The sequence below is a fragment of the Pseudomonas sp. WSY_20 genome, assembly GCF_043104335.1.
Taxonomy (GTDB): Bacteria; Pseudomonadota; Gammaproteobacteria; order Pseudomonadales; family Pseudomonadaceae; genus Aquipseudomonas; species Aquipseudomonas parafulva_B.
The window spans coordinates 1-41,474 of the sequence record NZ_JBICKP010000083.1; the positions used below are offsets into that span (position 1 = coordinate 1).

Annotated in this window: 38 protein-coding genes and 1 other RNA gene; 11 read left to right on the plus strand and 28 right to left on the minus strand. The window is 61.9% G+C overall.

All coding sequences use genetic code 11. The features are described from left to right. Nucleotides 1–193: 193 nt before the first annotated feature. From ACF8E5_RS20385 to ACF8E5_RS20430, 10 genes are all read right to left on the minus strand, one after another. On the minus strand, nt 194–3,247 hold the full coding sequence (locus ACF8E5_RS20385; protein WP_392475723.1) for an efflux RND transporter permease subunit: 3,054 nt from the start codon (nt 3,245–3,247) through the stop codon (nt 194–196). After that, nucleotides 3,244–4,311, minus strand: a complete 1,068-nt coding sequence (locus ACF8E5_RS20390) for an efflux RND transporter periplasmic adaptor subunit (protein WP_058638173.1) — start codon at nt 4,309–4,311, stop codon at nt 3,244–3,246. The genes ACF8E5_RS20385 and ACF8E5_RS20390 overlap by 4 nt, the downstream gene beginning before the upstream one ends. After that, the gene (locus ACF8E5_RS20395) at nt 4,308–5,396 is read right to left on the minus strand and encodes an efflux RND transporter periplasmic adaptor subunit (RefSeq protein ID WP_078479326.1); all 1,089 of its coding nucleotides are present in this window, start codon (nt 5,394–5,396) and stop codon (nt 4,308–4,310) included. Before ACF8E5_RS20395 ends, ACF8E5_RS20390 begins: the two co-directional genes overlap by 4 nt. A 232-nt stretch (nt 5,397–5,628) precedes the next feature. Continuing rightward, on the minus strand, nt 5,629–6,519 hold the full coding sequence (locus tag ACF8E5_RS20400; RefSeq protein WP_023532426.1) for an ABC transporter permease subunit: 891 nt from the start codon (nt 6,517–6,519) through the stop codon (nt 5,629–5,631). Further along, nucleotides 6,516–7,436, minus strand: a complete 921-nt coding sequence (locus ACF8E5_RS20405; RefSeq protein ID WP_058638175.1) for an ABC transporter permease subunit — start codon at nt 7,434–7,436, stop codon at nt 6,516–6,518. The genes ACF8E5_RS20400 and ACF8E5_RS20405 overlap by 4 nt, the downstream gene beginning before the upstream one ends. After that, entirely contained in the window at nt 7,433–8,575 is a 1,143-nt protein-coding gene (gene potA / locus ACF8E5_RS20410; protein WP_058602845.1) for a polyamine ABC transporter ATP-binding protein, read from the minus strand. Before potA ends, ACF8E5_RS20405 begins: the two co-directional genes overlap by 4 nt. A gap of 68 nt (nt 8,576–8,643) precedes the next feature. Continuing rightward, complete coding sequence (locus ACF8E5_RS20415; RefSeq protein ID WP_392475724.1) at nt 8,644–9,738, minus strand: polyamine ABC transporter substrate-binding protein; 1,095 nt, start codon at nt 9,736–9,738, stop codon at nt 8,644–8,646. A gap of 159 nt (nt 9,739–9,897) precedes the next feature. Further along, on the minus strand, nt 9,898–10,995 hold the full coding sequence (locus ACF8E5_RS20420) for a polyamine ABC transporter substrate-binding protein (protein WP_058638177.1): 1,098 nt from the start codon (nt 10,993–10,995) through the stop codon (nt 9,898–9,900). Between the two features lie 160 nt (nt 10,996–11,155). Then, nucleotides 11,156–12,517, minus strand: a complete 1,362-nt coding sequence (locus tag ACF8E5_RS20425) for an aspartate aminotransferase family protein (protein WP_058602842.1) — start codon at nt 12,515–12,517, stop codon at nt 11,156–11,158. A gap of 48 nt (nt 12,518–12,565) precedes the next feature. Beyond that, a complete protein-coding gene (locus ACF8E5_RS20430; RefSeq protein WP_058602841.1) occupies nt 12,566–13,924 on the minus strand; it encodes a glutamine synthetase family protein in 1,359 nt (452 codons plus the stop codon). A gap of 573 nt (nt 13,925–14,497) precedes the next feature. On the opposite strand from ACF8E5_RS20430, the gene ACF8E5_RS20435 reads away from it, so the two are divergent. Further along, complete coding sequence (locus ACF8E5_RS20435) at nt 14,498–15,874, plus strand: glutamine synthetase family protein (RefSeq protein WP_392475725.1); 1,377 nt, start codon at nt 14,498–14,500, stop codon at nt 15,872–15,874. A 59-nt stretch (nt 15,875–15,933) separates the two neighbouring features. Here the strand turns inward: ACF8E5_RS20435 and argA are convergent, their stop codons facing one another. Together argA and argE are read right to left on the minus strand one after the other, a co-directional pair. Beyond that, the gene (argA, locus tag ACF8E5_RS20440) at nt 15,934–17,235 is read right to left on the minus strand and encodes an amino-acid N-acetyltransferase (RefSeq protein WP_058602839.1); all 1,302 of its coding nucleotides are present in this window, start codon (nt 17,233–17,235) and stop codon (nt 15,934–15,936) included. 123 nt (nt 17,236–17,358) lie between these two features. Further along, nucleotides 17,359–18,501, minus strand: a complete 1,143-nt coding sequence (argE, locus tag ACF8E5_RS20445) for an acetylornithine deacetylase (RefSeq protein WP_058602838.1) — start codon at nt 18,499–18,501, stop codon at nt 17,359–17,361. A 114-nt stretch (nt 18,502–18,615) separates the two neighbouring features. On the opposite strand from argE, the gene ACF8E5_RS20450 reads away from it, so the two are divergent. Then, complete coding sequence (locus ACF8E5_RS20450) at nt 18,616–19,983, plus strand: CYTH domain-containing protein (protein ID WP_058638179.1); 1,368 nt, start codon at nt 18,616–18,618, stop codon at nt 19,981–19,983. Between the two features lie 5 nt (nt 19,984–19,988). Here the strand turns inward: ACF8E5_RS20450 and ACF8E5_RS20455 are convergent, their stop codons facing one another. Next, nucleotides 19,989–20,459: an Lrp/AsnC family transcriptional regulator gene (locus tag ACF8E5_RS20455; RefSeq protein ID WP_027913434.1), complete on the minus strand. Its 471-nt coding sequence runs from the start codon at nt 20,457–20,459 to the stop codon at nt 19,989–19,991. Between the two features lie 125 nt (nt 20,460–20,584). On the opposite strand from ACF8E5_RS20455, the gene ACF8E5_RS20460 reads away from it, so the two are divergent. The 3 genes from ACF8E5_RS20460 (at nt 20,585) to ACF8E5_RS20470 (ending at nt 23,101) form a co-directional block, all read left to right on the plus strand. After that, a complete protein-coding gene (locus ACF8E5_RS20460) occupies nt 20,585–20,896 on the plus strand; it encodes a hypothetical protein (RefSeq protein ID WP_058638180.1) in 312 nt (103 codons plus the stop codon). A 132-nt stretch (nt 20,897–21,028) separates the two neighbouring features. Next, entirely contained in the window at nt 21,029–22,702 is a 1,674-nt protein-coding gene (locus ACF8E5_RS20465) for a GspE/PulE family protein (protein ID WP_058638181.1), read from the plus strand. A gap of 84 nt (nt 22,703–22,786) precedes the next feature. After that, nucleotides 22,787–23,101 (plus strand): DUF2388 domain-containing protein, encoded by a 315-nt coding sequence (locus ACF8E5_RS20470; RefSeq protein WP_058638182.1) that lies wholly within the window; start codon nt 22,787–22,789, stop codon nt 23,099–23,101. A gap of 94 nt (nt 23,102–23,195) precedes the next feature. Here the strand turns inward: ACF8E5_RS20470 and gcvH are convergent, their stop codons facing one another. The 9 genes from gcvH to ACF8E5_RS20515 all read right to left on the minus strand — a co-directional run bounded on the left by gcvH (nt 23,196) and on the right by ACF8E5_RS20515 (nt 32,500). Next, nucleotides 23,196–23,579 (minus strand): glycine cleavage system protein GcvH, encoded by a 384-nt coding sequence (gene gcvH / locus ACF8E5_RS20475; RefSeq protein WP_058638183.1) that lies wholly within the window; start codon nt 23,577–23,579, stop codon nt 23,196–23,198. A gap of 51 nt (nt 23,580–23,630) precedes the next feature. After that, nucleotides 23,631–24,713, minus strand: a complete 1,083-nt coding sequence (gene gcvT / locus ACF8E5_RS20480; RefSeq protein ID WP_058638184.1) for a glycine cleavage system aminomethyltransferase GcvT — start codon at nt 24,711–24,713, stop codon at nt 23,631–23,633. Nucleotides 24,714–24,848: 135 nt separating this feature from the next. Continuing rightward, nucleotides 24,849–26,471, minus strand: a complete 1,623-nt coding sequence (locus tag ACF8E5_RS20485) for an iron ABC transporter permease (protein ID WP_058638185.1) — start codon at nt 26,469–26,471, stop codon at nt 24,849–24,851. Nucleotides 26,472–26,545: 74 nt separating this feature from the next. Continuing rightward, on the minus strand, nt 26,546–27,547 hold the full coding sequence (locus ACF8E5_RS20490; RefSeq protein ID WP_058638186.1) for an extracellular solute-binding protein: 1,002 nt from the start codon (nt 27,545–27,547) through the stop codon (nt 26,546–26,548). Between the two features lie 142 nt (nt 27,548–27,689). Further along, the gene (locus tag ACF8E5_RS20495) at nt 27,690–28,913 is read right to left on the minus strand and encodes a 2-octaprenyl-3-methyl-6-methoxy-1,4-benzoquinol hydroxylase (RefSeq protein ID WP_058638187.1); all 1,224 of its coding nucleotides are present in this window, start codon (nt 28,911–28,913) and stop codon (nt 27,690–27,692) included. Between the two features lie 3 nt (nt 28,914–28,916). Further along, nucleotides 28,917–29,399, minus strand: a complete 483-nt coding sequence (locus ACF8E5_RS20500; protein ID WP_027913425.1) for a DUF4442 domain-containing protein — start codon at nt 29,397–29,399, stop codon at nt 28,917–28,919. Further along, nucleotides 29,396–30,595, minus strand: coding sequence for a 2-octaprenyl-6-methoxyphenyl hydroxylase (gene ubiH / locus ACF8E5_RS20505; RefSeq protein WP_196141252.1), 1,200 nt, complete (start codon nt 30,593–30,595; stop codon nt 29,396–29,398). The genes ACF8E5_RS20500 and ubiH overlap by 4 nt, the downstream gene beginning before the upstream one ends. Continuing rightward, nucleotides 30,592–31,926, minus strand: a complete 1,335-nt coding sequence (gene pepP, locus ACF8E5_RS20510; protein ID WP_058602826.1) for a Xaa-Pro aminopeptidase — start codon at nt 31,924–31,926, stop codon at nt 30,592–30,594. The genes ubiH and pepP overlap by 4 nt, the downstream gene beginning before the upstream one ends. A gap of 19 nt (nt 31,927–31,945) precedes the next feature. Continuing rightward, nucleotides 31,946–32,500, minus strand: coding sequence for a YecA family protein (locus ACF8E5_RS20515; protein WP_027913422.1), 555 nt, complete (start codon nt 32,498–32,500; stop codon nt 31,946–31,948). 181 nt (nt 32,501–32,681) lie between these two features. Here ACF8E5_RS20515 and ACF8E5_RS20520 point away from each other — a divergent pair, with 181 nt between their 5' ends. From ACF8E5_RS20520 to ACF8E5_RS20535, 4 genes are all read left to right on the plus strand, one after another. After that, entirely contained in the window at nt 32,682–32,864 is a 183-nt protein-coding gene (locus ACF8E5_RS20520) for a TIGR02449 family protein (RefSeq protein WP_033693939.1), read from the plus strand. Continuing rightward, nucleotides 32,861–33,181 carry a cell division protein ZapA gene (locus ACF8E5_RS20525; protein ID WP_392475726.1) on the plus strand — a complete coding sequence of 107 codons (321 nt, stop codon included), beginning with the start codon at nt 32,861–32,863 and terminating at the stop codon, nt 33,179–33,181. Before ACF8E5_RS20520 ends, ACF8E5_RS20525 begins: the two co-directional genes overlap by 4 nt. Before the next feature lie 17 nt (nt 33,182–33,198). Further along, a non-coding RNA gene (gene ssrS, locus ACF8E5_RS20530) (6S RNA) lies at nt 33,199–33,378 on the plus strand. A gap of 79 nt (nt 33,379–33,457) precedes the next feature. Then, the gene (locus ACF8E5_RS20535; protein WP_196186598.1) at nt 33,458–34,066 is read left to right on the plus strand and encodes a 5-formyltetrahydrofolate cyclo-ligase; all 609 of its coding nucleotides are present in this window, start codon (nt 33,458–33,460) and stop codon (nt 34,064–34,066) included. Nucleotides 34,067–34,082: 16 nt separating this feature from the next. Here ACF8E5_RS20535 and ACF8E5_RS20540 read toward each other — a convergent pair whose 3' ends face one another. Continuing rightward, nucleotides 34,083–34,235 (minus strand): hypothetical protein, encoded by a 153-nt coding sequence (locus ACF8E5_RS20540; RefSeq protein WP_023532702.1) that lies wholly within the window; start codon nt 34,233–34,235, stop codon nt 34,083–34,085. Between the two features lie 178 nt (nt 34,236–34,413). Between ACF8E5_RS20540 and ACF8E5_RS20545 the strand changes: the two genes are divergently transcribed. After that, the gene (locus ACF8E5_RS20545) at nt 34,414–34,863 is read left to right on the plus strand and encodes an EVE domain-containing protein (protein WP_392475727.1); all 450 of its coding nucleotides are present in this window, start codon (nt 34,414–34,416) and stop codon (nt 34,861–34,863) included. Nucleotides 34,864–34,934: 71 nt separating this feature from the next. On the opposite strand, the gene ACF8E5_RS20550 is transcribed toward ACF8E5_RS20545, so the two are convergent. Then, nucleotides 34,935–35,339 (minus strand): flagellar basal body-associated protein FliL, encoded by a 405-nt coding sequence (locus ACF8E5_RS20550; RefSeq protein WP_326383339.1) that lies wholly within the window; start codon nt 35,337–35,339, stop codon nt 34,935–34,937. A 158-nt stretch (nt 35,340–35,497) separates the two neighbouring features. On the opposite strand from ACF8E5_RS20550, the gene ACF8E5_RS20555 reads away from it, so the two are divergent. Further along, nucleotides 35,498–36,481: an NADPH:quinone oxidoreductase family protein gene (locus ACF8E5_RS20555; RefSeq protein WP_058638193.1), complete on the plus strand. Its 984-nt coding sequence runs from the start codon at nt 35,498–35,500 to the stop codon at nt 36,479–36,481. On the opposite strand, the gene ACF8E5_RS20560 is transcribed toward ACF8E5_RS20555, so the two are convergent. The 4 genes from ACF8E5_RS20560 to rho form a co-directional block, all read right to left on the minus strand. Next, complete coding sequence (locus ACF8E5_RS20560) at nt 36,482–37,132, minus strand: gamma-glutamylcyclotransferase (protein ID WP_392475728.1); 651 nt, start codon at nt 37,130–37,132, stop codon at nt 36,482–36,484. A gap of 266 nt (nt 37,133–37,398) precedes the next feature. Continuing rightward, complete coding sequence (locus tag ACF8E5_RS20565; RefSeq protein ID WP_058638194.1) at nt 37,399–38,367, minus strand: CDP-6-deoxy-delta-3,4-glucoseen reductase; 969 nt, start codon at nt 38,365–38,367, stop codon at nt 37,399–37,401. Continuing rightward, on the minus strand, nt 38,367–39,833 hold the full coding sequence (ubiD, locus tag ACF8E5_RS20570; protein ID WP_023532812.1) for a 4-hydroxy-3-polyprenylbenzoate decarboxylase: 1,467 nt from the start codon (nt 39,831–39,833) through the stop codon (nt 38,367–38,369). The genes ACF8E5_RS20565 and ubiD overlap by 1 nt, the downstream gene beginning before the upstream one ends. Before the next feature lie 172 nt (nt 39,834–40,005). Next, nucleotides 40,006–41,265 (minus strand): transcription termination factor Rho, encoded by a 1,260-nt coding sequence (rho, locus tag ACF8E5_RS20575; protein ID WP_023532437.1) that lies wholly within the window; start codon nt 41,263–41,265, stop codon nt 40,006–40,008. Between the last annotated feature and the right edge of the window lie 209 nt (nt 41,266–41,474).

Genomic DNA, 41,474 nt, shown 5'->3' on the forward strand with positions numbered 1-41,474 from the left:
TGATCGTGGGATGGCTGAAGTAGTGCGATTGCGGAAGCAACTGCCTTTCACCGCATCTAGGGTCCAGCGCCCCCCCGTGTGGGAGCGGCCTTGCGCCGCGATGGGCTGCGCAGCAGCCCCAGGGTTTCAGCTTCGTAGCGCGCAATATCGGGGCCGCTTTGCGGCCCAGCTGGCAAGCGACGCGTATCGCGCCTCAACCTTTCTGACGAGGCTCCCGAATCTTGTAGGACGCTACATACAGCGCCGGCAAGAACAGCAGCGTGAGCAAGGTCGCCACGATGATGCCGCCGATCATGGCGTAGGCCATCGGGCCCCAGAACACCTCGCGGGCAATCGGGATCATGCCCAGGCTGGCGGCGGCAGCAGTCAGCAGAATCGGCCGGCGACGATGGTTGGTCGCCTCGACCACGGCGTCCCAAGGCGAGTATCCCTGGGCTTCGAACTCATCGATTTGGGTCACCAGAATCACCGAGTTGCGAATGATGATGCCGGCCAGCGCCAAAATACCCAGAATCGCCACGAAGCCCATTGGCGTGCCGGTCGGCACCAGCGCCAACACCACGCCGATGAGCCCCAATGGCGCCACGCTGATCACCAGGAACAGCTTCTTCACACTGTGCAATTGGATCATCAGGAACGTGGCCATGAGGAACAGCATCAGCGGGATCACCTTAGCGATGGGCCCCTGGGCCTTGCCGCTCTCTTCCACCGTACCGCCGGTTGCAATCTCATAGCCGGTGGGCAACTGGCTAGCGAATTTGTCGATATCCGGCTTGAGCTGGGCCACCAGGTCCGTGGGTTGGATATCGCCGTTGACCGAGGCCTTGAGTGTGATCGTCGGCTTGCGATCGCGGCGCCAGACCAGGGGCTGCTCCTGTTCGTAGCGCACGGTGGCAAACGCCAGCAGCGGGATCGAGGTGCCATTGGGCGTTAGGATCTGCAGGTTTTGCAGCGTATCGGGGGAGCCCCGCTCGCTGTCCACGGCGCGGGCCACCACATCGATCAGATAGATATCGTCGTTGACTTGGGTGACGGGTACGCCGGTGACGATGCTGTTCATCACATTGGCCACGTCTTCCGACGACAACCCCAGCTGACGGGCCTTGTCCTGGGCGATATCGATGCGCAGCACTTTGCCCGGCTCGTTCCAGTCGTAGATCATTTCGCCGATGTTGGGGTTCTTGTCCAGCAGCGTCGCCAGCTCGATGGCATGCTTGCGCACCTGGTCGATGTCCTTGCCGCTGACCCGGTACTGGATCGGCCGCCCCACCGGAGGCCCCATTTCCAGCGACTGGACGTTCGAGCCGATACCCACAAAATCCTCGCGCAGGCGCTTCTGCAGGCGGGCGATGAGTTCACCGCGCTCCTCCAGGCCTTTGCTCACGATGACCAACTGCGCGTAGTAGGGGTTCTGCAACTGCTGGTCCAATGGCAGGTAGAAGCGCACCGCACCCTGGCCGATGTAGGTGCTCCAGTGGTCGATGCTCTCATCGTCCTTGAGCGTTGCCTCCAGCTGGTCGACCACCTTGCGGGTTTCCTGGATCGACGCATTCTGTGGCAGGTTCAGATCGACCAGGATTTCCGGACGGTCCGATGCAGGGAAGAACTGGTTCTGTACGAAGCGCATGCAGAACACTGCCAGGGCGAACAGCACCACGGTGCCGATGATGGTCAACCAGCGGTGGCGCATGCTCCACAACAAACCCTGTTCGAACGCCCGGGCCACCTTGCCCGGCTTGTCATCATGGGACTTCACCTTCCGGGCGTTGAGAATGTGCACACCCAGCACGGGGGCGAAGAACACGGCGACCACCCACGACACCAACAGCGCCACGGCAATGACTGCGAACAGCGTAAAGGTGTATTCGCCGGCCGAACTGGCGTTCAGGCCGATCGGCACGAAACCGGCCACGGTCACCAGCGTACCGGTGAGCATGGGAAAGGCCGTGGAGGTATAGGCGAACGTCGCGGCATCCTGCTTGCTCTCGCCCATCTCAAGGCGTGTGACCATGACCTCCACCGTGATCATGGCGTCATCGACCAGCAGCCCCAGCGCAATGATCAACGCACCCAGCGAGATACGCTGCATGGTGATGCCGCTGTATTCCATGAACACGAACACCATGGCCAGCACCAGCGGGATCGAGCACGCCACCACCAGGCCTGCACGTACGCCAAGGCTGACGAAGCTGACGGCCAATACGATGATCACCGCCTCGAACAGCGCGCTAGTGAAGCCACCGACGGCCTTCTCCACCACTGTGGCCTGGTTGGACACCGTGTGCACATCGACGCCTACCGGAAGCTCGTTGGTAATGCGCTGCATGGTCTGCTTCAGGGCCTTGCCAAACTCCTGGATGTTGCCGCCCTTCTGCATGCCGATGGCAAGGCCCAGGGCCGTCTTGCCGTTGTAGCGGAACATTGGCGCAGGCGGATCGGCATAGCCGCGCTCGACCTGAGCAACATCTGCCAGGCGGTAGAAGCGGTTGTTGATGCGCAGGTTGACGTTCTCAAGGTCCTTTTCCGAGGCGAACTGCCCGCTGGTCCGTACGGAGATACGCTCCGGCCCGGCCTCGATCACGCCCGCTGGCGTCACGCTGTTCTGCGTCTGCAAAGCCTGCATCACCTGACGCTGGTCGATACCCAAGGCAGCGAGCTTGCGGGTGGAGAAGTTCAGGTAGAGCACTTCGTCCTGGATACCGACCATTTCGATTTTGCCGATATTGGGCACTTCACGGACCTCGGCCCGCACCCGCTCCACATAATCACGCAACTGACGCAGGCTCAGCCCGTCGGCGGTGAAAGCGTAGATGGAACCGAATACGTCGCCGAATTCATCGTTGAAGCCAGGGCCCTGCAAGCCCTCGGGGAAATCGCCGCGAATGTCCTGGATCTTCTTGCGTACCTGGTACCAGATCTGCGGTATGTCGTCTGCCTTGGTGGTGTCGCGCAGGTAGACGAACACCGTTGATTCACCTGGCCGGGTATAGCTCTTGGTGTAGTCGAGCGAATCGAGCTCCTCGAGCTTCTTCTCGATCCGGTCGGTTACCTGCAGCAGCGTCTCCTCCTGGGTAGCGCCAGGCCAGCGAGTCTGGATCACCATGGTCTTGATGGTGAAGGACGGGTCTTCTTCGCGGCCGAGGTTGAAGTACGAAAAGATGCCCATGAGCAGGCCGACGAACATCAGGTACCACACGAACGACTGATGCTTGAGCGCCCATTCGGACAGGTTGAAGCTTCCTTTCATTGCGCATCCTCGTCGAAGGTGACCTGCTGGCCAGGCTTGAGGCTATTGACGCCGGCGATCACCACCCGCTCCCCAGGCTGTACGCCTGATGAGACGACGATGCGGTCTTCGTTTCGGTCGATCAGGGTCACGTCGCGCAAAGCGACAGTTTTCTGTTGAGGTTCGACGACCCACACCTGGGTCTTGCCATCGCGCTCGAGCAGAGCGCTGGCCGGCAGTTCGCTGCGCGGAGAAACCTGCGAGCTGAGGGTGACGCTGACGGCAGTCCCCAGATGGAACGTTTCAGGGGTGCTGGCCAAGGTCAGCCGCGCACGCCGGGTGCGGGTGGTGGCATCGGCCTTGGGCTCGAGCTCGCGCAAGGTGGCGGTGGTGTTGACGGCAGGGTTGAGCTGCGAGGCAACGGTGAAGGTCAGGTCCGGGGCCAACTGCTCGGCAATGCCGATGGGCAGGTCGATCACGGCTTCCTTCACGTCTGGCCTGGCCAGCTTGACCACCGCCTGCCCAGCGGTGACGGTTTGCCCCGCCTCGGCCTGCCAAGCGGTAATCACCGCCGCATGATCGCTGCGAAGTGTGGTGTAGCCGAGCTGATCACGGGCCTGACTGACCGAGGACCTGGCCTGCTCCAACGTGGCGCCGGCGGTTTTCAGGTTGGTCTGGGCAATGTCCAGCTGGGCCTGAGCACCCACGCCGCGGTCGTACAACTGTTGTTGCCGGCGGGCGTCGGACTGCGCGTTGATCCACTGCGCCTGCACCCTGGCTAGGTCGCCTTCAGCTGCACGCAGTTGGTTTTGCTGGTCGGTCGGATCCAGCGTGGCCAGCGTATCGCCCGCTTTGACCTGGGCACCGACGTCCAGCCAACGGCGTGCGATGCGACCGCCTACGCGAAAGCCCAAGGTACTTTCGTAGCGCGCTTCGATGACGCCTGCAAAGCGGCCCAGGCGGGCCTGCAACTGAGGTTGCACCACTACCGACAGCACGGGGCGAACCGGCTCTGGCGGCTGCTCTTGCTTGCCGCACCCGACAAGCAACACACCGGCACACATCAGTGTCAGCCAAGGCTTCATAGCGGGCTCTCCGGCGCTTTGGCGGGGACTTTTTCAACTTTCATACCGGGGTGCAGCAGCTGCCCGCCGGTCACCACGACGACTTCGCCACCGTCGAGGCCTTTGCCGATGACTACGGTGCCGGTCAGGTAGCGGCTCACTTCGACTTCCCGCAACTGCACCTTGTCGCCCTCACCCACGATCCATACGGCGGGTTTCTTCAGGCCTTTGGTCAGTGCTGACCAAGGCAGCTCGACACTCGGCTTGCCCCGCCCCTGCGTGGTCACGGTGACGGGCGCGCCCAACTGCATGGCAGGCGGAACGTCCTGCAGACCGACCTTGACCTGTACCGTACCGCTCTGGGCCGAGACGGTGGGCGTGATTTCCCTCACCGCCCCACGGGCTTGTACCTTGGGATCGTCCAGCAGGCTGACCACCACGCTGGCATCGCTCGGGGTGCCTGCCAACAGGGACTCATAGACGTTGAACACCGCATCACGCTCGCCATCCCGGGCCAGGCTGAAGATCGGCATGGTCGCTTGCACCACTTGGCCTACCTCGGCCTGGCGCTCGGTGATCACACCATCGGCCTCTGATACCAGCGCGGTATAGCTCAACTGCTCGTTGGCGTTCGCCAGCTGAGCCTGTGCGGCCTTCAACGCGCTCTGGTTACTGCGCAACGAGGCCTGGGCAGCATCGTATTCGCTTTGGCTGGTATAGCCCTTGGGCAGCAGTTTCTGCTGGCGGACGAAGGCGGCTTGGGTCTGGGTGACTCGCGCCTGGGCGGCGAACACCTCGGCCTTGGCCGAGGCGACGTTGTTCTGCAGGTCCTTGGGGTCAAGCCGCGCCAGCACTTGCTTGGCCTTGACGTGATCGCCCACATCCACCGCGCGTGAGATGATCTTGCCGCCTACGCGGAAAGAAAGGTCGGTTTGCACACGCGCCTGGATATCACCGGTCAGGGTCACCCTGGCAGCGAAATCAGCAGATTGGACAGTCTGCACCCCCACGCGAGGCAGGGTTCCTTCGGGCTCACTCTTGCTGCAGCCCGTGAGCAAGCCCAGCACCCCCAAGCCGGTGACCAGCAGCACACGCGACAACGTCATGGAGGCTCCTTTCTTGCGCGCAAAAGATTCATGCATGCGATTCGCCAGGTAAGCCGGGGTTCCATAATTCTTATTGGAGTACTAGAGGCCCTGCCTACTTCAGGCCCCTGGGCGGCTTTGTTAGGTCAGGTATAGCGAGCTCCAGCAATTGTGTCAGTACCGCATTCTCTCAAGATCACGGGCGCTGGGTCGGGCGTAGCTGATCGTCTGCAAGCGAGCAGCTACGCCTCAATCAGATCGGCGCCACCGGCGCCGGGCGCCGTACCTGTGGCTGCGAGGCGTTGGCCGCCGCACCCTCTTCGATGGCTTGCTGTATGGCCTTGCGGCGGCGCTCCTCGGCACGGCGGCTGAAGTACCAGACGAAGAACGTAACCAACGAGACGGACAGCAGAATCAGGCTGGCCACGGCGTTGATCTCCGGCTTCACGCCCAGGCGCACCGCCGAGAACACTTCCATGGGCAACGTGGTCGAGCCTGGCCCGGACACGAAGCTTGCCAGCACCAGGTCATCGAGCGACAGCGCGAACGACATCATGCCGCCGGCCGCCAGCGATGGCGCAATCATGGGGATGGTGATCAGGAAGAACACCTTCCACGGCTTGGCTCCCAGGTCCATGGCCGCTTCCTCGATCGACAGGTCCAGTTCACGCAACCGCGCCGACACGACAACCGCCACATAGGCTGCACAGAAGGTGGTGTGGGCGATCCAGATGGTGACCACGCCACGCTCCTGCGGCCAACCGATCAATTGCGCCATGGCCACGAACAGCAGCAACAGCGACAGACCGGTGATGACTTCAGGCATCACCAGCGGCGCAGTGACCAGGCCGCCGAACAAGGTGCGACCGCGGAAGCGGGTGACCCGGGTCAGCACGAAAGCGGCCATGGTGCCCAACGCAACCGCTGCCACCGCCGTGTAGCAGGCAATTTCCAGCGAGCGCATCACCGAGCCGATCAGCTGGGTGTTGTCCAGCAGGCCGACGTACCACTTCACCGACCACCCACCCCACACCGTCACCAACTTGGAGGCGTTGAACGAGTAGATGACCAGAATCACCATCGGCAGGTAAATGAACAGCAAGCCGAACACCAGCATCAGCTTGGAAAAACCGAAGCGCTTCATGCCCTGCCCTCCATTTCCTTGGCCTGGCTGCGGTTGAACAGCAGAATCGGCACGATCAGGATCGCCAGCATCACCACCGCCAGCGCGGAGGCGACCGGCCAGTCACGGTTGTTGAAGAACTCCTGCCACAACACCTTGCCGATCATCAGGGTTTCCGGACCGCCGAGCAGCTCGGGGATCACGAATTCGCCCACCACGGGGATGAATACCAGCATACAACCGGCGATGATGCCGTTTTTCGACAGCGGCACGGTGATTTTCCAGAAACTGTTGAAGGTGCTCGAGCCCAGGTCAGATGCCGCTTCGAGCAGGCTTGGGTCATGCTTCACCAGGTTGGCGAACAAGGGCAGGATCATGAACGGCAGGTAGGAATAGACCACGCCGATATACACCGCCAGGTTGGTGTTCAGGATCTGCAGCGGCTGGTCGATCAGCCCGGTCCACATCAGAAAGCCGTTGAGCAAACCGTTGTTGCTGAGAATGCCCATCCAGGCATACACGCGGATCAGGATCGCGGTCCAGGTCGGCATCATGATCAGCAGCAGCAGGACGGTCTGGGTTTCCTTCTTGGCATTGGCGATGGCGTAGGCCATCGGGTAGCCGATCAGCAGGCAAAGCAGCGTGCTGATGAACGCCATCTTAAGCGAACCCAGGTAGGCCGAGATATACAGGTCGTCCTCGGTCAGCAAACCGTAGTTGGCCAGGTTGAGCACCAACTGGATCTTGTCCTCGACGTAGCTGTAGATCTCGGTATAAGGCGGGATCGCCACGTCAGCTTCGGCGAAACTGATCTTCAGGACGATGAAGAACGGCAGCATGAAGAACAGGAACAGCCACACGAAAGGAACACCGATCACCAGGTGCCGCCCCTCAGGGGTGATGCGCCGGAACGCTCGCTTGAGCTTGCGCAGCTTCATGACCGCAGTACCACGCCGCTGTCGTCTTCCCACCATACGTAGACTTCATCGTCCCACGTAGGGCGCGCGCCTTGGCGCTCGGCGTTGGCGACGAACGACTGCACCACCTTGCCACTGGGTAGCTTGACGTAGAACACCGAATGACCGCCCAGGTAGGCGATGTCATGGATCTTGCCGCGCGACCAGTTGTACTCGAAGTCAGGCTGGACAGTGGTGACCAGCATCTTTTCCGGGCGCAGCGCATAGGTGATGTGCTTGTCTTCCACGGAGGTGGAAACACCATGCCCGACGTAGATCTTGCGCTCAAGTTCAGGCGAGGCGATCAGGGCATGACCTTCGGCATCGTCGATCACCTCGGCATCGAACAGGTTGACGTTGCCGATGAATTCGCAGACCAGGCGGCTGGTCGGGGTTTCGTAGATATCCACCGGCGAGCCGATCTGAGCGATCCAGCCCAGGTGCATGATGGCGATGCGCTGGGCCATGGTCATGGCCTCTTCCTGGTCGTGGGTCACCATCACGCAGGTCACACCGACGCGCTCGATGATTTCCACCAGCTCCAGTTGCATCTGCGAACGCAGCTTCTTGTCCAGGGCGCCCATCGGCTCGTCCAGCAGCAACAGCTTGGGGCGCTTGGCCAGGGAGCGAGCCAAGGCCACGCGCTGGCGCTGGCCACCGGAGAGCTGATGCGGTTTGCGCTTGGCGTACTGGGTCATGTGCACCAGCTTGAGCATCTCGGCCACGCGGGCGTCGACCTCGGCCTTGGGCAAGCGGTCCTGCTGCAGGCCGAAGGCGATGTTCTGCGCCACGGTCATGTGCGGGAACAGGGCGTAGGACTGGAACATCATGTTGATCGGCCGCTCGTAGGGCGGCATGTCGGTGATGTCCACACCGTCCAGGAAGATGCGCCCTTCGGTGGGGCGTTCGAAGCCTGCCAGCATGCGCAGCAAGGTCGACTTACCGGAGCCGGAACCGCCGAGCAAGGCGAAGATTTCGCCCTTGCGGATTTCCAGGGACACATCGTCCACCGCTACCGTTTCGTCGAATTTTTTCGTGACCCGGTCGATCTTGACCAGCACCTGCTTGGGTTGCTGGCCACCCTCGAGGGCTTTCTTATAGGCGCCGGAGGCAACTGCCATGAGTGAAACTCCCAACAAGATTTTTGTGCCCGCGCGGCCTGCCAGGCAGGTCGCGCAGGTGAGGTGGATTACTTGCCCGACTTGACCTTGGTCCAACTGCGGGTCATCAGGCGCTGCACCTTGGGCGGCAGCTCTGAGTTCACGAACATCTTGTCCAGCACATCCTGCGGTGGATAGACCGCAGCGTCAGTCCTCACGGCCTGGTCCATCAGGTCGCCAGCCTTCGAGTTAGGGTTGGCATAACCGACGTAATCACTGACCTGGGCGATAACCTCAGGTTTCAGCAAATAGTTGATCAAGGCATGCGCCTGCTCCACGTTCCTGGCGTCCTTGGGGATCGCCAGCACGTCGAACCAGAGGTTGCCGCCTTCTTTGGGAATGGCATAAGCCAGGTTCACGCCCTTCTTCGCCTCTTCGGCGCGGGCCTTGGCCTGGAACACATCACCCGAGAAACCCGCCGCAACACAGATGTTGCCGTTGGCAAGGTCGGTGATGTACTTGGACGAATGGAAGTAGGTCACGTAGGGGCGCACCGCCAGCAGCTTCTGCTCGGCCTTGGCGTAATCCTTGGGGTTGGTGCTGTTGGGATCCAGGCCCATGTAGTTGAGGACGGCCGGTAGCATTTCGTCCGCCGAGTCGAGGAAGGCCACACCGCACTTGGACAACTTCTTCATGTTCTCGGGTTCGAACAGCACCGCCCAGGAATCGATGGTATCGACCCCAAGCGCCTCCTTGACCTTGTCGACGTTATACCCGATGCCATTGGTGCCCCACAGGTAAGGCACGGCATACAGGTTGCCCGGATCGTTCTTCTCCAGACGCTTCATCAGCGCAGGATCAAGGTTCGCGTAATTGGGTAGCAGTGTCTTGTCGAGCTTCTGGAAAGCGCCCGCCTTGATCTGCTTGCCCAGGAAATGGTTGGAAGGCACGACCACGTCATAGCCGGTCCTGCCGGCCAGCAGCTTACCTTCCAGGGTCTCGTTGGAATCGAAGACATCCTGCACCGGCTTGATGCCCGTGGCTTTCTCGAAGCCCGGGAGGGTATCAGGGCCGATATAGTCGGACCAGTTGTAGAAATGCACCGTAGGCGCCGCTTGGACGCTGCATGCCAGCGTCAGGCTCGCTGCAGCCATCATGGCCTTGCGTAATACAGAATTGGACAAGTGGGTGGTCCTCACAATCAGTGTCTGGGTAGCGACAATGCTTGCCGCACACGCAAAACCGGCGCGCAACTTACCTTCGCAGCTTCGATGCCGCAATGTTCAATTGCCTTTCACTGGTTTCGGACCGGGAATACCCGGCCCGAAAATGCTACATCAGGCTTATTTGCCCGATTTGATCTTGGTCCAGCTGCGGGTAATCACCCGTTGCACTGCTGCCTCAGGGGCGGCAATGGCGTACAGCTGCTTTTTCACTTCAGCGGACGGATAGATGCTTGGGTCGCTGGTGATTTCCTTGTCCACGAAGGCGGTCGCGGCCTTGTTGCCGTTGGGGAAGCGCACGGCATTGGTGATTTCGGCCATGACTTGCGGCTGCATCAGGAAGTCCATGAACTTGTAGGCCGCTTCCTTGTGCTCGGCATCCTTGGGCATGGCAACCATGTCATAGAAGGTGCCGGCGCCTTCTTTCGGAATCACGTAGTCCAGCTTGACCTTGTCCCCCGCCTCGTGGGCGCGGGTCTTGGACTGTTCCAGGTCACCCGAGTAGCCGACTGCCAGGCAGATGTTGCCGTTGGCCAGGTCGCCAATGTACTTGGAGGAATGGAAGTAGGTGATCGAAGGACGGATCTTGAGGAACAGGTCCTCGGCAGCCTTGAGGTCTTCCTTCTTGGTGCTGTTGGTCGGCAGGCCCAGGTAATGCAGGGCAGCTGGCAGCATTTCGGTTGGGGCATCAAGGAAGCTCACGCCACAGCTCTTGAGCTTGGCGATGTTCTCTGGCTTGAAGACCACGTCCCAGGAGTCGATCTTGTCCACGCCCAGCGCGGCCTTGACCTTCTCGGGGTTGTAGCCGATGCCGATCGAGCCCCACATGTAGGGGAAGGCGTATTTGTTGCCCGGGTCACTGGCATCGCCCACGGCCTTGAGCAGGTCCTCGTCGAGGTTCTTCCAGTTGGGCAGCTTGGTGCGATCGAGTTCCTGGTAGACGCCAGCTTTGATCTGCTTGGCCAGGAAGTTGTTGGAAGGCACCACGATGTCATAGCCGGACTTGCCGGCCAGCAACTTGGCCTCCAGGGTTTCGTTGCTGTCGAACACGTCGTACTTGACCTTGATGCCCGACTCTTTCTCGAACTTGGCGATGGTGTCCGGAGCGATGTAGTCCGACCAGTTGTAGACGTTCAGTACCTTGTCTTCAGCCTGTACAGCCCCGACCACTGCGCCCATCAGCGCGGCGGCCAACAACGTCTTGCCCATATTCTTCATGCGTCATGCTCCAGAGTGTTCGATTAGCTATCCGTTCAGAAGCCGGGTCCCGCAGTACACGCGTGTGGGCGACTGAAGCAGCCGCTAGTCTGGCAAGTTACAAGGCCCGGTTTCAAGGAAACCTGGCCCTTGTAACGACTTAATGTCACATCGCTAGCTGTCAGCGAATCGCTTCGAGCGTCAGGTCCAGGCATTTACGTGCCTTTTCCACCAGTTCGTCGATCTCGGCCGGGCTGATGACCAGAGGTGGCGCGATGATCATCGTGTCGCCAACAGCCCGCATGATCAGACCATTGTCGAAGCAGAAATTACGGCAGATCATGCCCGCGCCCTTGCCTTCGAAACGGCTGCGGGTCGCCTTGTCCTTGACCAGCTCGATCGCGCCGAGCAGGCCAACACCGCGCACCTCGCCCACCAGCGGGTGGTCCTGCAACTCACGCAGACGCTTTTGCAAATACGGTGCCGCTTCGGTGCGCGCTTTCTCGACGATTTGTTCGTCGCGCAGGATGCGCAGGTTTTCCAGGCCCACTGCGGCAGCCACAGGATGCCCCGAATAGGTGAAGCCGTGATTGAAATCCCCACCTTCGCTGAGCACCTTGGCTACCTTGTCACGCACGATCACACCGCCCATGGGGATGTAACCGGAGGTAAGGCCTTTGGCGATGGTCATCAGGTCGGGCTTGAGGTCGTAGAAATCCGAGCCGAACCACTGCCCTGTTCGCCCGAAGCCGCAAATGACTTCGTCGGCCACAAAGAGGATGTCGTAACGGGCCAGAATTTCCTTGATCTTCGGCCAGTAGGTGTCTGGCGGGATGATCACGCCACCTGCGCCCTGGATGGGCTCGGCGATGAACGCTGCGACGTTGTCCTCGCCGACTTCGAGAATTTTCTTTTCCAGTTGCTCCGCAGCCCAGACCCCGAACGCCTCCGGTGTCATGTCACCGCCCTCGCCATACCAGTACGGCTGGGGGATGTGCACCACGCCCGGGATGGGCAGGCCGCCTTGCTCGTGCATGCCACTCATGCCGCCCAGGCTGGCGCCGGCCACGGTGGAGCCGTGATAACCGTTGACCCGGCCGATCAGGGTCTGCTTGCTCGGTTTGCCCTTGAGTGCCCAGTAATGGCGAACCATGCGCAGCACCGTGTCGTTGCCTTCGGAGCCTGAACTGGTGAAGAACACATGGCTCATGCCCTCGGGCGCCACTTGGGTGATCGCCTTGGCCAACTCCAGCGCCGGAGGATGGGCGGTCTGGAAGAACAGGTTGTAGTAGGGCAGCTCACGCATCTGCCGCTCTGCCGCCTGAACCAGCTCCTCACGCCCATACCCCACGGCCACGCACCACAGGCCAGCCATGCCGTCGAGAATCTTGTGCCCCTCGCTGTCCCACAAATGCACGCCCTGCGCCTTGGTGATAATGCGCGGCCCCTTGTCCTTGAGCTGCTTGTAGTCGCTGAAAGGCGCGAGGTGATGCTCGCCACTGAGGGCTTGCCATTCACGGGTTTGCGGGTTGTTCAGGCTCATGTGCTTCTCCGTTGACGGACGGCCGCGCGCCTGCGGGGCCGAGGTTGATCAAACTGCGAACAGCAGGAATTCACGCTCCCAGGAACTGATGACGCGCTTGAAGTTCTCGTGCTCGGCACGCTTGGTGGCCACGTAGCCGGCGATGAATTTCTTGCCCAGGTACTGCTCCAGGGCGCGGCTGTTTTCCATGCGCTCCAGGGCGTCCTCGATGGTCAGCGGCAGGCGCAGGTTGCGGCGCTCGTAACCCCGCCCTTGGACCGGGGCGCTGGCCTCGATACCTTCGACCATGCCGATGTAGCCACACAGCAGGCTCGCGGCGATGGCCAGGTACGGGTTGGCATCCGCACCCGGCAGGCGGTTTTCGACGCGCCGGCTTTGCGGGCCGGCGTCAGGCACGCGCAGGCCTACCGTACGATTTTCCTCGCCCCACTCCACGTTCACCGGTGCCGAGGTATCCGGAAGGAAGCGGCGGAACGAGTTCACGTTCGGCGCGAACAGCGGCAGCGCTTCGGGAATGAATTTCTGCAGGCCGCCAATGTGGTTCAGAAACAGCGTGCTCATGCTGCCGTCTTCATTGCTGAAGATATTCTTGCCGGTGGTTACGTCGACCACGCTCTGGTGCAGGTGCATCGCGCTGCCAGGCTCGCCGGTCATGGGCTTGGCCATAAAGGTGGCTGCCACGTTGTGCTTGAGCGCCGCTTCGCGCATGGTGCGCTTGAACACCAGGATCTGGTCGGCCAGGTGCAGGGCATCGCCGTGACGGAAGTTGATTTCCATCTGCGCCGTGCCGTCTTCGTGGATCAGCGTGTCGAGGTCCAACTGCTGCAATTCGCACCAGTCATAGACATCCTCGAACAGCGGGTCGAATTCGTTCGCAGCTTCGATGGAGAAGGACTGGCGCCCGGTTTCGGGCCGCCCCGAACGGCCCACCGGCGGTTGCAGCGGGAAGTCAGGGTCTTCGCTGCGCTTGGTCAGGTAGAACTCCATCTCGGGCGCGACGATGGGCTGCCAACCCTTGTCAGCGTACAGCTTGAGCACCTTCTTGAGCACGTTGCGCGGCGACAGCTCTACGGGGTTGCCCTTCTTGTCGTATGTATCGTGGATGACCTGTGCGGTCGGCTCGATGGCCCATGGCACCAGGAACACGGCATTCTCGTCAGGCCGGCAGATCATGTCGATGTCTGCAGGGTCCAGCAGCTCGTAATAGATGTCGTCGTCGACATAGTCGCCGGTCACTGTCTGCAGCAACACGCTCTCGGGCAGGCGCATGCCCTTCTCGGCGATGAACTTGTTGGTAGGCGAAATCTTGCCGCGCGTGATGCCGGTCAAGTCGCTGATCAGGCATTCGACTTCGGTGATCTTGTGCTCTTTCAACCAATCGGTGAGCTGGTCGAGGTTGTTACTCATAAATACCTCAGGAGGTAAGGTGGTCCGCGCCTTGATTCTGGATGCAGTGGATGGCTAAAGCAAAACCCCCGCGCAGGCGTACGGTGGATACACTGAAACCACGTGTGCCCGAGGCGATTTGTAACGGCAGAAAGAAGCGAAGCGTAGAGATGGGGTGCCATGAAGGCGGGGCCGGGCATGCCAGACGTCAATTATTGCGAGCACTGCCCCCACGCGGTTGGCAGGCCTGGCAAACATGACTGAACAGCCTGACTGCACTGCATTGGCAGCGCTTCCAGGTCGCGGCAGGCGGACCATGAGACCCTCGTATTATTCTGTTTTGGGTTGAATCGGAGCTTAGCGCCGTTCATTTTTTTACACAACACCTGCGTAAAAAATAAACGACGCAGTGCTCGCGATAGCGCTTTTCCAGAAAAATAGCGGATAATGCCGTGCCCCGATATGCAGCAAATCTGCCGTAGATGTGCCATTTCAGGGCATCATGGGGTTGGCTTGACATCAGTATGGCTTTTCGATTGACTGGTCCTGCAAGCCCCCCTTGATTGATATTTTTAACAACAAAGGTGTTGCATCATGTCGGTACCCCCGCGTGCCGTTCAGCTTAACGAAGCGAACGCGTTCCTTAAGGAACATCCTGAGGTTCTCTACGTTGACCTTCTGATTGCAGATATGAATGGTGTGGTGCGCGGCAAGCGCATAGAGCGCACCAGCCTCCACAAGGTTTACGAGAAAGGCATCAACCTGCCGGCCTCCCTGTTTGCACTGGATATCAATGGCTCCACCGTCGAAAGCACCGGGCTGGGCCTGGACATCGGCGATGCAGACCGCATCTGCTATCCGATCCCTGACACTCTCTCCAACGAGCCGTGGCAAAAACGCCCCACTGCCCAGCTGCTGATGACCATGCACGAGCTCGAAGGCGAACCTTTCTTCGCTGACCCGCGTGAAGTGCTGCGCCAGGTGGTGAGCAAGTTCGACGACATGGGCCTGACCATCTGCGCCGCGTTCGAGCTGGAGTTCTACCTGATCGACCAGGAGAACGTGAACGGCCGTCCGCAGCCGCCGCGCTCGCCCATTTCCGGCAAGCGTCCGCAATCGACCCAGGTCTACCTGATCGATGACCTGGACGAGTATGCCGACTGCCTGCAGGACATCCTCGAAGGGGCCAAGGAACAGGGTATTCCTGCCGATGCCATCGTCAAGGAAAGCGCCCCGGCTCAGTTCGAAGTCAACCTGCACCATGTGCCGGACCCGCTCAAGGCGTGCGACTACGCCGTGCTGCTCAAGCGCCTGATCAAGAACATCGCCTACGACCATGAAATGGACACTACTTTCATGGCCAAGCCCTACCCAGGGCAGGCAGGCAATGGTCTGCATGTACACATTTCCGTGCTGGACAAAGATGGCAACAACATCTTCACCAACGAGGATCCCGAGCAGAACGCCGCGCTACGTCACGCTGTCGGCGGTGTGCTCGAGACCCTGCCTGCGTCCATGGCGTTCCTGTGCCCGAACGTCAACTCCTATCGCCGCTTTGGCGCGCAGTTCTACGTGCCCAATGCGCCAAGCTGGGGCCTGGACAACCGCACCGTGGCGCTGCGCGTACCGACCGGCTCGCCCGATGCTGTGCGCCTTGAGCACCGCGTGGCTGGCGCCGATGCCAACCCGTACCTGATGATGGCGGCCGTGCTGGCAGGCGTTCACCATGGCCTGACCAACAAGGTCGAGCCTGGGGAGCCTATCGAAGGCAACTCGTACGAGCAGCTGGAACAGAGCCTGCCGAACAACCTGCGTGATGCGCTGCGCGAGTTGGATGACAGCGAAATCCTGAACAAGTACATCGATCCGAAGTACATCGACATCTTCGTCGCGTGCAAGGAAAGCGAGCTGGAGGAGTTCGAACATTCGATCTCCGACCTCGAGTACAACTGGTATCTGCACACCGTGTAAACCAGAACGCCGCCCATCAAGGCGGCGTTTTCATTTAAGGCACGCAGGCGCAGAGCGCCTCAGCCCAGCGGCTTTTCGAAGATCTTCGAATTGCGCTGGAAGTTGTACAGCGAAGCCCGTGCCGCCGGCAGCCGCTCGACGCCACTGGGCGAGAAGCCGCGTTCGCGGAACCAATGCGCCGTGCGTGTTGTGAGCACGAACAGGGTGCTCAACCCCATCTCCCGTGCCCGGCTTTCGATACGCGCCAGCAGCTCATCCCCGCGCCCGCCATGGCGGTACTCCGGATTCACCGCCAGGCATGCCAGCTCACCCGCATCGGACTCTGCAATCGGATACAACGCTGCGCACGCGATGATCATGCCTTCGCGCTCCACCACGCTGAACTGCTCGATTTCCCGCTCCAGCACTTCACGTGAACGGCGAACCAGGATGCCTTGTTCTTCCAGCGGGCTGATCAGGTCGAGCAGGCCGCCGACGTCTTCGATGGTGGCCTCTCGTACGATCTCGAACTGCTCCTGGGACACCAGCGTACCGCCACCGCCCCGGGTGAACAGTTCGGTCAGCAGCGCGCCGTCCTCGGCATAGCTGACGATGTGGCTGCGTGCCACGCCGCCCTTGCACGCCTGGGCAGCGGCATCGAGCAGCTCGGCCTGGTAGTCGCTGCCCAGGCGCTGCAAGTGCGGCGCAACCTGTTGGGGGCGCAGTTCGCGCACCAGGCGGCCATGTTCATCCAACAGGCCAGGTTCTGCGCCGAACAGCACCAACTTCTCAGCGCCCAGTTCGATGGCCGCACGGGTGGCCACGTCTTCGCAGGCAAGGTTGAAGATCTCGCCGGTTGGCGAATAGCCCAGCGGCGAGAGCAACACGATGGAGCGCTCGTCGAGCAGGCGGCTGATGCCCTTGCGGTCTACCCGACGCACTTCGCCGGTGTGATGAAAATCCACGCCTTCGAGCACGCCGATCGGCCGCGCGGTGACTAGGTTGCCGGAGGCCACCCGCAGGCGCGAGCCCTGCATGGGCGAGGCGGCAATGTCCATTGACAACCGCGCCTCGATAGCCAGGCGCAGCGCACCTACCGCGTCGATCACGCAATCCAGGGTAGCGGCATCGGTGATACGCAAGCCGTGGTGGTAGTGCGCTGCCAGGCCACGTTCAGCCAGGCGGGTCTCGATCTGAGGGCGAGAGCCGTGTACCAGGACCAGACGCACCCCAAGGCTGTGCAGCAGCACCAGGTCGTGGACGATATTGCCGAAGTTGGGGTGTTCAACCCCATCGCCGGGAAGCATCACCACAAAGGTGCAGTCGCGGTGGGCGTTGATGTAAGGAGAAGCGTGGCGTAGCCAGTTGACGTAATCGTGCATGACAGGGCCTGTGGATAAGTGGACGGAGAACGGCGTTACAGGGGCGTTCAGGATCATCGTCGGAACAGGCTTGCGGTCACGCGCGGTCTCCTCTAGGCAGAAACGAATGAAAGGGGTGGACGTTTAATGCAGGCAATAGTGCCCGATCAGGTCACGCAATAGACGCACGGTCGGCTCGATACGTGACATATCCAGGTATTCGCCAGGCTGGTGTGCGCAGGCGATGTCACCAGGGCCGAGCACGATGGTCTGGCAGCCAAGCTGCTGAAGATAAGGTGCTTCGGTGCCGAATGCCACCGCTTCGGCGCGGTGGCCGGTGAGCCGCTCTGCCACCTGGACGAGTTCACTGTCGGCCGCCTGTTCGAACGGCGGCACTTCGGGGAACAGCGGCGCATAGTCGATACGCACGTCATGGCGCTCGGCCACCGGAACCAGTTTTTCACGGATGGCGGCGCGCAGCTGGTCCACGTCCATGCCCGGCAATGGGCGCAGGTCGAACTCAAGCGCGCACTGGCCGCAGATCCGGTTGGGGTTGTCGCCACCGTGAATGCAACCGAAGTTCATGGTCGGCGCAGGCACCGTGAATTGTGGATTGTTGTAGACCTTCTGCCATTGCTGGCGCAGGCCCATCAGTTCGCCCATTACCGCATGCATGGCATCCATGGCGCTGCGGCCAAGGCTTGGGTCCGATGAATGACCACTGCGCCCGAGGATGTCGATCCGATCCATGAGGATGCCTTTGTGCATGCGGATCGGCCGCAGCCCGGTCGGCTCGCCGATGATCGCCGCGCGGCCCAGCGGCTGGCCAGCATCGGCCAGGGCACGGGCGCCAGACATGGAGCTTTCCTCGTCGCAGGTGGCCAGAATCAGCAGCGGCTGCTTGAAGTCGTGCTGCAGCAAGGGAATGACGGCCTCGATCACCAGTGCGAAAAAACCCTTCATGTCGCAACTGCCGAGCCCCACCCAGCGACCCTCGACTTCGGTCAGCTTCAAGGGGTCGCTGCTCCAGAGCTGCTCGTCGTAGGGCACGGTGTCGCTGTGGCCGGCCAGCACCAGGCCGCCAGGGCCGCTGCCGCGGCTGGCCAGCAGGTTGAACTTGCCGGGAGTCACCTGCTGAATGTCGCAGGAAAAGCCCAGATCACCCAGCCAGGTAGCCAGCAGGTCGATGACCTGACGATTGGACTGGTCGAGCGAGGCCTGGGTGCAACTGACCGAAGGCGCGGCGATCAAGGCGGCAAATTGGTCTTTCAGCGTCGGCAACGGCATGCGTGTACTCCTCGGAAGCATTGCCCATCATAGGACCATCCGCCGTCTGGAATAAACCGTTGACGGCCTACTGCTGTAGACTCTGCATCGACCACGCCCCCTTTCGAGCCTGTAATGCCCAAAGAAACCGAACTCAAGCTGCGCGCCAGCCCCGAGACCCTCGCCGCCCTGCGCGAGCACCCGCTGCTGAAAAAGCGCAACAAGTCTGGCTGGCAGACCCGCGAACTGCTGAACCAGTATTTCGACACGCCTGAGCGCGCGCTGGCCGAGGCACGCGTTGCCCTTCGCCTGCGCCGTGACGGCGATACCGTCATCCAGACCCTCAAGTGTCGCGGCACCAGCGTGGCTGGCCTGTCCGAGCGCAACGAGCACGAATGGCAACTGGACAAGGTGAAGCTGGACCTCAAGAAGCTGGATGACAGCTGCTGGCCCGTGCAACTGGCCGACCTGGACAAGAAGACCATCAAGCCGTTGTTCACCACCGACTTCACCCGCGAATACGCCGAAATCGCCTGGGGCCGTGGCAAGGCCAAGGTGGTGATCGAGGCCGCGCTGGACCAAGGCTTCGTGATTGCCGGCAAGCGCAAGGAAGCGATTTGCGAGTTGGAACTGGAGCTGCGTGAAGGTGAGCCTGCGGCGCTGCTGGAGCTGGCCGCCGAGCTGGCCGCAAGCGTTGCGCTGATGCCCTGCGATATCAGCAAGGCTGAGCGCGGCTACCGCCTGCTGGAGCCCGAGCGTTTCGAGCTGGATCTGAGCGTCGCCGACCTCGAAGCGGACATGGCCTTGGACGATGCCTACGCTGCGTTGGCGTGGCAACTGCTGGGCAACAGCCAGCGCCTGGCCGAGCAATACCGCCACAGCGGCCACTGGCGGTCGCTGCAGGACTGGGTGCAGAACCTCATCGAGCTGCGCGCCATCACTGCCAGCCTGGGCCAGGCCGCCCCCCGCGCTGCCACCCGTGACCTGCGCGCGCGCCTGGATGCCCTGCTCGAAGACTGGCGTCCACTGGTGCAAGCCGGCAACGGTGACGAAGACATCCGCCGCGCTGCGCCCGAGCAGTTCGCAGAAGAGCTGGATGATCCTCGCTGGGGCCAGTTCTCCCTGGAAACCTCGCGTTGGCTGCTGTCGCGTGCCTGGGCTGCCGAGCGCAAGGGCCGTGGCGAGCGCCAGGGCAAGGCGCTTCTGGCAAGCTGGCTGGCACACCTGATTGCCGAGGAAGGCCGCGCTCTGAAGTTGTCGCTATACACCCAGCGCCCCGAAGACCTGGCAGAGCAACTGCCGCGCATCGAGCAAGTGATGGCCTGGCTGCACCATGCCCGCCATGTGCTGGATGCACCACAAATGGACCGCCTGTACGGCGACATGAAGAAACTGCACGAGCTGGCTGAGCACCCGATCAGCGATGAGGTGCTCGAAGCCCGCATCGAGCAGGCGCGTGCCGTCGATCAGAGCCGTGGCTGGAAGCATCTGCTCAAAGCGTGATGCCTTCAGCCCGACAGCGGCAGGCTGGTGGTGGACTTGATCTCCGAAAGGGCCACGATCGAGTTCACCTCCTGAATACCGGGCACGTTCGAGAGCTTTTCGAAGAAGAACCGTTCGTACGCCTCGATATCCGGGGTGACGATACGCAGCAGGAAGTCCACCGAGCCCATCAGCACGTAGCACTCGAGCACCTCTGAAAACCCGCGGATCGCCTCTGTGAACTCGGTGAAATTCGAGCGGCCATGGGCATTCAATTTCACTTCGGCGAATATCTGGGTGTTCAGCCCGATTTTCTTGCGGTCCAGCAAGGTGACTTGCCCGCGAATCACCCCTTCCTCTTTGAGCCGTTGAATCCGTCGCCAGCATGGCGACTGTGACAAGCCAATGCGTTCGGCGATCTGAGCGCTGGACAGCGAAGCGTCTTCTTGTAGCAACTCGAGGATACGACGGTCGTAGGCATCCAATGCGCTGTGCATGAAAAATTCTCCAGATCGAACTGCTTCGATCATAGTTATGCAAGAACAGGCTGATTGGGTCGAATCTTAGCGAAAAAATACCGGTTCAGGCGTGCAAAACTTCCTTCACTCAAAGAGGATGACGCATGAACTCACTGCCGCGTGTCGATGTATGGGCCAACAGCAATGCTCACACCACTGTGCTGTATCGCTTGCAGGCCGAAGCCGAGCCCGACAGCTTGTGCCGGGTGCTCAATCAGTTCGCCTTGCAAATGCTCACACCGCATAGCGTCCAGGTCACTCAACAGGATGACTGGTTGGCCATCGATATCGGCATTGGCGGCTTGAGCTGGCACCGCGCCGAAGTGATCGCTCAGAAATTACGCAACATGGTGTGTGTGGCTGACGTGCACTTGGCCCCGCAACACCGTGTAGAGCTGTCGGTAGTGCACGCCTAGCGGCGCACCGGCCAGCGCTTTGACATGAGCATGAATAGCCCTCAGGCAAAACCCTGACATCCTTTCGATTCGGCTTTGGCGGAGGCTGAACTAGCCTTGATCGGGTCTTCTTGATCAGGCACGGACGCCTTTATGCACAACCCCGATACCCTGGCACTCGATCTGCATCGGGTGCTCGAAGCCTTGCTCATTGACCAGCGCCTGCACGCCAGCGATAGCGTGCGTGTACTTGAACATGCCGTCGATCACCCTGCCGATCATCCGCTGGAGCAAGTGGCCGCCTGCAACCTTGCCGACCGCCTCCATCCGGGGCAAGTACTGGACCTGGATCGGCTTTGCCAATGGCTGGCTGCCAAGACGGGCCTGCCCTATCTGCGTATCGATCCGCTGCAAATCGACCTGCAGCAGGTGGCTGAGCTGGTGTCCCCAGCCTTTGCGCAGAGCCACGGCATTCTCATCGTGGCAGCTGACGCGGCGAGCGTCACCGTGGCCAGCGCACAGCCCTATCAGTGCCGTTGGCAGGCCGATCTGGCCCTGAGCCTTGGACGAACCGTGCGGCGAGTGCTCGCAAGCCCTGTGCAGATGCGTCAGGCCGGTGAACCCTTCCAGCGCCTGGCGCAGTCGGTCAAGGGCGCGCACCACCAGCAATCGAACCGCTTCGGCGAACTCGAGCAGTGGCTGGAGCTGGGCAAGCGTCACTCGCAGGCCAACGCGGATGACGCGCATATCGTGCATATCGTCGACTGGCTGCTGCACTACGCGATCGACCAGCGCGCCAGCGACATCCATCTGGAGCCGCGCCGCGACCAGGGCCACTTGCGCTATCGCATCGATGGCCTGTTGCACACCGTCTATGTTTTCCCCGCCGCAGTCGCAGTGGCCTTGATCAGCCGCCTGAAGCACCTTGGGCGCATGGACGTCGCGGAAAAACGCAGGCCTCAGGATGGCCGACTGCAAAGCCGCCTGCCAAACGGGAGCGAGGTGGAGCTGCGTTTGTCGACCCTGCCCACTGCCTTTGGTGAAAAACTGGTATTGCGCCTGTTCGACCCGCAGCAGCTGCACGAGAGCTTTGATCGGCTCGGTCTTCAGGGGCAGCAATTGGGTCAATGGCAAGGCCTGCTGCAACGGCGCCAGGGCATCATCCTGGTCACAGGGCCTACGGGCTCAGGCAAGACCAGCACGCTGTACGCCAGCCTCAAGCTATTGGCCACCCCGCAGGTCAACCTGTGCACCATCGAGGACCCCATCGAACGGCTCGAACCCGGGTTCAACCAGTTTCAGGTGCAGCCGGCCCTGGACCTGGGCTTTGCCAACGGCGTGCGCGCTATGCTGCGCCAGGATCCGGACATCATCATGATCGGCGAAATACGGGACCCCGACACCGCACGGGTGGCCGTGCAGGCCGCCCTTACCGGGCACCTGGTGCTGTCTACCCTGCACACCAACGACGCCTGTGCCGCGATCATCCGCCTGCAAGAACTGGGTGTGGCTGACTACTTGATCAAAGCGACATTGATTGCCGTGATGGCCCAGCGCCTTGTGCGCACGCTGTGCAGCCAGTGCCAGGGGCGCGACGCAGCCAGCTGCAGAACGTGCCGCGGCACGGGTTTTCATGGGCGTACCGGCTTGTTCGAATTACTCGAACCCAGCGACAACCTGCGTGCCCTGATCGGCCCTCATACGGACCTTGCGCAATTGCGACGCCAGGCCCAGGCAGATGGCCTTGTGGACCTGCGCCGCTGCGGCGAGGCCAAGGTTGCGTGTGGGCAAACCCTGGCTGACGAAGTACTGCGTGCATGCAGCTGATCAGAAGCGGCAGGCCCAGGAACTTGGCAGGTTCGCGAGCATCCAACCGCACATCTTCAACCCTCACCTTCGAGGTGTCTCATCATGCGTCTCAACACTGCCATCGCTGCCGCAGCCCTGCTCGCGCTGCCTGTGGGCTCGGCCATGGCCGATTCCTTCTGGCGTAATGTGATCTCTTCCGGTGCAACCACCGGCTCGACCTACCTGACCTCGCGTGACCACAAGTTGGTAATGGCGGCGCAGGATGATGCTGGCAGCTTCGTAGCCAGTGAAGGCGCCATCCGTGGGCCATTCCTGGAGTCGGCAATCAAGCAGGTGCGTGCGGAACATCCAGGGCTTCACGCGTCTGACATGGAGCTGGCCAATGCCATTCTGGCCAAGCATGCAATAGCCGACTGATCGGTACAGCGCCGGCCTCAACGCCGGCTAACTCGCGCCAGGAGGTCTTCAACCCCTGGCTGCGAGTGCTTTCTGCCGGTGACGCAAGGACGGCTTACTCGCCAATGGCGGCCTTGTAGCCAGCCGCATCCAGCAGTTTCTCCAGATCAGCCTGGCTGCTCGGCTTGAGCTTGAAGATCCATGCGTCGTAGGGCTGCTCGTTTAGTTGTTCAGGGCTGTCGGCCAACGCCTCGTTAACCGCGATCACTTCGCCACCGACCGGGGCGTAGATGTCGGACGCGGCCTTGACCGACTCCACGACACCGGCCGCGTCGCCTGCGGCAAACACCTTGCCCACTTCGGCCAGCTCGACGAATACCACGTCACCTAGCGCTTCCTGCGCATGGTCACTGATGCCTACCGTGACGGTACCGTCGGCTTCCAGGCGGGCCCATTCATGGCTTTGGGCAAAACGAAGTTCGGCGGGGATAGTGCTCATGTCTTGAATTCCTCGATTGGCTCAGCGGTACGCCCGCCGTTTGATGATGGATCAGATCAGGATCTTGCCGTGGCGCACGAAAGTCGGCCTGACCACGCGCACCGGGTACCACTTGCCACGAATTTCCACTTCGGCCCGGTCGCCCGTGGCCATGGGCACGCGTGCCAGGGCAATGGACTTGCTCAGCGTAGGTGAGAAACTACCACTGGTGATCTCTCCTTCGCCAATTCCCGCCACACGGACCACCTGGTGGGCGCGCAGCACACCACGCTCCTCCAGTACCAAACCCACGAGCTTTTCCTGTACGCCCCGCTCGATTTCCGCCAACAGTGCCGCGCGGCCGATGAAGTTTCGGCTTGCCGGCTCCCAGGCGATGCTCCAGCCCAGGTTGCACGATAACGGCGTATGCTGCTCGTCGATGTCCTGCCCGTAAAGGTGCATGCCGGCTTCGAGCCGCAACGTGTCGCGAGCCCCCAAACCGCTGGGCGCGATACCGGCGCCGACCAGGTCGTTGAAAAAGGCCACGGCCTGGTCACCCGGAAAGATCAACTCCAGGCCATCTTCGCCGGTGTAGCCGGTGCGCGCGATGAACCAGTCCCCGTCCATCACCCCTTCGAAGGGGCGTAGCGTGCGTATCAGAGCGGCCCGCGAGGCACTGACCAAAGCAGCTACCTTCTCGCGCGCGTTCGGGCCCTGAACGGCAAGAATGGCGAGGTCCGGACGAACCTGAACGTCGACGGCAAGCCCATCACGCTGCTGGTCCAGCCACTCCAGCACCCGGGCTCGGGTGGCAGCGTTGGTGACCAGGCGGTAACCGGTCGCCGTGCGGTAGGCGATCAAGTCATCGATCACCCCGCCCTGCTCATGCAGCATCGGGCTGTAGAGTGCCTTGCCAACCTGATCGAGCCGGGCGACATCATTGGCCAGCAGCCGCTGCAACCAAGCCGTGGCCGCATCGCCCCGGATATCAATGACGGTCATGTGGGACACGTCGAAGACCCCACAGTCACTGCGCACCTGGTGGTGCTCATCGACCTGCGAGCCATAGTGCAGCGGCATGTCCCAGCCACCGAAATCGACCGTCTTGGCGCCAAGCGCCAGATGCAGGTCGTACAAAAGCGTGCGCTGTCCCATGGGTTTCTCCTTCCGGGCGTGGCGAAGCGGCAGCAGTGGAAGGCTCATGGCCTTCAGCTGTGTGAACAGCGTTGTTTTGATTGCCTGCTGCGCGAGTGCCGCGCATTGTAGCGGCAAGGGCGCAAGCTGACACCCTTAGCAGGAATGGCCTGGCCTGCGCGCCGAGCGGCGTATCAGGCCAATGACCGGCAGCAGCCCGACCACCACCAGCGTCAATGCCGGCAGCGACGCCCGCGCCCATTCACCCTCGCTGGTCATCTCGAACACCCGTACCGCCAGCGTATCCCAGCCAAAAGGACGCATCAGCAGGGTAGCCGGCATCTCCTTGAGCACATCGACAAACACCAGCAACGCCGCGCTCAGTGCGCCTGGCAGCAGCAGCGGCAAGTACACCTTGATGAACAGCCGCACCCCGCCCACACCCAGGCTGCGCGATGCCTGCGCCAACGAGGGACGAATCCGTTCCAGGCTGCTCTCCAGCGGGCCGTAGGCCACGGCGATGAAACGAATCACATAGGCCAGCAGCAATGCTGCAAGGCTGCCCAGCAGCAATGGCCTGCCCGCGCCTCCCAGCCAGCTGGACAGCGGCGCGACGACCTGGCTGTCCAGGTAGCTGAAGGCCAGCATGATCGACACCGCCAGTACCGAGCCGGGCAAGGCGTAGCCCATGTTGGCGAGCCCTACACCGACGCGAATGCCCGGCATGGGCGCCTGGCGCCGGGCAAAGGCCAGTAGCAGCGCCACGCAGACCGTCACCAGCGCTGCAACGCCGCCCAGGTATAGGGTATGAAGCACCAGGCCGATGTAGCGCTCATCCAGATCGTGGCGCCCGCGCTGCCAGAACCACACCAGCAGTTGCAGCAAAGGGATGACGAATGCGCAGGCGAAGACCAACAGGCACCAGCCGCTGGCCAGCACGGCCTTGCCACCCTGCAGGCGGTACAGCGCCTGGCCTCTGGGGCGTTCACTGGCGCTGTGGTTGGCGCCCCGCGCACGGCGCTCGCCGTACAGCACCAGCATGACGGCCAGCAACAGCAAACTGGCCAATTGCGCAGCGCTGGACAGGCTGAAGAAGCCATACCAGGTCTTGTAGATGGCGGTCGTGAACGTGTCGAAGTTGAAGACCGCCACGGCGCCGAAGTCGGCGAGGGTTTCCATCAGGGCCAAGGCGATGCCCGCCCCGATGGCAGGTCGGGCCATGGGCAGGGCCACCCGCCAGAATGCCTGCCAGGGCGAGAGCCCCAACACCCGGGCGGCCTCCATCAACCCTTTGCCCTGGGCAAGAAACGCTGTGCGTGCCAGCAGGTAGACATACGGATAGAACACCAGCACCAGCACGATGATCACGCCGCCGGTAGAGCGCACCCGTGGCAGGCGCATGGGCCCGAAAGCCTCGCGCAGGGCACTCTGCACCGGGCCGGCGAAGTCCAGCAAACCTACGAAGACGAAGGCCAGGACGTACGCCGGAATGGCAAACGGCAACATCAGCGCCCAATCCAGCCAGCGACGGCCCGGAAACTCGCACAGGCTGGTGAGCCAGGCCAGGCTGACACCGAGCAAGGTGACACCCAGACCGACACCCACCACCAAGGTAACGGTGTTGCCCAGCAAGCGCCCCATCTGCGTGTCGAGCAGGTGTGACCAGATCTGCAGGTCGATCGACTGCCACGACAACAGCAGCACGCTCAGGGGCAGCAGCACGAGGCCGGCGATCAGAGTGACGGGGAGGTACCAGCGACGACGGTGGGTGTAGGGCACGTTATGTCTCGATGACGGGTCGCTGCAGGACCCACGAAGAGGCCTCGGCAGGCCTCTCGGGCAGGGAGCGCCGCTCAGTTCCAGCCAGCACGGTCCATCAAGCGGATGGCTTCGGCCTGCCGCTTGCCGGCCACTTCCACCGCAATGCTGTCGGCCTTGAAGTCGCCCCACGCGGCGACTTCGTCAGAGGGCTTGACCTGGGGGTTGGCCGGAAATTCCTGATTGAGGTCGGCGAACAACTTCTGCGCCTGTTCACCGGTCATCCATTCGACCAGCTTCATTGCGGCCTCAGGATGAGGCGCGTGCTTGGTCAGGCCGATGCCGGAGAGGTTCACGTGCACGCCACGGTCTTGCTGGTTGGGCCAGAAGATCTTCACCGGCAGGTTGGGGTTCTGCTTGTGCAGCCGGCCGTAATAGTAGGTGTTCACCACACCCACGTCGCACTGACCCGCCTCGACGGCCTGGATCACGGCGTTGTCATCCGAGAACACGTCGGTGGAGAGGTTATTGACCCAGCCCTTGACGATCTGCTCGGCCTTCGCCTCACCATGGCTTTCGATCAGGGTGGCGGTCAGGGACTGGTTGTACACCTTCTTCGCCGTGCGCAGGCACAGCCGACCTTCCCACTGCTTGTCGGCCAAGGCTTCATAGGTGCTGAGCTCGGCCGGCTTGACCCGTTCGGTGGAGTAGATGATGGTGCGCGCCCTCAGGCTCAGGCCGGTCCAGCCGTGGGACGAGGCACGGTATTGAGGCGGGATGTTGCGCTCGATGATCTCGGATCGGATCGGCTGCAGGATGCCCATCTGCTCAGCCTGCCACAGGTTGCCTGCGTCGACGGTGAGCAGAAGATCCGCCACACCGTGCTCGCCCTCGGCCTTGATGCGCTGCATCAGGGGGGCTTCCTTGTCGGTGATGAACTTGACCTTGACCCCGGTCTCGGCCGTGTAGGCGTCGAACACTGGCTTGATCAGCTCGTCGATACGCGAGGAATAGACCACGACCTCGTCAGCTGCCTGCACGGTACCACCGACAACGCTCAGGGCCAGGGCGGCCAGTAGGGACTTGCGTGGCAACATGGAAGGCGCTCCTCGATCGATTAGAGAGGCGCAGATGGTAGTGAATCCCATTTGAACCCTCACCCCCATTGCCGTTACTGGATGTTGCTATGTGCCAGGGTCCGCCACGTATCCATACTCGACAGTAGGCCCTGAGCAGCCTTCACGCCTTGGCAAGATCCGGCAAGTCGCCACTCAAGCCGAGCGCCTGGCGCACGAACACGGCTTTTGCCTCCGGCAACTGCTCGACCAGCTTCAAGCCACTGTTGCGCAGCCAGCGCAGCGGCAACTTGTCGGCCTGGAACAGCCGCTCGAATCCTTCCATGGCTGCCATCAGCGCCAGGTTGTGCGGCATGCGTCGACGCTCATAGCGGCTCAGCACCTTGACATCGGCCAGCCTTTCCCCCCGCTTGCAGGCGTCCATCAGGACTTCGGCCAGTACCGCCGCGTCAAGGAACCCCAGGTTCACCCCTTGCCCTGCCAGCGGATGAATGGTGTGGGCCGCATCACCGATCAACGCAAGGCCGGCTTCCACGTATCGCTTGGCATGCCGCTGGCGCAGGGGTACGCACAGCCGCGGGTCAGCTTGCAGCACCGTTCCGAGGCGGCCCTCGAATGCACGCTCCAGCGCCCTGAGGAAGGCTGGCTCATCCAGCGCCATCAGCCGCTCGGCCTCGACCGGCGTGGTTGACCACACGATCGAGCACCAGTCCTGCTTGCCGTCTCGGGTCAAAGGGAGGAAGGCGAGCGGGCCATCGTCGGTGAAGCGTTGCCAGGCGGTGGCTTGGTGATTTTGGGCACAACGCACGCTGGTGACGATGGCGTGGTGCAAGTAATCCCACTCGCGCGTTTCACACCCAGCCAGGCGGCGAACCGCAGAATGAGCACCGTCGGCAGCCACGACCAGCGGTGCGCGCAGCTGCCGGCCGTCGTGCAGCGTCATCAGCCAGTCATCGCCGGAATGGCGCAGCTGTTCCATGCGCGCATTGGGCAGCAGGCCGATGTCGCTGTCATGCAGGCGTTCGAGCAAGGCATCCTGCACCACTTTGTTCTCGACGATATGGCCCAGCACCTGCGCATGCACGCTGGTGGCGGAAAAGTGAATCTGCCCAGTGCCACTGCCATCCCAAACCTGCATATCGGAATACGGCGTCGCGCGCCGCCGTGCAATGCCCTCCCAAGCGCCCAAGCGGTCGAGAATACGCTGGCTAGCCGCGGACAACGCACTGACCCTGGGCTCGAACGGCGCCTTGGCGTCGAACGGCCTGACTGCCAGGGGGCCGCCATCGAGCAGCAGCACCTGCAGACCGCTATGGCGCAAGGCGAGCGCCAGCGCGCTGCCGACCATACCAGCACCTACGATCAGAATATCTGCGCGTGTTTCCATGCCTTACGCCAGCCTCGCTTGCGGCTTGAGCCGCACGTATAGGGTTTTATCGACCCGCGCCACCAGTTCACCAGCGCCGTCGCGGATATCGACCTGCAAACGGGGCAGGCATTTCTTGCCGGTGGCGGTCTGCTGGCGGATATCGTCCAGCAGCGCGTCATCGACATGGAACTCGGCATACACAGGGCCCTTGCCAGGGGTGATGAAATCGATGCTGGCGGCCTTGTCCCAGACGATGTAGTCGCGCCCCAGCCGTTCGATGAGCAAGAGCATGTAGAACGGGTCGACCATGGCGTAGAGGCTGCCACCGAACTGGGTGCCCACGTAGTTGCGGTTCCAGCGGGTAAGCTTCATCGCCACCCGGATGCTGCGCATGTCAGGGCTGATGTGCTGCACACGGATACCTGCGCCCAGGTAAGGCGGATACAGGTTCAGCATCCAGCGCAGGACGCGCGCACGCCGGGCCAGTTTGCGTGGGTTGCTCATGCCTTGCCCCGTACATCGGAACGCGTACCCAGGCCCATGGCCTGACGGGCGAACCAGCTTTTGGCCGGTGGCAGCAGGTCAAGGCCCAGCAAACCCAGGTTACGGCCTGCGGCGAGCAAAGGCTGGCCGCTGCCGAACAGCCGCGTCACCTGATCGGAAAACCCGATGGTCAGCGTTTGATCCAGCCGCTGGCGCTTGCCATAAGCCTGCAAGGTCGCAAGGTCACCTGGCCGTTGCGGCCCTGCAAGCAGCGCCTCGGCAAGGGACTGCACATCCCGCAGTGACAGGTTGAATCCCTGCCCCGCGATGGGGTGCAGGCTGTGCGCAGCGTTACCGAGCACGACCAGGTGGGGACGGATCTGCTCCTGCGCCTCGATCAGCGACAGCGGGTACAGATGCCGTACGCCTACCTGCCGAAGGGTGCCCAGGCGGTAACCGAAGACGCCCTGCAATTCACGCAGGAAACTGCGCTCATCCATGTCAGCCAGGCGCTGCGCATCCATGCCCTGCCGTGTCCAGACCAGCGCGCAGCGGTTTTCCGGTAACGGCAGCAAAGCCATGGGACCCGCTTCGGTGAAGCGTTCGAAGGCCTGTCCACGATGAGGCTCGCCGGGGGTGATGTTGGCGATCAACGCGCTTTGTTCGTAAGGGGTGTGGCAGACATGAATACCCAGTTGCTCACGCAGGCCCGAGCGGCCACCATCGGCCAGCACCGCCAGGTCGCAGTCAATGTGCGTGTCGTCATTGAGGCGCAGGCGGTAACCGCCCTCGATAGCCTGCATCGACGTCACTTCGGCCGGGCAGCGCCAACTGACCACATCGCTGTCCAGGCCCTGCCACAGGCATTGCCCAAGCCAGGCATTCTCGACCACGTAGCCCAAGGCCGGAACGCCTTCTTCCCTCGCGTCCAGGCGGGTGGCACCGAAGCGCCCCCGGTCCGACACGTGAATCTGGGCGATCGATTCGGCACGCCGCTCGATGGCAGGCCACAAGCCCAGTCGATCGTAGATCTGGCGGGTCCCGAACGACAGCGCCGAAGAACGCGCATCGTAGCTAGGCTGGAAGCTGTCGCCGGGGGCGAAGGGCTCAATGAGAAGGATTTTCCAACCACGCGCCTTGGCCCCTGCCTGCAGGGTCAGCGCCAAGCTGGCCCCAACCAGCCCGCCGCCGATGATCGCGAGATTCACCTGGGTCATAGGCTGGCCTGACGCGCGTCGTGCATCAACGCCTCGATCTCGGCGACGGTGCGGGGAACGCCCGATGTCAGGATTTCACAGCCTTGCCTGGTGACCACCACATCATCCTCGATCCGAATGCCGATGCCGCGCCATTTCTTGGCCACGCTTTCATTGTCGGCTGCTATGTAGATGCCGGGCTCGACGGTCAAGGCCATGCCTGGCTCGAGCACCCGCCACTCACCGCCCACCTTGTAATCGCCCACGTCATGCACATCCATGCCCAGCCAATGGCCGGCACGGTGCATGTAGAACGCCCGGTACGCCTCGCTCTCGATCAACGCCTGCACGTCGCCCTTGAGCAGACCCAGCTCAACCAGCCCTTCGGTGATCACCCGCACGGTGGCTTCATGGGCATGGTTCCAGTGTTTGCCCGGGGCGATTTCGGCAAACGCCGCTGCCTGGGCGCTGAGAACCAGCTCATAGATCGCCTTCTGCTCCGGTGAAAACCGCCCGCTGACGGGGAAGGTGCGGGTGATGTCACTGGCATAGCAATCGATTTCGCAGCCCGCGTCGATCAGGACCAGGTCGCCCTCCTTGAGCGGCGCGTCGTTCTGCTGGTAGTGCAGGATGCAACCATTGCGCCCTGCGGCGACGATCGACCCGTACGCCGGCATTTTTGCCCCGCCCTGGCGGAAGGCGTAATCAAGTTCGGCTTCCAGGCTGTACTCATGAAGGCCCGGGCGGCAAGCCTGCATCGCCCGTACATGGGCTTTGGCAGATATCTCGGCGGCCGTGCGCATCACTTTCACTTCCGCCGCCGATTTATACAGGCGCATGTCGTGCAGCAGGTGATCCAGGGCAACGAATTCGTTCGGGGGCTGCGCACCGAGGCGGGCCTTGGAGCGGATCACGTTGATCCAGTCCATCAGCCGGCGATCGAACTCGGGATTGCTGCCCATGGCGCTGTAGACGCGTTCGCGGCCTTCAATCAGGCCCGGCAGGATCTCGTCAATGTCGGCGATGGGAAACGCGTCGTCAGCACCGAAGTCGCGCACCGCACCTTCCTGACCGGCCCGCAAGCCGTCCCACAGCTCGCGTTCAGGATTGCGCTCGCGGCAGAACATCACGTATTCGCCATGCTCACGGCCGGGTATCAACGCAATGACCGCCTCGGGCTCTGGAAAACCACTGAGGTATTGAAAGTCGCTGTCCTGGCGATACACGTGCTCCACATCACGGTTGCGGATGGCAACGGCGGCGGCAGGCAGGATGGCAATGCTGTTGGGAACCATCTGCGCCATCAGCGCCTTGCGCCGGCGGGCATATTCGGCCTTGGGAATGCGGCTCATGGGCAGACTACCCCGTCGTTCAGTGCAGAGAAGGCTTGGGCGCAGGCGCTGCGGGCTTGGCCAGTTCGGAAAACAGCAGCAACGGCGCGACACGCAGGTATTCCATCACTTCCATGTAGTCGCTTTCGCCGTCCTCGGATTCTTCCAGCGCTTCCTGCACCTGGGAGATGGCCACCAGGTCCTGGAGCACTTCCTTGGCCTCGATGGACAGGTCTTTGCCACCGGCGTTCAGGCCGAAGCCTGTGATGAAGCCTTGGCACCACTGCCCCAGGGCGGTGGCGCGATCGGTCAGCGCAGCATCATCGGACGGCAGCAGCAGCACGATCGCCATGTCGTCGCTGGTAAGCTCGCCCTTGACCATTTCCTGCAGGCCGATCAGGGCATTGCGCACAGCGTCTTGCGGTTCGGTTTCCAGCAACTGGGCCGCATCGGCCAGCCAGCCGTCGGCATCGAAGCCGGCGCCCGCACAGCTGCGGCCGATGAGCAGGCCGTGCAGTTCGGCGGGTGTGACAGGGTGGCCATTGCTGGAAAGCAACATGGCGAAAGCAACGTAGGGCGATTGAGTATTGGGCATGGGCTGCTAGGCGCCGGAGGGCGCAATGACTAGAATGAAGGCCTTGTATCCTAGCACCGGCAGGCGCGCCAAGACCATCGGCACTGGCAGTCACGGCCCAGGGAGAGGCATCATCGCAAGATGAGTCAATGACGGAGCGAATCGAGTGCAACCCACGCAAGAGAACGACCTGCAGGCCCTGATGAGCCGATTCGAGCTGCTGATCGAGCGTGTCGAGCAACTTAAACGGCAAAATGCACTCCTAGTAGCTCAGGAAAAGTCCTGGCGCGAAGAGCGCGCCCACCTCATCGAAAAGAACGAGATCGCCAGGCGCAAGGTCGAGTCGATGATCTTGCGTCTCAAGGCCCTGGAGCAAGACTCATGAGTTCAAGCAATAGCGTCACCGTGCAGATCCTCGACAAGGAATACTCGATCATCTGCCCGCCCGAAGAGCGCAACAACCTGGTCAGTGCAGCTCACTACCTGGACAGCAAGATGCGCGAGATTCGCAGCAGCGGCAAGGTGATCGGTGCCGACCGCATCGCGGTCATGGCGGCGTTGAACATTACCCACGAGATGCTCCACCGCCAGGAAGACCGCAGCGCGGCTCCGTCCGGCGGAGCCACGCGCGAGCAAGTGCGCGATTTGCTGGACCGGGTCGACCAGGCGCTGTCCGACGAGACGGGTACCAAAAAAAACTGAGGTTGTTATACTGGCGCCACTCCCTGGTGGATGCGCCAGTCGGTTATGTCCCTGAGCCGATACGCACAACCACGGGGGTTGCACGCTGGGGCAGGTGTGCATGTCCGCTCGACGGAAAGCCTTAATGTCCCCTGCAATCTCCACCTTGAACTTTCGGGTTCAAGGGCTACACCGATAGCGGTCTTATCGGGGAGCCCGAATTCCTTTGCCCGCCACTCGGCGGGCAAGTCGTTTTGGCCGACAGCAATGGCCAGCACTTCTCGGATCGCCCGTGCCATGACCGACACCGCGACGCTCAGCCGCCCTCAACTTCGCAGGCACTTGCGCAACGCGCGCCGGGCGCTCACGCCCGCCCAGCAGCGTCAGGCCGCTGCAGGCCTGTACCGTCTGCTGGCACAGCATCCACTCTTTCGCAAGGCCAGGCATATCGCCTTGTACCTGCCCAACGACGGCGAAATCGACCCTGCATTGTTGCTGCGCGAGGCGCAGCGTCGCGGCAAGCGCACGTACTTGCCGGTGCTGCATGCATGGCCACGCACCCGCATGGTGTTTCAGCGATTCGAGAAGGGCGAGAAGCTCACGCCCAACCGTTTCCGAATCCCTGAGCCGGCCACCGACCGCAGGCGTCAACGCCCGGTGTGGGCACTGGACCTGATTCTGCTGCCCCTGGTGGGCTTCGACGACGCGGGAGGGCGACTGGGCATGGGCGGTGGCTTCTATGATCGCAGCCTGGCTTACCTGGCCCGTCGGCAGACCTGGAAAAAACCACGGCTGCTAGGCTTGGCGCATGAGTGCCAGAAGGTCGAGCGGCTAGCACAAGCCAGTTGGGACGTGCCTTTGCAGGGAACGGTCTCGGATCGTCACTGGTACGTGGCACCGCGCTAAGCGGTGCCGGGAAGGGTCAGCGTTGCGCCTGACCAGCTTCGTATGGCATCTGGTAGGCGTTATCCAGCTTGCGCTCCCAGATCCCCTGCGCATAACCGGTGGTAACCACACCCAAGCCAAAGATGAACACCAGGACCCACAGCAGGTCCGGCTTTTTACGTTGATTCATCGACGATTGCCCCCCAGGCAAACTGTTCAGTGCTCGGCGACTTCTGGGTAGTACCTGAGCATCGCACCTCAAACGGGGCGCATTCTCCGACAACCTGAGCCACCACGCAAACGTTGACGTCAACCGGCCGTCGGTTTGATGGAACGAGTTATTTCAAAGCATTTCTGGAGCAAACAACATGGCCTATTGGCTGATGAAGTCCGAGCCCGACGAACTGTCGATTGAAAGCCTGGCTCACCTAGGCGAAGCTCGTTGGGACGGTGTACGCAATTACCAGGCGCGCAACTTTATGCGTGCGATGAGCGAGGGGGACACGTTCTTCTTCTACCATTCCAGCTGCCCTCAACCCGGCATCGCCGGCATTGCCAAGGTCATCCGCGCAGCCTATCCGGACCCCACTGCGCTGGACCCGCAGAGCCCTTACCACGATGCCAAGGCCACGCCCGACAAGAACCCGTGGAGTGCGGTAGACGTGGCCCACGTGCGGACCCTGCCGCGCGTGCTTGAGCTGGGCTGGTTGAAACAACAGCCAGCCCTGGCCGAGCTGGCGCTGATACAAAAAGGCAGTCGCCTGTCGGTCATGCCGGTCACGGCCGAGCAGTGGACGGCCATCCTGGCGATGGTTTGAGGCACCTGCCCCGCTCCGGCATTCCCTTGAACCGCAGCCTTCAGTGGCTGACCGAAAACCGGGTCAGCCGCTCACTGGACGATCAGGTTGTTGAACAGCAGGTCCTCGACGATCGGCTTGCCCTCTTCGGTCTCCATCACCTGCTGAACCTGCTTTAGGGCCTGCTGACGTAAATGCTCCTTGGCCTCCACATTGCTCATGCTGTCCACGGTCTGTTGAGTAAACAGTGCGACGAGCTGGTTGCGGATCAGTGGTTCATGATGCTGTACCGCCTTGGCGGCCTCATCCCCGGTCACTCGCAATGCGACGTCCGCCTTGAACACCCGCAAGCGCGGACCACCATCGAGCGCATAGTTGCCCACGAACGGCGGCGTCAGCGTGATATAGGCCACCTTGGGCGCACCCTCCTTGCCCTCCTCGGCCACGGCTGCGGCGGGTAACACCAGTGCCAACACCATCAATATCCACGCTTTCACGAAATCGCTCCTCTATTCAGGTGGCGCCAGCTTAACCAGCACATCGTTCAAACCCAAGCCTGGGCTTATGCCGGCCCATCAGGACAAGCCATGCTCGTTGACCCGACTGGCGGCCCTCCTACACTTATCGGCCATTACCCGCAAAGGAATAGGCCACGATGAAAGCGCTGCTATGCAAGCACCTGGGCCCGGCCCGCGAACTGGTCCTGGAAGACGTGCCCAGCCCAACGCCCAAACCCAACGAAGTGCTGTTGAACGTGCAGGCGGCTGGGGTCAACTTTCCCGATACCTTGATCATAGAAGGTAAATACCAGTTTCAGCCGCCCTTGCCCTTCTCACCGGGTGGAGAGGCCGCGGGCACGGTCGCAGCCGTCGGCGCCAAGGTGGGCGCCTTCAAGGTGGGTGACCGGGTCATGGCACTGACCGGCTGGGGTGCTTTTGCCGAGCAAGTGGCAGTGCCCGCCTCCAACGTAATGCCCGTGCCAGCCAGCATGGACTTCATCACCGCCGCCGCATTCGGCATGACCTACGGCACCTCGATGCACGCCTTGCACCAGCGCGGTCGATTGCAAACCGGCGAGACCTTGCTGGTATTGGGCGCGTCCGGCGGGGTGGGCCTGGCGGCGGTCGAGATCGGCAAAGCCATGGGGGCGCGGGTCATCGCGGCTGCCAGCAGTGCGCAAAAGCTCGCGGTGGCCCGTGCCGCTGGGGCCGATGACCTGATCGACTACAGCCAGGACAATCTGCGCGAGGCCATCAAGCGCCTGACCGATGGCAAAGGTGTGGATGTGATTTACGATCCGGTAGGCGGCGAACTGTTCGAGCACGCCGTGAGGGGCCTGGCGTGGAACGGTAGGTTGTTGGTAGTGGGTTTTGCCAGCGGCACCATTCCCCAATTGGCAGCCAACCTTGTGCTGCTCAAGGGGGCGGCGGTACTGGGCGTCTTCTGGGGCGCGTTTGCCCAGCGCCAACCCGAGGATAACGCGGCCAACTTCAAGCAGCTGTTTGCCTGGCACGCGCAGGGCAAATTGAAGCCTCTCGTTTCACAGACATACGCCCTGGCCGACGCGGGTGCGGCCATCGAAACGCTGGGCCAGCGCCAGGCGGTCGGCAAGCTGGTGGTGGTGCCGCCGCGTGCGTGATCACCGTTCGCGCAGATCATGACAGCGCCTGAAGCGCGCTTCCAGGTTGCGATCAGGCATATGGTGGCTGCGCAGGGCATGAAGGGTCTGCTCGACGTAATCGCGCGTGGTGCCATAACGCCCTTTGGCGCTGGCCAGTATGTGGCTGAGCACGTCATCCGGCAGATTGCCCGCGTAGCAAGGCAGATGCCGCTCCAACACGAAACCCAGGGCCTGCACCCTGCTGCCATCGTCGAGTCGGCAGTTGAGCCAGTGGGGGCGGTAGGCCGGGTAAGGCATTTCGCGTTGCCACAGGGCTCGCAGCGATGCATCGAGTGTCGCGTCATCCAGCCTGTAGGCAAAGCCGCTGCACGAGCCGCCTCGATCCAGGCCAAACACCAAACCTGGGGTTTCGGGCGTGCCACGGTGCTCGTGCGACCACAGGTACAAGCCCCGGTGGTAACCGTGCACCCGCGCACGTCGACGCTCCACCGCGCTGCACTCGGGCCGCCAGATCAAAGAGCCATAGGCAAACAGCCACACCGGCCCGCCCTGGTGACGGGACATGGCGGCTTGCATGGAGTGATGCAATTGCTCGTGGGTCAGTTGCTGACCAAAATCGAGCGAAGGGGGGTATGTGACTTGCCAGGATGACCGTTCGAGCGCCGACATAAGCTGCCGCTATGATTCCCTGTTAACAAAGCATGTAACGTGACCGAGCCTGATGCGTTGGTCACTGCGTCGTTGACCAGAACCCTCAGGCAAGTCATTTACGGCAGTCGCGCCAGGCGGTGTATAAGCTAAGTCAGGGCAAGGGGCTGAACAAGTGCATGCAGTGATTTTCACGTCAGGCGCCGACGACCGGCCGTGCAGCGCGTTACCTGCTTACGGGCTGGCGCGGGCAGCCACAGGGGCGCCACGCACCGCGATGGAATTCCTCAGCCGCGAGGCGCGTAGGCGAACACGTCCGCACGCATGCGATGCGCATCCATGCCAGCGTCCACCAGTGCATCGAGCGTTGCATAGATCATGTTCGGCGAGCCACTGGCGTACACATGAACGCTGTTGAGGTCGGGGATGTCCTCGCAAACCGCTTCGTGCAGCATCCCGCAACGGCCTTCCCAGCCGCACAGGTCGCTAACCACCTGGTGCAGGTACAGGTTAGGCAAACTCAGCCACTGATCCCAATGCTCGATCTGGTAGAAGTCTTCCGGGCGTCGTACGCCCCAGTACAAGTGAACAGGGTGCTTGAAGCCCTGAGCGCGGCAGTGCTCCACAAGGCTGTGCATCTGGCCCATGCCGGTACCGGCGGCGATCAGCACCAATGGCCCGTCCGGCAGTTCGGCCAGGTGGGTATCGCCAAAGGGCATTTCGATGCGAGCCAGGCGATCGCGCTGCAATTGCTCGATCAACTGCACGGCACTGGGCTCGCGCGCCAGTACATGCAATTCAAGCTCGCGTCCGGAATGGGGAGCGCAAGCCAGCGAAAAAGCGGCCGGCTTACCCGCTTCGCGTTCGATCATCAAATACTGCCCGGCATGGTAGCGCGGCGGCTTGCCCGCAGGGGCCAACAGGCGCACGCGCCAGACGTCGCCACCCACTTCACGGCATTCACTGACCGTGCAGGTCAGCTTGCGTACCGGCAGCTCGCCCAGGGCGAGCACGCCGTCCCACAGCAGGATGCAATCCTCGAGCGGCTCGGCGATGCAGGTGAACAATTCGCCATGGTCCCGGACTTCTCCGTTCTGGCGCACGCTGCCTTCGACCAGCAATGCAGCGCAGACATGGCAGTTGCCATTACGGCAGCTGTTGGGGCAGTCATAACCCAGCCGACGCGCACCTTCCAGGATCCGTTCCCCGGGCTCTAGCGTCAGCACTGCTCCGGACGGCTGCAACGTTACCTGCATCAATCTATTCCCAACTGATCCCACAGCTCATCGATACGCCGGGTGACGGCTTCGTCCTTGACGATGACCCGCCCCCACTCGCGTGTAGTTTCGCCCGGCCACTTGTGCGTGGCATCCAGGCCCATTTTCGATCCCAGGCCCGACACCGGAGAGGCAAAATCCAGGTAGTCGATCGGCGTGTTGTCGATCATCACCGTATCACGCTTGGGGTCCATGCGTGTGGTGATGGCCCAGATCACGTCGTTCCAGTCGCGGGCGTTGATGTCGTCGTCGGTCACGATAACGAACTTGGTGTACATGAACTGTCGCAGGAACGACCACACACCCAGCATCACGCGCTTGGCATGCCCTGGGTACTGCTTCTTCATGGTCACCACCGCCATGCGGTAGGAGCACCCCTCCGGCGGCAGGTAGAAATCGACGATTTCCGGGAACTGCTTCTGCAGGATCGGCACGAACACTTCGTTCAGCGCCACCCCGAGAATGGCCGGCTCATCCGGCGGCCGGCCGGTGTAGGTGCTGTGATAGATCGGCTTTTGCCGATGGGTGATGCGCTCGACGGTGAACACCGGGAAACTGTCCACTTCGTTGTAGTACCCGGTATGGTCCCCATACGGGCCTTCAGGCGCCATCTCGCCCGGGTGAATGACCCCTTCGAGGATGATCTCGGCCGTGGCCGGCACCTGCAGATTGCTGCCGCGGCACTTGACCAGCTCGGTGCGATTACCCCGCAACAGGCCCGCGAAGGCGTATTCGGAAAGCGTATCGGGAACCGGGGTCACTGCACCCAGGATAGTGGCAGGGTCTGCCCCCAACGCCACGGCCACTGGGAACGGCTGGCCAGGGTTTTTTTCACACCACTCACGGTAGTCCAGGGCGCCACCACGGTGGCTGAGCCATCGCATGATCACTTTGTTGCGACCAATCACCTGCTGCCGGTAGATACCCAGGTTCTGGCGGTCCTTGTTCGGACCGCGCGTTACGGTCAGGCCCCAGGTGATCAGCGGTGCCACATCGCCCGGCCAGCAATGCTGGATCGGCAATGCGCCAAGGTCCACGTCCTCTCCTTCGAGCACCACTTCCTGGCAAACGGCGTCCTTGACCACCTTGGGCGCCATCGACACCACTTTCTTGAAGATCGGCAGCTTGGACCAGGCGTCCTTGAGCCCTTTGGGAGGCTCAGGCTCTTTGAGAAAAGCCAGCAGCTTGCCGATCTCGCGCAGCTCATCGACCGACTCGGCACCCATGCCCATGGCCACCCGTTCAGGCGTACCGAACAGGTTGCCCAGTACGGGAATGTCGAAGCCGGTCGGCTTTTCGAACAACAGCGCAGGGCCTTTGGCACGCAGGGTGCGATCGCAGACCTCGGTCATTTCCAGCACTGGGGAGATCGGGACCTGGATGCGCTTGAGCTCGCCGCGCTGTTCCAGGCCACGAATGAAGTCGCGCAAGTCGCGATACTGCATGCATGAGCCTCGTGTTGGCCGTATCGATCGGGGGTTCAGAGTGTAGCGCCGTTCAGCGTGCAATGGTCAAAACTGATCAGGGCCGCTTCGCGTCCCATCGCAGCCGGTCCGGGGCACCGGACCGACTGCGATGGGCTGCGAAGCGGCCCCGTTCGATTCAGACCTGAAACGCTTACTTGCGCTTCATCGACAGGAAGAACTCGTCGTTGGTCTTGGTCTGCTTGAGCTTGTCGACCAGGAACTCGATGGCAGCGATCTCGTCCATCGGGTGCAACAGCTTGCGCAGGATCCACATGCGTTGCAGTTCGTCGTCAGCGGTCAGCAGCTCTTCGCGGCGAGTACCCGAACGGTTGATGTTGATGGCGGGGAACACACGCTTTTCAGCGATACGACGGTCCAGGGGCAGCTCCATGTTACCGGTGCCCTTGAATTCCTCGTAGATCACCTCGTCCATCTTCGAACCGGTTTCGACCAGCGCGGTGGCGATGATGGTCAGCGAGCCGCCTTCCTCGATGTTACGGGCGGCCCCGAAGAAGCGCTTGGGCTTTTCCAGGGCGTGGGCGTCGACACCACCGGTCAGCACTTTGCCCGAGCTTGGAATGACCGTGTTGTAGGCGCGTGCCAAGCGGGTGATGGAGTCGAGCAGGATGACCACGTCCTTCTTGTGCTCGACCAGGCGCTTGGCCTTCTCGATGACCATTTCGGCCACTTGCACGTGACGGGTTGGCGGCTCGTCGAAGGTAGAGGCAACCACTTCGCCGCGTACGGTACGCTGCATCTCGGTCACTTCTTCCGGGCGCTCGTCGATCAGCAGAACGATCAGGTGGCACTCAGGGTTGTTACGGGTGATGTTGGCTGCGATGTTCTGCAGCATGATGGTCTTGCCCGCCTTGGGCGGGGCGACGATCAGGCCACGCTGGCCCTTGCCGATCGGGGCGCACAGGTCGATGACACGGCCGGTCAGGTCTTCGGTGGAGCCGTTGCCAGCCTCCATCTTCAGGCGCTTGTTGGGGAACAGCGGCGTCAGGTTTTCGAACAGGATCTTGTTCTTGGCGTTTTCCGGCCGGTCGAAGTTGATGGTATCGACCTTCAACAGGGCGAAGTAACGCTCCCCTTCCTTCGGCGGGCGGATCTTGCCAACGATGGTATCGCCGGTACGCAGGTTGAAGCGGCGGATCTGGCTAGGCGAAACGTAGATATCGTCAGGGCCGGCCAGGTAGGACGCATCAGCAGAACGCAGGAAACCGAAGCCATCCTGGAGAATCTCCAGCACGCCGTCACCCGAGATCTCTTCGCCGCTTTTCGCATGCTTTTTCAGCAGGGAGAAAATCACGTCCTGTTTGCGCGAACGGGCCATGTTCTCGATGCCCATTTGTTCGGCCATTTCCAAAAGATCGGTAATCGGCTTTTGCTTGAGTTCAGTCAGGTTCATAAGGGGAATGACGTAATCATGTAAGAAGGGAGAATTAAGCTTCTGGCTTAATGAAGCCGCGCCGCTAGATGGCGAAAGGATCGCGTACTGATTCGAATTGGGGATGCTTCGGCGACGGCATGTAGAGGGCACTGAAGAAGCAGTGCGAGGCCGAATGTAACACTTGCTTTTTTGTGCGTCTAGTGCTCTGGAAAAGAAAAGCCCCGCAT

What these genes read in the sequence shown, in the direction of transcription:
- ACF8E5_RS20490 (WP_058638186.1), bottom strand. Translation starts at nt 27,547, where the DNA reads ATGTTGCCACGCAAGTCCCTACTGGCCGCCCTGGCCCTGAGCGTTGTC.
- ACF8E5_RS20390 (WP_058638173.1), bottom strand. Translation starts at nt 4,311, where the DNA reads ATGAAGCCTTGGCTGACACTGATGTGTGCCGGTGTGTTGCTTGTCGGG.
- ACF8E5_RS20405 (WP_058638175.1), bottom strand. Translation starts at nt 7,436, where the DNA reads ATGAAGCTGCGCAAGCTCAAGCGAGCGTTCCGGCGCATCACCCCTGAG.
- ACF8E5_RS20545 (WP_392475727.1), top strand. Translation starts at nt 34,414, where the DNA reads ATGGCCTATTGGCTGATGAAGTCCGAGCCCGACGAACTGTCGATTGAA.
- ACF8E5_RS20520 (WP_033693939.1), top strand. Translation starts at nt 32,682, where the DNA reads ATGAGCCGATTCGAGCTGCTGATCGAGCGTGTCGAGCAACTTAAACGG.
- argE (WP_058602838.1), bottom strand. Translation starts at nt 18,501, where the DNA reads ATGCCGTTGCCGACGCTGAAAGACCAATTTGCCGCCTTGATCGCCGCG.
- ACF8E5_RS20500 (WP_027913425.1), bottom strand. Translation starts at nt 29,399, where the DNA reads ATGAGCAACCCACGCAAACTGGCCCGGCGTGCGCGCGTCCTGCGCTGG.
- ACF8E5_RS20425 (WP_058602842.1), bottom strand. Translation starts at nt 12,517, where the DNA reads ATGAGCCTGAACAACCCGCAAACCCGTGAATGGCAAGCCCTCAGTGGC.
- ACF8E5_RS20555 (WP_058638193.1), top strand. Translation starts at nt 35,498, where the DNA reads ATGAAAGCGCTGCTATGCAAGCACCTGGGCCCGGCCCGCGAACTGGTC.
- gcvH (WP_058638183.1), bottom strand. Translation starts at nt 23,579, where the DNA reads ATGAGCACTATCCCCGCCGAACTTCGTTTTGCCCAAAGCCATGAATGG.
- ACF8E5_RS20385 (WP_392475723.1), bottom strand. Translation starts at nt 3,247, where the DNA reads ATGAAAGGAAGCTTCAACCTGTCCGAATGGGCGCTCAAGCATCAGTCG.
- rho (WP_023532437.1), bottom strand. Translation starts at nt 41,265, where the DNA reads ATGAACCTGACTGAACTCAAGCAAAAGCCGATTACCGATCTTTTGGAA.
- ubiD (WP_023532812.1), bottom strand. Translation starts at nt 39,833, where the DNA reads ATGCAGTATCGCGACTTGCGCGACTTCATTCGTGGCCTGGAACAGCGC.
- ACF8E5_RS20465 (WP_058638181.1), top strand. Translation starts at nt 21,029, where the DNA reads ATGCACAACCCCGATACCCTGGCACTCGATCTGCATCGGGTGCTCGAA.
- ACF8E5_RS20460 (WP_058638180.1), top strand. Translation starts at nt 20,585, where the DNA reads ATGAACTCACTGCCGCGTGTCGATGTATGGGCCAACAGCAATGCTCAC.
- potA (WP_058602845.1), bottom strand. Translation starts at nt 8,575, where the DNA reads ATGGCAGTTGCCTCCGGCGCCTATAAGAAAGCCCTCGAGGGTGGCCAG.
- ACF8E5_RS20395 (WP_078479326.1), bottom strand. Translation starts at nt 5,396, where the DNA reads ATGACGTTGTCGCGTGTGCTGCTGGTCACCGGCTTGGGGGTGCTGGGC.
- ACF8E5_RS20540 (WP_023532702.1), bottom strand. Translation starts at nt 34,235, where the DNA reads ATGAATCAACGTAAAAAGCCGGACCTGCTGTGGGTCCTGGTGTTCATC.
- ACF8E5_RS20525 (WP_392475726.1), top strand. Translation starts at nt 32,861, where the DNA reads ATGAGTTCAAGCAATAGCGTCACCGTGCAGATCCTCGACAAGGAATAC.
- ACF8E5_RS20420 (WP_058638177.1), bottom strand. Translation starts at nt 10,995, where the DNA reads ATGAAGAATATGGGCAAGACGTTGTTGGCCGCCGCGCTGATGGGCGCA.
- ACF8E5_RS20435 (WP_392475725.1), top strand. Translation starts at nt 14,498, where the DNA reads ATGTCGGTACCCCCGCGTGCCGTTCAGCTTAACGAAGCGAACGCGTTC.
- ACF8E5_RS20495 (WP_058638187.1), bottom strand. Translation starts at nt 28,913, where the DNA reads ATGGAAACACGCGCAGATATTCTGATCGTAGGTGCTGGTATGGTCGGC.
- ACF8E5_RS20515 (WP_027913422.1), bottom strand. Translation starts at nt 32,500, where the DNA reads ATGCCCAATACTCAATCGCCCTACGTTGCTTTCGCCATGTTGCTTTCC.
- ubiH (WP_196141252.1), bottom strand. Translation starts at nt 30,595, where the DNA reads ATGACCCAGGTGAATCTCGCGATCATCGGCGGCGGGCTGGTTGGGGCC.
- gcvT (WP_058638184.1), bottom strand. Translation starts at nt 24,713, where the DNA reads ATGGGACAGCGCACGCTTTTGTACGACCTGCATCTGGCGCTTGGCGCC.
- ACF8E5_RS20430 (WP_058602841.1), bottom strand. Translation starts at nt 13,924, where the DNA reads ATGAGTAACAACCTCGACCAGCTCACCGATTGGTTGAAAGAGCACAAG.
- ACF8E5_RS20400 (WP_023532426.1), bottom strand. Translation starts at nt 6,519, where the DNA reads ATGAAGCGCTTCGGTTTTTCCAAGCTGATGCTGGTGTTCGGCTTGCTG.
- ACF8E5_RS20455 (WP_027913434.1), bottom strand. Translation starts at nt 20,459, where the DNA reads ATGCACAGCGCATTGGATGCCTACGACCGTCGTATCCTCGAGTTGCTA.
- ACF8E5_RS20560 (WP_392475728.1), bottom strand. Translation starts at nt 37,132, where the DNA reads ATGTCGGCGCTCGAACGGTCATCCTGGCAAGTCACATACCCCCCTTCG.
- pepP (WP_058602826.1), bottom strand. Translation starts at nt 31,926, where the DNA reads ATGAGCCGCATTCCCAAGGCCGAATATGCCCGCCGGCGCAAGGCGCTG.
- ACF8E5_RS20450 (WP_058638179.1), top strand. Translation starts at nt 18,616, where the DNA reads ATGCCCAAAGAAACCGAACTCAAGCTGCGCGCCAGCCCCGAGACCCTC.
- argA (WP_058602839.1), bottom strand. Translation starts at nt 17,235, where the DNA reads ATGCACGATTACGTCAACTGGCTACGCCACGCTTCTCCTTACATCAAC.
- ACF8E5_RS20565 (WP_058638194.1), bottom strand. Translation starts at nt 38,367, where the DNA reads ATGCAGGTAACGTTGCAGCCGTCCGGAGCAGTGCTGACGCTAGAGCCC.
- ACF8E5_RS20470 (WP_058638182.1), top strand. Translation starts at nt 22,787, where the DNA reads ATGCGTCTCAACACTGCCATCGCTGCCGCAGCCCTGCTCGCGCTGCCT.
- ACF8E5_RS20535 (WP_196186598.1), top strand. Translation starts at nt 33,458, where the DNA reads ATGACCGACACCGCGACGCTCAGCCGCCCTCAACTTCGCAGGCACTTG.